Raw genomic sequence first — 46,590 nt, 5'->3', positions numbered from 1 at the left:
GCGAAGACCCCCGCCCCGGGGAGGGGCAGTGCTAACAGACCGACGCGAACACAGGAAGTCCATGGAAGCGCTGGCAAACACAAGCAACCCACGCGAATGACGAGAGCGAAGACCCCCGCCCCGGGGAGGGGCAGTGCCAATAGACCGACGCGAAGGCGGGAAGTCCATAGAAGCGCGGGCAAACGAACACCTTCACCTTCCCAGATACGACTCAATCACGGCCTCGTCACGCTTGACGGAATCCAATGTCCCTTCGGCCAAAACACTGCCCTCTGCCATGACAGTAACCTTCCCACTTTCCCCCGCAAGCGCAGCAACAAACTCCATGTCATGTTCCACAACCATCATCGAACATGAACCCCGCAGCGTGTTCAACAACTCCGCTAACTCCATCGTTTCATGATCGGTCATCCCCGCCGCCGGCTCATCAAGCAGCAACAACGCCGGCTGCTGCATCAGCAACATCCCGATCTCCAGCCGCTGCTTCTGCCCATGCGACAGTTCCCCCGCCAGCCGCGTCGCCTGATGCTGCAGGCGAATCAACTCCAGCGTCTCCTCGATCCGCGCCTGCGCCTGCCGATCCAGCCGCGCCCGCAGCGAAGCAAACCACCGCTTGTCCGTCTTCATCGCCAGTTCAAGGTTCTCCCACACCGGATGATTCTCGAACACCGTCGGCTTCTGGAACTTGCGCCCAATCCCCGTACGCGCAATCACCGGCTCCGACAAACGCGTCAGATCCAGCGTCTGTCCCAGAAACACGCGGCCATCGTCAGGTCGCGTCTTGCCCGTGATGACGTCCATCATCGTCGTCTTGCCCGCGCCATTCGGCCCGATCACACAACGCAACTCACCCACATCGATCGACAACGTCAGCTTGTTCAACGCACGAAAGCCATCGAAGCTCACCGTCACGTCTTCCAGATACAGAATCGTGCCGTGCGATACGTCGATTTCCCCCGGCGCAAGCACATGCCCCAGCCCCGCCACCCCATTCAAACCCGTGCGCTCGTCCAGTTGCGGCAGCGGCGGAAGATCCACGATCAACGCATTGTGCGCGGTCATTCCGCCGCCTCCGGTTGTGCCACGCCATGCGCCTTCCTGCGGCGAGCAAGTTCAATCAGTCCCATGATGCCGTTGGGCAGCAGCAAAGGCACCAGCGTGAAAATCAGGCCCAGGAAAAACAGCCAGTACTCCGCGAAATACGCCGTGAAAAAGCTCTTCGCACCATTCACCGCAAACGCGCCAATGATCGGCCCGATCAACGTGCCGCGTCCGCCCACCGCCACCCAGATCGCCATCTCGATCGAGTTCGCCGGCGACATCTCGCTCGGATTGATGATGCCCACCTGCGGCACATACAGCGCCCCCGCAATCCCGCACAACACCGCCGACACCGTCCAGATGAACAGCTTGTAAGCAAGCGGGCTGTAGCCAAGGAACATCAGCCGCGTCTCGCCATCGCGCACGCCAGTCACCACGCGTCCCAGCTTCGACGTGACAATCCAGCGCGCCGCGAGAAACGCCAGCACCAGCACCGCGAACGTAATCAGGAACAACGCCGTCCGCGTGCCCGCATGCACCACCGGAAATCCCGCAATGCGCTTGAAGTCCGTGAAGCCGTTGTTGCCGCCGAAACCCGTCTCGTTGCGGTAGAACAGCAGCATCGCCGCGAACGTCATCGCCTGCGTGATGATCGACAGATACACGCCCTTCACACGCGATCGGAACGTGAAGAAACCGAACACCCATGCCAGCACGCCCGGCACCAGCACCACCAGGAGCAGCGCATACCAGAGATGCTCCGTGCCCTCCCAGTACCACGGCAGCTTGTGCCAGTCGAGAAACACCATGAAGTCGGGCAGGTCGCTCTTGTACACGCCCTCGCGGCCGATCGAGCGCATCAGGTACATGCCCATCGCATAGCCGCCCAGCGCGAAAAAGAGCGCATGGCCCAGGCTCAGGATGCCGCAGTAACCCCACACGAGATCCAGCGCAAGCGCGCCGATCGCATAGCACATCAGCTTGCCGACCAGCGTCATCGCATACGCGGACAGATGGAACGTGCTCGTCTCCGGCAGCACCAGCGCCGACACCGGCACGACAATGCCCATCGCGATGACGAGCGCCAGCAGCGCGATCCAGCCACGGCGCGGCAACAGCGCGGCGCGCGGCGGCAGGCCCAGCGCGAAGCCGGCGCGGGCGGCGTCGGCGTCGGGTTGCGGCGCGACGTCGAGATTGGCGGACAGATTGGTCGTGGCGTTCATGACTCAGGCCTCCGCGCTGCGGCCCTTCAGGGCGAACATGCCCTGCGGACGCTTCTGGATGAACAACACGATCAGCACCAGCACCGCGATCTTCGCGAGCACCGCGCCCCAGAACGGCTCCACCGCCTTGCTGACCAGCCCGAGACCAAAGCCGCCGATCACCGTGCCCGCCAGCTGGCCCACGCCGCCCAGCACCACCGCCATGAACGAATCGATGATGTAGCTCTGGCCCAGATCCGGTCCCACGTTGCCGATCTGCGAGAGCGCGCAGCCACCTAAACCGGCGATGCCCGCGCCGAACGCAAACGCATAGGAATCGACACGCGCCGTCTTCACGCCGACGCACGCGGCCATGCGGCGGTTCTGCGTCACGGCGCGCACGAACAGGCCAAGACGCGTCTTCGTCAGCACGCCCCACGCAATCAGCACGACGATCAGCGAGAAGGCGAGGATGGTCAGACGGTTGTACGGCAGGATCAGGTTCTGCATCACGGCGACACCGCCGCTCATCCACGACGGATTGGTCACCTGCACGTTCTGCGCGCCGAACAGCGTGCGCACCGCCTGGATCAAAATCAGGCTGATGCCGAAGGTCGTCAGCAGCGTTTCGAGCGGACGGCCATAGAGATGCTTCAGCACCAGCCGTTCGAGCACGATGCCGACCAGCGCCGCCGCGGCAAACGACACCGGCACCGCAAACAGCGGATACCAGTTGAACGCGGCGGGCGCGTAATGCTGGACAAGGTTCTGCACGACATAGGTCGCATAGGCGCCGATCATCAGGAACTCGCCGTGCGCCATGTTGATCACGCCGATCAGCCCGTACGTGATTGCCAGTCCGAGCGCCGCGAGCAGCAGCACGCTGCCGAGCGACAGCCCCGCGAACAACGTGCCGAAAATCTCGCTGCGGCGCTGGATCGAGTCCAGCGCGTAAATGCCTTCCTGCGCCGCGCCGCGCACGCGCTCATCGGGCTCGTTCCAGCTGCCGTCGGCCTTCTTCGCGACGATCGGGCGCAGCAATTCGTACATGTCGAGGTCATGCCGGGCTGCCACGAGCTGCGCCGCCTCCAGGCGCTTGTTCACGTCGGGATCGTGCAGCGCGGTCATCGCCCAGAGCGTGTCGAGGCGCTTCTTCAATTCAGGATCCTTCTCGATGGCGCGGGCGCGATCGATCAGCGGCTTCATCGCCGGGTCCGGGCTCTTCAGCAGCGCGGCGATCGCATCGCGGCGCTTCGCGGTATCGGCGGAGGCGAGCTGCAGGCCGGACAGCGCGCCCGACACCTTGCTGCGCAGGGTATTGCTCAGCGTGATCGGCTGCGCATCCGGCGCTTCGACCACCTTGCCCGTGAGCGGGTCCTTGTTGCCGTCGTCAGTCTGGAGATAGACATGACCGTCGTCGGTCGCGACGGCAGTGCCTTCGGACAGCGCGTTCAGCACGGCAACCGAAGGCGCATCCGCTTGAGCGATGAGCTTGTCGATCGCGGCGGCCTTGGCTTCGAAATCGTCGCCCGCGAGCGGCGCGAGTTCTTCTTGAGTGAGCGCATGAGCCGCGAACGGCGTGAGCGCGATGCACAGTGCGCACAGGATGCGCACGAGGGAACCGGTCATGTTGGCCTTTCTGGTGAGACTTCGAAGGCCGCGCGAGTCGGGCACGCGCGGCCTGTGCTTCAGACGACCTGCTTTACATCATCGACACGCCATGCGTCACGCGGCGCGCACGCGCTGGCGGCGCAGGAACGACGGGATCGAGCTGACCACGTCCGGCTTGCCTTCGTTGCCGGCAATGAACGGGCTCCACGGCTGCGCGCGGATCGCGGTCTTGGTCTTCCACACGACATTGAACTGGCCGTCGCCGCGAATCTCGCCGATCATCACCGGCTTGTGCAGGTGATGATTGCCGTCCATCGTCAGCGTGAAGCCGGACGGCGCGGGGAAGGTCTGGCCGATCATCGCGACGCGCACCTTGTCGACATCGGCGCTCTTCGCCTTCTCGACGGCCTGCTTCCACATGTGGATGCCGACGAAGGTCGCTTCCATCGGATCGTTCGTCACGCGCTTGTTCCCGCCCGGCAGGTTCTGCGCCTGTGCATACGCGAAGAATTCCTTCTCGAACTTCGAGTTGTTCGGGTTCTTCACCGACATGAAGTAGTTCCAGGCCGCAAGGTGGCCGACGAGCGGCTTGGTGTCGATGCCGCGCAACTCCTCTTCGCCGACCGAGAACGCAACCACCGGCACGTCCGTCGCCTTCAGGCCCTGGTTGCCGAGCTCCTTGTAGAACGGTACGTTGGAATCGCCGTTGATCGTAGAGACGACAGTCGTCTTTCCCCCCTGGGCAAAGGTCTTGATGTTCGCGACGATGGTCTGATAGTCGCTATGTCCGAACGGTGTGTAGACCTCTTGTATGTCCGCATCCTTGACGCCCTTGGAATGGAGGAACGCGCGCAGGATCTTGTTGGTCGTGCGCGGATACACGTAGTCTGTGCCGAGCAGGAAGAAGCGCTTGGCGTTGCCGCCTTCCGGTCCCATCAGGTACTCGACGGCGGGGATCGCCTGCTGGTTCGGCGCGGCGCCCGTGTAGAACACGTTGCGCGACATCTCTTCGCCTTCGTATTGCACCGGGTAGAAGAGCAGGCCGTTCAGTTCCTCGAACACCGGCAGCACCGACTTGCGCGACACCGAGGTCCAGCAGCCGAATACCACAGCGCACTTGTCCTGGGTCAGCAGCTGGCGCGCCTTCTCGGCGAACAGCGGCCAGTTCGACGCGGGATCGACGACCACCGGCTGGATCTGACGGCCCATCACGCCGCCGCTCTTGTTGATGTCGGCGATGGTCATCAGCGCCGTGTCCTTCAGCGACGTCTCGGAGATCGCCATGGTGCCCGAGAGCGAATGCAGAATGCCGACCTTGATCGGACCGGTGTCTCCCTGCGCGGCCTGGGCTTTCGAAATGGGAAGCTGACCCGCGAGGGCGAGCGCGCCCGACATGGAACCGAGCTTCAGCAGACTGCGACGTTTCATGAGTGTGTTCCCCTTGCCGATATGGTTGTGTGCGCAATGTCGATTGCTCCCGTAAATTGCAAGGGCTATGCCAATCAGGGCGAAATGCCCGGGCAGCAAGCCTCTGGCGGAAATCGGGGGAAGCTTTTACGCGGACGGACGGGTGATCGGGGCGGGGTTTTGGTGCACGAGCGGGGTGGCGTGCATCGTTGCGGTGCGCGGATGCGAGTCTGTAATGGGATGCGGGCGGAGCCGTGGGTGCCTTCAGTCGCGATCGCCGGGTGGCCGTGAAGATGACTTTTCAGAAATCTCCGTTTGGCGAATCGCTGGAATCATCGAGGGACTCGACGCTTCAAGGCGTCGGCCAAACAACTTCACGATGCCTTCGTTGCGGAAGGCGACAAGAGCACAGTGGCGGCACGCTACCAAGTTCCGCTTGCGGCGGTGAACGCCGCGGTCGCATTCGAAGAAGGGTTGGCCGCGTGAGGCGACGCTTCAGAAACGAGAACGCCGCGCGTGAGCCGGCGGGCGAGGGGCGAGGCGGGAGGGGCAAAGACAGGGCAGTCGTGCCGCCCGCCGCCTACACTCTTAACGATTCACCATCCGCGCCGGCACGCTCAACGCCAGCGCCGCGCCCAGCACCATGAATCCCGCGAGCATGTACATCCCGCTCGCGTTCGACGCCGTCGCCTGCCTGAGCCAGCCCACCAGATACGGGCTCAGGAAACCCGCCAGGTTGCCGAGCGAATTGATCATCGCGATGCCCGCCGCCGCGCCCGTGCCGGCGAGGAACGCCGTTGGCAGGCTCCAGAACAGCGGCAGCGTCGTGAGGATGCCCATCGTGGCGAGCGTGAGCCCGAGCATCGCGAGCGTCGTGTTGCCGGTCCACACTACCGACAGAACCAGCCCCACGGCGCCGAGCAGCGCCGGAATCGCGATATGCCAGCGGCGCTCGCCAGTGCGGTCCGCGCTGCGGGCCGCGTACAGCATGCCGATCACCGCCGCGCCGTACGGAATCGCCGAAAGCAGGCCGACATGCAGCGCGTCGGACACGCCCATCGACTTGATGATGGTCGGCAGCCAGAAGCTCACGCCGTACAGACCCATCACGAACGAGAAGTAGATCAGGCTCATCAGCCACACCTTCGGGCTCGACAGGATCTTGCCGAGCGGCATGTCCTCCTTCTCGACATTGTCCGCGGCGATGTTGCGTTCGAGCAGTTCGCGCTCTTCCGCGCTGAGCCAGCGAGCCTTCGCAATGCGGTCATCGAGCTTCGCGAGCACCACCAGTCCGACCAGCACCGACGGAATGCCTTCGAGCAGCAGCAGCCATTGCCAGCCATGCCAGCCGTGCATGCCGTCGAAGTGCGTCATGATCCAGCCGCTGATGGGCCCGCCGATCAGCCCCGAGAGCGCGATCGCCGTCATGAACAGCGTCGTCATGCGGCCGCGCCGGCGTGCCGGAAACCAGTAGGTCAGATAGAGGATGATGCCGGGAAAGAAGCCGGCTTCGGCCGCGCCCAGCAGGAAGCGCATGACGTAGAACATCGTCGGCGTGGTGACGAACATCGTGAGCGCCGAGATGATGCCCCACGAGATCATGATCCGCGCGATCCACACGCGCGCGCCTACACGATGCAGGATGACGTTGCTCGGAATCTCGAAGATGAAGTAGCCGAAAAAGAAGATGCCGGCGCCGAAGCCGTACACGGCGTCGGAGAGTTGCAGGTCGGCGGCCATCTGGAGCTTGGCGAAGCCCACGTTGACGCGGTCCAGATAGGCGACCACGTAGCAGAGCAACAGCAGCGGCGAGAGCCGCCATGCCACCTTGCGATAGGTTGCCTCCTCGAAGGCGGACGGCGCGCCGGCGCCGGGGCGAGGCATCGGATTGGCGGTGCTGGCCATGGTGCTTGTCTCCTTTATGGTTTTTTAGTGCGCGGCACACGGTGCGGAACCGGTCCGTTTGCGATTACAGGCGCGTAAGGATTCTAGCCCTTCGGCCTGCACGCCAAGCGCTTGTTTTCGCTAGGGAAAGCACGGAGGTTCGCAACGCGCGCCGCGCCGGAGCAGACGCCCGGCACGACGCGCGCAGCGCGCTTTACACGCAGCGTCCGCCGTCCACTTCGAGGGCGACGCCGGTGATGAACTCGGCTTCGTCGGAAGCGAGATAAAGCGCCGCGTTGGCGATGTCCTGCGGCGTCGAGAACCGGCCGAGCGGAATGGTGGCGAGGAACTTGCGACGGTTCTCCGGCGTGTCCTCCATGCCCATGAACTCGGAGAGCAGCGCGGTTTCGCCCATCACCGGATTGATGCAGTTCACGCGGATGCGGTCCGGGCCCAGTTCGACGGCAAGCGCCTTGCTGGCGACGATCACCGCCGCCTTGCTGCCGTTGTACCAGACGAGTCCAGGACGCGGCCGCACGCCCGCCGTCGATGCCACATTGATGAACGCGCCGCCGCCCTGCTTGCGAAAGTACGGCACGAACTGCTCGACGCTCCAGTAAATGCTCTTCACGTTGACGGCGTAGACGCGGTCGAACTCGGCTTCGGTCACATCGAGCACGGGCTTGTTGCGATGCGTGGTGCCCGCGTTGTTGACGACGACCTGCACGCTGCCGAAATCCTGGATGGCCGCATCGTGCAATGCCTGCCAGTCCTCCCGGTTCGTCACGTCGCCCGGTACGGTGATCGCCCGGCCATGCGCGCCCGCCAGCGACGGCGTCAGCGCGATCTCGCTTGCCACGCGTTCGGCGGCGGGACCGTTGAGGTCGTTGATGACCACGTTCGCGCCTTCGCGCGCGAACGTCTTCGCGATGCCTTCGCCGAATCCCGAGCCGCCGCCCGTCACGATCACTGTCTTGCCTTGCAGTCGCATGTCCTTGTCTCCCGATGTGAACCCTGCAAAGGATGCAGCCCTCAGCCGTGCCGGATCGCGATGGTCTTCAGCGTCGTAAAGCCGTACAGCGCCTCGAAGCCTTTCTCGCGACCGTGTCCCGAATGCTTCACGCCGCCGAACGGCAACTCGATGCCGCCGCCCGCGCCATAGTTGTTGATGAACACCTGACCCGAGCGCACGCGCCGCGCAAGCCGCATCTGGCGCGCGCCGTCGCGGGTCCAGATGCCGGCCACGAGGCCATAGTCCGTGCCGTTGGCGAGCCGGAGCGCGTCGGCTTCGTCGTCGAAGGCCATGGCGGCGAGCACCGGACCGAACACTTCCTCGCGCGCGAGACGGTGGCTCGGCGGGACGTCGCGCAGCAGTGTCGGCGCCTGATAGAAGCCGGCTTCCGGCGCGTCGCCGACCACTTCTCCGTGCGCGGCCATCGCGATGCCGTCGTGCTGCGCATCGGACAGAAAATCCCATACGCGCTGTTGCTGCTTCGCGCTGATCAGCGGACCGCAGTCGAGGTCGAGCTTGCTCGGCCCGACCCGCAGCGCCGCGAAGGCCTGCGCCAGCCGTTCGAGCAGCGGCTCATAGGCCGCGCGCTCGATCAGCACGCGGCTGCCCGCCGAACACGTCTGCCCGGCGTTCTGCACGATCGCGGCGACGAGCACGGGCAACGCGGCGTCGAAATCCGCGTCGGCGAAGACGATCTGCGGCGACTTGCCGCCGAGCTCCAGCGTGACCGGCACATGGTTGTCGGCGGCCATCTTGGTGACGGCGGCGCCGGTCGCGGGCGAGCCGGTGAACGAGATGTGATCGATGCCCGGATGCCGCGCGAGCGCCGCGCCGGCTTCATGTCCGTAGCCGGTGACGATGTTCAGCGCGCCGTCCGGCAAGCCCGCTTCCGCGGCCAGTTCCGCCACGCGCAGCAGCGACAGGCACGCGTCCTCCGCCGGTTTCACGACGCACGCGTTGCCCGTCGCAAGCGCCGCGCCGACGCTGCGCCCGAAGATCTGCAGCGGGTAGTTCCACGGCACGATGTGCCCGGTGACGCCATGCGCCTCGCGGATCGTCAGCACGGTGTAGCCGGACTGATAGGGCAGGGTTTCGCCGTGGAGCTTGTCGGCGGCGCCGGCGTAGAACTCGAAATAGCGCGCGATGCCGGTGGCGTCGGCGCGCGCCTGCTTGAGCGGCTTGCCGGTGTCGCGCGCCTCGATCTGCACGATCTCCTCGTGGCAGGTCGCAATCAACATGGACAGCCGCGCGAGGATGCGGCCGCGTTCGGCGGCGCTCATCGCGCCCCACGGACCTTCGTAGGCGGCGCGGGCGGCGGCCACGGCGCGATCGATGTCGGCGGGCGTGCCGCGCGCGATCTGCGCGAAGATCTGGCCGTCGGACGGATCGACCACGGGAATCGTCTCGCCGACCGACGGCGCGACAAAGCGGTTATTGATGAAATGCTTCGCTTCTTCCATGCGTGTCTCCCGATGGGTGTTCGTGTCGTGAATGGAATTCGCTGCTTCCTGCAACGCCGTAACCGATTATCGCGCCAACCCGGACCGGCCGGGCCGCGATGCCCGATTGGCTATAATGAGGCGATCACACGCCGCCATGCATGGCCATGTGCGGCAAGCGGGTCAGGCAGTTCCCCCGGCCGCCCGTGCGATTCCCGCATTTACCTTTTTGCGACCTCAACTTCTCCAGAGAGTGCTCATGAGCTTCAACAACGTACCTCCCGGCAAGGATCTTCCGCAGGATTTCAACGTCATCATCGAGATTCCCGCGCAAAGCGATCCGGTCAAATATGAAGCCGACAAGGACATGGGCCTGCTCGTCGTCGACCGCTTCGTCGGCACAGGCATGCGCTACCCGGTGAACTACGGTTTCATTCCGCAGACGCTCTCGGGCGACGGCGATCCCGTCGACGTGCTGGTCATCACGCCGTTTCCGCTGCTGGCCGGTTCCGTGGTCCGCTCGCGCGCGCTGGGCATGCTGAAGATGACCGACGAATCCGGCGTCGACGCCAAGCTGCTCGCCGTGCCGCACGACAAGGTCTGCCCGATGACGGCGAACATCAAGTCGATCGAAGACGTGCCCGAGTTTCTGCGCGATCAGATCAAGCACTTCTTCGAGAATTACAAGGCGCTCGAAAAGGGCAAGTGGGTGAAGGTCGAGGGCTGGGACGGCATCGAAGCCGCCCACAAGGAAATCTCGGAAGGCATCGCGAACTACGGCAAGTAAGCGCGCTTTTCGAAGCAGCAAACGACGGCCGGCGCCTCACAGGCGCCGGCCGTCTGCATTTCAGGCGCCGTCTTCGAGATCGACGGTCGCCTCGACGCACGGCACCACCGATGCCAGCGTGCGCCCGCCTTCGATCAATTCGCGCTTCTGCCGCGGCGTCAGCCGCTTGACGAAGTATTCCGCGCGCGACGCTTCCGAGCGGCCCGTCAGCTCGAACGACGCCATCACGCGCAGCGGCTTTCTCGCCCGCGTATAGCGCGCGCCCTTGCCGCTCAGGTGCGCGGCGAAGCGCGCTTCGACGTCGGTGGCGATGCCGGTGTAGAGACTGCCGTCAGCGCATTCGATCAGATACAGGAACCAGGGCATTGCGTTCGCCGGGCGGGAGGGTATGTGCCGCGCATTATGGCTGAAAGCATCGGGGCGGGGCGCTGCAACGCTCAAACCGGCTTCGGCGAGGCGTGGCGAGTTGCGCGAGAATAGCCGCTTTCGGGCGCGCGCGGCCGCGTGGCGCGCGCTCATCGATATTCCAGCGAGGTAGCCTGTTGAATCGCGAAGTCGAAATTCATGTGGTCGATACGCTCGAAGACATCCCGGCCGACGACTGGAACCGGCTCGCCGGCGACAATCCGTTCGTGCGCCACGCGTTCATTGCCGCGTTGCAGGACACCGGCTGCGCGGTCAAGCGTACCGGCTGGCGCGCGCATCATCTGTTGCTGAAGCGCGGCGACACCCTCGCGGGCGTCATGCCGCTGTACCTCAAGTCGCACTCGCGCGGCGAATATGTCTTCGATCACGCCTGGGCCGACGCCTTCGAGCGCCACGGCCTGCGCTATTACCCGAAGGCGCTGTCGGCGGTGCCGTTCTCGCCGGTGACGGGTCCGCGCCTGATCGCGGCGCATCACGAGGAACGCGTGATGCTGGCGCGCGGTGCGATCGAACTGACGCGCCAGCTCGAACTGTCGTCGCTGCACGTGCTGTTTCCGGAGGCACAGGACGTCGAGGCGCTGACCGACGCGGGCTACATGCTGCGCGAGGGCGTGCAGTTCCACTGGGAAAACGCGCCCGGCGAAGGCTATGCGAACTTCGACGCATTCCTCGCGACCATGAGCCACGACAAGCGCAAGAAGGTCAAGCAGGATCGTCGGCGCGTCACGGAAGCGGGCGTCACGTACACCTGGCTGCGCGGTGCGCAGATCGATCAGGGCGCGCTCGACTTCTTCTACGACTGCTACGACAACACCTATCGCGAGCACTGGAACGCGCCGTATCTGACGCGCGAGTTCTTCGGCCGCATCCATGCCGACGCGCCCGACAGCATGTTGCTCGTGATCGCCGAAGCGGACGGCCAGCGGCTCGCGTGCGCGCTCAACATGATCGGCGGCGACACGATGTATGGCCGCTACTGGGGCACGCGCGAGTTCATCTCGGGACTGCATTTCGAGACCTGCTACATGCAGGGCATCGCCTATTGCATCGAGCATCGGCTGGCGCGTTTCGAAGGCGGCGCGCAGGGCGTGCACAAGATGTCGCGCGGGCTGCTGCCGACGCCCACGTGGTCCGCGCACTGGATCGCCGACCAGCGTTTCGCCCATGCGATCTCCGAGTTTCTCGACGCCGAAACCGAGGCGATGACCCAGCACATCGAGGAGCTGGAGGCGCATACGCCGTTCAGAAAGAAGACCTGATGCGATAATCGGCCGGGCATACCGTGTCCGGCGTCCGGCATCCCACCCGTTCAGATCGACCATGAACAGAAACTTCTTCAACCTGTATAGCCACGACTTCGCGCGCGTCGCAGTGGGCGTGCCGGCCTGCAAAGTCGCGGATCCGGAATTCAACGCCGCGCAGACCCTCGAACTCGCGAGACAAGCCGCGGCGCGCGGCGCGGTGCTGGTCGCGTTTCCGGAACTCGGTCTCTCCGCCTATACCTGCGACGACCTGTTTCATCAGCGCGCGTTGCTCGATGCCTGCGAAGACGCATTGCAGACGCTGCTCGACGCCTCGAAGGGACTCAATCTCGCGATGATCGTCGGCGCGCCGCTGCGCGTCGAGCACAAGCTGTTCAACTGCGCGATCGTCATCGCCGATGGCTTCATTCGCGGCATCGTGCCGAAAAGCTATCTGCCGAACTACGGCGAGTTCTACGAGGCGCGCCAGTTCAGTCCCGCCGATGCCGCGACCACCGCCACGCTCCGTCTGTGCGGCCAGGACGTGCCGTTCGGCGCGTCGCTGCTGTTCCAGATCAGGGACCTGCCGCTGTTCCGGTTCCATGTGGAAATCTGCGAGGACGTCTGGGTGCCGGTGCCGCCGTCGTGCTTCGCGGCGCTCGCGGGCGCGACCGTGCTCGTGAACCTGTCGGCGTCGAATATCGTGGTGGGCAAGTCGGCGTACCGGCATCAGCTCGTCAGCCAGCAGTCGGCGCGCTGCGTCGCGGCGTATCTGTACACGTCGGCGGGCGACGGCGAGTCGTCCACCGATCTCGCCTGGGACGGCCAGGGTCTCATCTACGAAAACGGCGCGTTGCTGGCCGAGTCGGAGCGCTTCTCGCGCGACTCGCATCTGATCTTCGCCGATGTCGATCTCGAACGGCTCTCGCGCGAACGCATGCGCCAGACCACCTTCGGCCGCTCGACGCAGCGGCATGCGGACGAAGTCGCGCGCTTCGACGTGGTCGAATTTCCGCTCGCGCTTCCCGCCGACAGCAAGCTGCCGCTCGAACGTCATGTCGAGCGCTTCCCCTACGTTCCGTCCGATGCCGCGCGCCGCGACGAACGCTGCAACGAGGTCTACAACATCCAGGTGCAGGCGTTGCTGCAACGCTTGCAGTCATCGGGAATGTCGAAGGTCGTGATCGGCATCTCGGGCGGACTCGATTCGACCCATGCACTGCTGGTGTGCGCGAAGGCGATGGACCGGCTCGGCCTGCCGCGCGCGAACATCCTCGCGTACACGATGCCGGGCTTCGCCACCAGCGAACGCACCTTGAGCCAGGCGCGCGAACTGATGGAGGTGATCGGCTGCACGGCGCATGAAATCGACATCCGGCCGAGCTGCGTGCAGATGCTGTCCGACATCGGTCATCCGCACAGCACCGGCGCCGAGCAGTACGACATCACTTATGAAAACGTGCAGGCCGGCGAGCGCACGAGCCATCTGTTCCGGCTCGCCAACTTCAATCAGGCGATCGTCATCGGCACCGGCGATCTGAGCGAGCTGGCACTCGGATGGTGCACCTACGGCGTCGGCGATCACATGTCGCACTACAACGTCAACGCCAGCGTGCCGAAGACGCTGATCACGCATCTGGTGCGCTGGGTGGCGGAGTCGGGACAGATCGGCAGCACCGGCAGCGACGTGCTCGAGAACGTCCTCGCCACCGACATCAGTCCGGAGCTGATCCCCGGCAAGACGAGCGGCGTGGTGGAGCAGAAGACCGAGAGCGTCATCGGCCCGTACGAGTTGCAGGACTTCAACCTGTACTACACGCTGCGTTTCGGCTTTGCGCCGACGAAGGTGGCATTCCTCGCGCTGCATGCATGGCGCGACCGCGATGCCGGCGCCTGGCCGGAAGGCCCTGCGGTGGTGCGCAGTCAGTACGGCATCGGCGACATCCGCAAGAACCTGAAGATCTTTCTGGACCGCTTCTTCCGCACCAGTCAGTTCAAGCGGTCATGCGTGCCGAATGCGCCGAAGGTCGGCTCGGGCGGCTCGCTTTCGCCGCGCGGCGACTGGCGCGCGCCCAGCGATTCGCAGGCCACCGTCTGGCTCAAGGACCTGGAGCGCGTGCCTGTCACCGAATAGCGGCGACGCGTTTTCTTGCACCTCGCGGTTTACCGGACCGCTTGCGCGATGAAACGCAGCTAGAATCGAAATCATCTGTCCCGCGCGGGACACGACCTCTTTCGAATCCATTGAACCGAACTCCATGCGAGGCACGCCATGAAACGCATCACCGCCATCATCAAACCCTTCAAGCTCGACGAAGTGCGTGAAGCGCTCGCCGAAGTGGGCCTCACCGGCCTCACGGTCACGGAAGTGAAGGGCTTCGGCCGGCAGAAGGGACACACGGAGCTCTATCGCGGTGCAGAGTACGTGGTGGACTTCCTGCCGAAGGTGAAGATCGAAGTGGTCGTCGCCAACGACCAGACCGACCAGGTCATCGATGCGATCATCGGCGCCGCGCGCACCGGCAAGATCGGCGACGGCAAGATCTTCGTCGCCGAAGTCGAGCGCGTGATCCGTATCCGCACCGGCGAGGAAAACGAAGCGGCAGTCTGAGCGCCGCGGTTCTTCCGGTTTCAGGGCTCGCCGTTCGCGCGAGCCTTTCTTCAGCCGTTCTGCGCACGCTCGCGGAATGCGCGCCGTTTTTCGCTGTTCATCCAATTTATTGCCCGACCGCAGGATTTCACCGTCCGTGCGGTAACATCGGTGATCGATTACATATTTGAAAGGATTCGCTGAATGCATCATGCGATCGGGTTCATTCAGGATCTCGCGGTGATCATGGCCATCGCGGGCGTCGTGACGGTGCTGTTCCACCGCATGCGGCAGCCGGTCGTGCTCGGTTACATCGTGGCGGGCGTGATCATCGGGCCGTACACGCCGCCGTTCAATCTCATTCACGACGAAGCCACCATCCAGACGCTCGGCGAACTCGGCGTGGTCTTCCTGATGTTCTCGCTCGGGCTCGAATTCAGTCTGCGCAAGCTGTTCAAGGTCGGTGCAACGGCGTTCGTCGCGGCGCTCTCGGAAATCGTGCTGATGATCTGGATCGGCTACGAGATCGGCCGCTGGTTCGGCTGGAACGCGATGGACTCGCTGTTCCTCGGCGCGATGCTCGCCATCTCGTCGACCACCATCATCGTGAAGGCGCTGTCCGAGCTGAACATGAAACGCGAAGGCTTCGCGCAGCTCGTGTTCGGCATTCTGATCGTCGAGGATATTCTCGCCATTGCCATGCTCGTGCTGCTGTCGGGCATCGCGCAGACGGGTTCGGTGAGCGCCGGCATCGCGTTCGCGACGCTTGGTAAGCTGCTGCTGTTCATGACGGTGTCGCTGGTGGTCGGCATCCTGACGGTGCCGCGCGCGCTCAACTACGTGGCGCGCGCGAAGAGCGACGAGATGCTGCTCGTCACCGTGCTCGGCTTCTGCTTCGGCTTCTGTCTGCTGGTCGTGAAGCTGGATTATTCGATCGCGCTCGGCGCCTTCCTGATCGGCGCGATCATGGCGGAGTCGAAGCATCTCGCGCGCATCGAGCATCTGATCGCGCCGGTGCGCGACATGTTCTCGGCCATCTTCTTCGTCACCATCGGCCTGCTGCTGAATCCGACCGTGCTGGTCGACTACGCCTGGCCCATCGCCGTCATCACGGTCGCGGTGGTGTTCGGCAAGATCGTTTCGTGCGGGCTCGGGACCTTTCTCGCGGGCAAGGACGGACGCACGTCGATGCGCGTCGGCATGAGCGTCGCGCAGATCGGCGAGTTCTCGTTCATCATCGCGTCGCTCGGGTTGTCGCTCAAGGTCACGAGCGGCTTCCTGTATCCGATCGCGGTGGCCGTGTCCGCGCTCACCACGCTGTTCACGCCGTATCTGATCCGCGCCGCCGATCCGTTGACGATGCGCGTGGCCCGCGCGATGCCCGCGCCGTTGTCGAACACGTTCGGGCTGTACTCGCAATGGCTCGCGAGCCTCACGACCGGCTCCGGCGGCCCGACGCTGTTTTCGATGAGCAAGCGCATCGTGTTGCAGATCGCGGTCAATCTCGCGCTCGTCGCGGCGATTTTCATCAGCGCGTCATATGCGGCGCCGTTTGCGTTCGCGCAACTCGCGCGCTGGCTCGACTCCGACAATGCGCAGCGTGTCGTGCTGTGGAGCGCCGCGCTGGTGGTGGCGATGCCGTTCCTGGTGGCGGTGTATCGCAAGCTCGAATCGCTCGCGCTGCTGCTGGCCGAAGTGAGCGTGCAGCCGGCCAAGGCAGGACGCTTCACGCGCGCGATCCGCTCGGCGATCTCGGGGCTGATTCCGATCGTCGCGATGTTCGGCGTGTTCCTGCTGGTGGCCGCGTTGTCGGGCGCGATCCTGCCGCCGTTCGGGCTGATGATCGCCGTGCTGCTGTGCGCGGCGCTCCTGCTGACGGTGCTGTGGCGCTGGTGCGTGAAGATTCACGCGACGATGCAGATCGCCTTGCGCGAAACCTTCGAGGAACCGCGCGAGCACTGATGCCGGTTCGCTCGATGGAGTATTACGGGCGCCCGGGAGAATGTGAGCCAATGTGACCAATTGTGTGCCGGTTTGCCGCAGATGCTTCACTGGCGGATAATTGGGGCTTGTCCATTCTTTCAAGGCGCGCGGGCGTCCGACATCGGAATGAGCGATAACAACACCTCCAAAGGCAGCACCACTCCAGACGGGCGCACGAGCGGCGCGGGTTCTTCTGCAGCGGGCGGCTTGCAGCACGACGCCTCGCGCGGTGCGAATCCCACGGCGCCGCCGGAAGCCGCGGCTGTTGCTGCGGCGCCCGGGCCGGCCGCCAGCGCCACTGAACGCGCGTCGACGGATGCGCCTTCCAGCGCGGCAAACGTCGAACCCGTCGATACCCAGAAGGCCCGCCGTGACGACGCGCAGGCAGCCGCGGTTCACGTGAAGCCTGCGCCGGCGGATGCCAGGTCGAGTCTCGCGCAGAACCTCGAAGCGGCGACAGAAGCGGAAGCGGAAGCCGAAGTCACACGCACCACGAACGCCCAGTCGGCGTCTTCGGACTCGCCCACTGGCCGCACCGCGCCGCCGGCGACCGCTGGCTTTCCTTCCGGCATCGCCGAGGCGCCGGATTTCAGCAAGCTCAATGTTCCGCCTGTGCCCGACGCGGCTGCCACGCAGCCGCAGCCTGCGTACCTGAAGCAGTCGGATTCGGCGTGGTCGGTGTTTGGCCGCATCATTGCAGCGCGCGCGCGCCAGATTTTCGACCGGGCAGGGCAGCGGGTCACGCAGCGCACCTTGCGGATTGGCGTCTCGGCACGGATCTTTCACCCGGAGCCCGGCGCCAAGGGGCTGCGCGGCAAGACGCTGCAATACCTGGAGGAATCCATCGCTCATTGGGTGATGTCGCGCGACGTGCTGGTCTTCATGATTCCGACCGTCGGCAACCAGGGCATGCTGCATACGAGCAATATCCGTCTGCGCGACTACGCGAAGCATCTCGACGGCCTGCTGCTGCAAGGCGGCGCCGACGTCTCGCCGCAATCCTACGAGGAAGTCACGACGCGTCCCGAATGGCCCGGCGACCGCGTGCGCGACATGTACGAGCTCGAACTGCTGCATGAGTTCGTCGAGTCGGGCAAGCCGGTGCTGGGCGTGTGTCGGGGTTGCCAGCTGATCAACGTGGCGTTCGGCGGCACGCTCTACGGCGACATCGCCACCGAGGTCCCGATGGCCGGCGTGCACGTCAACGAGCAGTATGACCAGCATCGGCACGCCATCCGCTTTCCGGACGGCTCGACGCTCGCCAACATGTTTCCGAACCAACGCGACGCCCTCGTCAATTCGATCCACCATCAGGCGGTGCGGACGCTCGGCCGCGACCTGAATATCGAGGCGGTGTCAGCGTCGGACGGCATCATCGAAGCGGTGCGCTATCGCAAGGCGCCATTCGTCGTGGGCGTGCAGTGGCATCCGGAGTTCCATCGCGCGGGCGGTGCGGAACTGCTCGATTGCACGCCGCTGCTCGATACCTTCCTGCGCGTGGCGCGCGAGACGCGTTTCTGAGCCGGCCGTACGGTTCCAGTGCCGACAAGACAAAGCCCGCTCCAGGTGAGCGGGCTTTGTACGTTGAAGGACGCCGGATTGGACGCTCAGTCCGCCGCCTTATCCGACCATCGGCGCGCGGCCGCCGTATTCGACGTGCCCAGCCCGGCTTCGGTCGCGCGCTGCAACTGGTCCACCTGTATCTGCAATGCGCGCAGCTTGCGTTCGGCTTCGAGCTTGTCGCTCTGCAAGGTTGCGGCTTCGACCTGCAACTGCTGCTGACGCTGCGACACCTGCGAGTCCTGCTGTTGCGCGAGCACGAGATCGGCGGAGAGCCGGTTCGCGCGATCCGCCGATTTGGCGATCACCCGGTCGAGCAACGCCTTTTGCGCCGTCAGCTGAATGCGGCGGATTTCGCCTTCCGCAAGCGAGAAGCTTTTGCGCGCGAACTCCGCATAGACCGAATCGGCGCGCCCCGCGTCCTGCGTCTTCACCACGCGCCACCAGCGGTCGTCCTGCGACAACGCCACGTAGTACAGCATCTCCTGCGCGAGGAAGAACAGCTTCGCGCCATAGCTGCCGTTGCGGGTGGCGCGCAGCTCGGTGAGGCTGCCCGCCTGCACCAGGCTTTGCAGTTCGGCGATGTTGCCTTCAGCACGCGGCGCACGCGGGTCGCTTGCCGGACTGGAAGCGTCGTTGTCGGCATTGTCCGCGGTGCGGGCGTCCGCACCGGGACCCGGGCGCGGCGTAGTCGCAGCGGTCCTGGGCTGGCTCGAAGCAGCGGACGCAATCGCGAACGGCGCGAGCGTCCCGCAGAGGCAGAGGGACAGCGCGAGCGTGAGCGTCGTGTGACGGATGGGTCTGGATTGCTTCATGTTGGCGTTCGGGCCGAAAAGGTTGATCGGACGGGTTCGCTGCTTCCTGACGTGCATCCTCGGTTGTTCGTCGCGGTTAATCCGCTGCCGCGCCTCCCTCGCCGGCATCGCGTGCGTCAGGTGCGGGGGCGTTGCTGTCGAGCGTCGGCGAGTGCTGCAGCAAGGCATACAGCGAGTGCACATTCATCGCGCCGGGTCGGGCAGGCTTCATCCGCGCCGTCTTGCGAGGCGCTTCCGTGCGCTCGAGCCGCGAACGTTTCACCTTGACGGCACGCGCCCGATCCGCTTCCGGCGCGACGGTAATGCGGCCGGGAACCGCCGCCACCGGTTCTTGCGGCGTGGGCCGTGAGACGTCGGCAGGCGCTTCCGGCTCAATAGCGCGTGCTGGAGCGGCCACGGCTGGTTCGACCGCCGCCGGCGGCGCAAGAGCGGAAGGGGTGGACGGTTTCTCCGTCGGCCCGAACCGTGCAGCTTCCGCCAAGGGCACAGCCGGCATCGCGCCCGGCGCGGCTGGCTCGTTGCCGAACAGAAACCACAGCAGCAACAGCGCGCCGACGGAGATCGCCACGCCGGTCAGGATCTGCGCGGCGCGCGACATGCCCCGGCGCGCCGCTCCAAGTCCCGCATGGATCGGCGCGCTCAGGCGTAGCGGATCCACCGGCGCTTCTTCCGCGCGCGCGCGGGCGCGCTGGCTGTCGAGCAGGTCGAGGATGGCGCGCGGCAGTTCGCCGTGCGCGAACACGCTCCAAAGGCTGACCGCGCGATAACGCGAAGTGGAATCGGACAGACGGAACGCCGGCAGATAAGCGGTCTTGAACCGTGCCGCATACAGCGCGATCTCGAACGGCGACTGAACCGGACGCGCGCGGGCGAGCGTCCATGCGACGCCGAAGTCCAGCGCGGGGTCCGGCAGCGGGCGCACCGTCGGCAGACGCAGTTCGCCTTCCACAACGATCAACGGTTCGCTCATCGAGATTCCACAGACATGCGCCGCACGCGGGCAGCAGCGGAATGCATCGACCCTGATGGCGCGGAAAACGGCCTAGTCGCGCGGGCGGACAAGCCGAATTTTCGACCGGCAATCATACGAAACGGATTTCCTTCCCGCGACCAGAGCATTCCTAATTTCACTGGCGCCAGTGGAAAACCGCGTGCGTTTCTGGCTGGCGCCGCGAGCCTCAGTCGAGAGGGAAGACGTAGCGGAAGCAGAACAGGTCGATGCCCGCCAGGTGGTCGGCTTCGCGCGCCTCGCGTCGCCAGCCGCGCGATTCATAGAAGCCGATCGCCGCGGCATTGTCCTCCAGCACGGACAGGTGCAGTTGCCGCGCGCCGCGCTCGCGCGCCCAGCGGATGGCTTCGGCAAGCATCGCGGTGCCCGTGCCGAGACCCTTGTGCTCCGGCAGCGCGTGCAGGTTGTCGACGAGCACGCTGCCGTGCGCGTCGGGTTCGATCAGACAGGTGAAGCCGACCGCCTCGTCGTCATGCAGGGCGATCACTACGCGGCCCGCGCCTTGCGTCAGCTCCGGCAGGCGCGTTGCCCAATGCGCGGCGCGTTCCGCCTGCATCTCGCGATCGAGGTATGAGTCCGGCAGGATGCCGCGATAGACCGACATCCAGCTGCGTACGTGCATCGATGTGATGAGATCGTGATCGCCGAGGGTGGCGTCGCGCATGACGGGTTGCGGCCGCGGCATCTCGACTGTCGGTTTTACGTTAGGCATATGTAAGCTATTTTTAATGTAATTTGAACGAAATTAGACGCTGTTCTATGCAGCCGTCAAGGCGCAAGCGTTAAGATTGAGGTCGCCGCAACCATAACAACGAAGCCTTATCCTCCCGGTCAGCACGGCGCGCCGCCATCCGTCCCTGTACGGATCCTGCGCAGGTCGCTGAACCGCGCACCGCGAGGCCCGTCGCGCTCATCTCACGATTGTCGAGAACGTTCATGTCCACAGCCCACGTCGCTCCAGCCAACGAATCAAAGTTCAAGTCGGTGTTTCGCGTCGTCAGCGGAAACTTCCTTGAGATGTATGACTTCATGGTCTACGGCTATTACGCCTCGGCCATCGCCAAGACCTATTTTCCGAGCGGCAACGAGTTTGCCTCACTGATGCTCGCGCTCTCCGTGTTCGGTGCGGGCTTCCTGATGCGTCCCGTGGGCGCCATCGTGCTCGGCGCGTACATCGATCATCATGGCCGCCGCAAAGGCCTGATCCTGACGCTCGGGCTGATGGCGGTCGGCACCGCCTGCGTCGCGCTGGTGCCGGGCTATGCCACCATCGGCGCGCTGGCGCCGATCATCGTGCTCGGCGGACGCCTGCTGCAAGGCTTCTCGGCCGGCGTGGAGCTGGGCGGGGTGTCGGTGTACCTGTCCGAGATCGCGACCAAGGGCAACAAGGGCTTCTATTGCTCCTGGCAGTCCGGCAGCCAGCAAGTGGCGGTGGTGTTCGCCGCGCTCATCGGCGTGATCATGAACCGGCTGCTGCCCGCCGACCAGATGACCGCATGGGGCTGGCGCGTGCCGTTCCTGATCGGCTGCCTGATCGTGCCGTTCCTGTTCATCATTCGCCGTTCGCTGCGTGAAACGGAAGAGTTCCTCGCGCGCAAGCATCGTCCGAGCATGGGCCAGATCGCCCGTTCGATCGCGCAGAACTGGGGCATCGTGCTGGCCGGCATGGGCATGGTCATCATGACCACCGTGTCGTTCTACATGATCACCGCCTACACGCCGACCTTCGGCAAGGAAGTGCTGAAGCTCTCGTCGATCGATGCGCTCGTCGTCACCGTGTGCGTCGGCATTTCGAACCTGGTGTGGCTGCCGGTGATGGGCGCCCTGTCGGATCGCGTGGGACGCCGGCCGGTGCTGCTGGTATTCACGATCCTCACCATTCTCACGTCGTATCCGGTGGTGCAGTGGCTGGTGGCGGATCCGTCCTTCATGCGCCTGCTGCTGTGCGAACTGTGGCTCTCGTTCCTGTACGGCAGCTACAACGGCGCGATGGTCGTCGCGCTCACCGAAGTCATGCCGGTCGAGGTGCGCACCACCGGCTTCTCGATGGCCTATAGCCTTGCGACGACCATCGGCGGCTTCACGCCGGCCATCTCCACGTATCTGATCCATGTCACCGGCAACAAGGCCGCGCCGGGCCTGTGGATGGGACTCGCCGCCGTGTGCGGGCTGATTGCGACATGCGTGCTGTATCGCTCGCCGGAAGCGCGCAACCAGTACAAGACGGCCTGAGCGCAGTCAGGGCGCGAGCCACTGGCCGCGCCAGCTTCCTGCATCGAAGTGGAAGCGCGCCCGGACGTGTCCTTCCGGCGCCAGATGAAGATAGTCGATGCCTGATACGGCGATCTCGATCAGGCAGAAATGCTCGAAGCCATCCGTCGTGGCGGGGTCCGGATGCGCTTCGGCAGGCGTGGACACCGGCGTGCCGGGCGCAACCGGCGCGCGATAGACAATCAGCGTGCGCGGCCGGCTGGCTTCCCATACGGGCCGGGTGTCGCGCGGATCCTCGACGATGCGTGCCGTGCCCGTCAGCCGCAGCTGCTTGCCGGCGTCCATATCGCAACCGATGAGCGCAATGCGCGCATCGCGTCGCAACTCGGCGACTTTTGTCGACCGCAAGTCGGTGTGAAACATGAGCGAACGCTGCGCGCGACACGTGCGCCGCAGCACCACGGTGCGCACGGCGGGCGTGCCGTCCAGCCCGTGCGTCGCGGCCTGGAGCATCGTGAAGGGCGAGCGCTGCGCGCCGGCGTTCGCGCCCGAGTCGAGCAGGGTCCAGATTTCGTCGAGAATCTCATCCATCCGTGATCTTCCGGTGCGTGGTCAGTCCCGCAGCGCCGTCGCAATGTTTTCGATCATCTCGCGCCAGGCGCCCGGCGCACGCTGGCGCACCAGCCGCGCGGCGGGATACCACGCACAGCGGTCGGCATCGATGCCCCAGCGCCAGTCGGCGGCATGCGCCAGCATCACCCACAGCGGTTTGCCGAGCGCGCCCGCGAGGTGGGCCACCGACGTATCCACAGACACCACCGCGTCCAGCCGGTCGACGATCGCGCCCGTGTCCGCGAAATTCTCCAGGCGGCCTTCGAAGTCGTAAATGGCCTTTGCATTCGGATGCGCGCGCAGCACGGCGCGCTCATGCGGGGTGAGGAACGGCTGCAACACGATCCAGTCGACATTCGCGAGCGCGAACAGCGGCGCGAGCGCTTCCACGGGCGCCGAGCGCGTTTCGCCCGGCTGCATCCGTCCGGACCACGCTATGCCGATCTTGCGCTTGTGCTGCCCGCCGAGCGAGCCGCGCCATTTGCGCCGGTAGTCCGCCGGCACGACGAGGTAGGGCGTGCGCGCGGGCACCGCGTCCAGCGACGCGACGCCGAGCGCATGCGGCAGGCTCAGCAGCGGACAGAAGGCGTCCGCGCGTGAGGGCGCGTCGTCGGCGCGGCTTCGCAACTCGACGCGCGCGGCCTTGGCCGCGGGCGCCAGCAGCGGCGCGAGCGCGGGCTGCACCTCCAGCACGAGCCTGCCGACCCGCTGCGCCGCGAACGGCACGAAGCGCACGAACTGCAACGTGTCGCCGAAACCCTGTTCGGCGCGAACCAGCAGCGTACGCCCCGGCATCGGTTCGCCGTGCCAGCGCGGCAGCGCCGGCGCGGGCTCGCTCCCGGCCGTCTCCAGACGCGCCTCGTAGGCCGGCAGGCCGCGCGCATAGTCGCCCGTCGCCAGCAGGGCGAGCGCGCGGTTCAGTTGCGCGGCAGGCATGCCGGCGTCGAGCCGCAACGCCTGATCGAAGGCGCGCAATGCCGCTTGATGCGCGCCGCGCGCCAGATGCGCATTGCCGAGCGACAGCCACGCGACGCCGTATTTCGGATCGAGCCCGACCGCGCGCTCGAAGTGCGGCACGGCTTCTTCATGACACCCGAGGCGGGCGAGCGCATGACCCAGCCCGAAATGTCCGGGCGCGAAGCGCGGCTGCAAGCCGACGGCGTGACGCAGGACGGGCAGCGCGTCGGCGGGATTGCCGTTCGCATCGAGCAGATTGCCAAGATTGAAGTGCGCGGCGACGTAGTTCGGTTCGACATCGAGCGCCGCGCGAAAGTGTTCGATGGCCCCGGGCGTATCGCCGAGCGCGTTCAGCGCCATGCCGAGATTGTTGTGCGCCCCCGCGTGGCGCGGGCGCAGGACGAGCGCGCGCCGGAACGCCTGCGCCGCGTCCTTGAAGCGCCGCAGCGCCGACAGCGCATTGCCGAAGTTGTTCCAGGCGGCGGCGTCGTCGGGACGCAGGCGCAGCGCTTTCTCGAAGGCATCGGCGGCGTCTTCATGACGGCCCGCCGCCGTGTAGGCATTGCCGAGGTTGTATTGCGCGAGCGGAAAACCGGGCGCGAGCGTCAGCGCATTGCGGAAGCGCTCGATGGCGTCGTCGAGCCGGCCGAGCGCCTTCAGCGCGTTGCCGAGGTTCAGCTGCAGGCCCGCGTCGGTCGGGCGCAGGTCCACGGCGCGGCGCACGAGCTCGGCCGCCTCCGCGTGCTGGCCTTGCTGATGGCGCAGCACGCCGAGGTAGTGGAGCGCGTCGACGTGATGGGGTTCGGCGGCGAGCGCGGCTTGATAGTCGCGCTCCGCGTCGGTCAGGCGGCCGTCACGATGGGCCGCGAAACCGCGGGCGAAAACGGTGTCCATGAAGGAAAAGAGACACAGGCCGGAAATACAAACCTCGTATTTTCCCACACCGGCGGCCCCGGTTTTCCAAAAGCACGGTTGACCATCGGCGATAACGGCGCTTAACATATGAATACCTGTTCATATGTTTGTTCGAGCTTGCCATGTCCGCACCGTTCGTTGCTCCCGGCGAAATCACCTCCGACGAACGGGTCGTGCCGCTGGCCGACCTGTTCCGCCTGCTGGGCGATCCCACGCGACTGCGCATCGTGCTGGCGTGCGTCGAGCAGAAACGGGCGGTGGGGGCCATCGCGCAGGGACTGGGACTGTCGGCGTCGCTGGTGAGCCACCATTTGCGGCTGTTGCGCGCGGCGCGCATCGTGCGGGCCGAACGCCAGGGCAAGCAGGTCTTCTACGTGGCCGCCGACCGCCACATCAGCGCGATGCTCGGCGAATTGCTGGAACACGTCGCCGAGCCGCAGCCGGAAGCCGCCGATCTCGATTGAATCAACCAACGAAGAGCATCGCGATGGATACGCATCGACACGACGAACACGATCACAGGCACGACCACGACCACGACCACAAGCACGAAGGCCACGGTCATTCACATGCCCATGGCCCGGGCGGTCATCATCATCACCACGCGCCGCAGGCGGGGCAGGGCCGCAGCTTCGCGCTGGCGGTCGGACTGAACGTGCTGATCGTCGTCGTGCAGGCGATCTACGGCTTCCTCGCTCACTCCACCGCACTGCTCGCCGACGCCGGCCACAATCTCTCCGATGTCCTCGGCCTGCTGCTCGCATGGGCCGCCGTCTGGCTCGGCACGCGCCAGCCGAGCGCGCGCTATACCTTCGGACTTGGCAGCTCGTCGATCCTCGCGTCGCTCGCCAACGCGGCGCTGCTGTTGTTCGCGTGCGGCGCGATCGTGCTGGAAGCCATCCAGCGGCTCATCCATCCGGCGCCCGTCGCGGGCCTCGACGTGTTCGTCGTCGCGACGCTCGGCATGGTCGTCAACGGCTTCTCGGCATGGCTCTTCATGCGCGGCAGCAAAAACGACCTCAACGTGCGCGGCGCCTTCATGCACATGGCCGCCGATGCCGCCATTTCCGCCGCCGTCGCGGTGAGCGGCCTCGTCATCCTGTTCACCGGCTGGAGCTGGCTCGACCCGCTGATGAGCCTGATCGTGGTCGCGGTGATCGTGTACGGCACCTGGGGCCTCGGACGCGACGCGATGCGGCTCGCCATGGCCGCCGTCCCGCCGGGCGTCGACGTGACGCGCATCCGGACTTATCTGGTGCAACTGCCGGGCGTGAGCGACGTGCACGATCTCCACGTGTGGGCGCTCTCCACGACCGAGAACGCGCTGACCGTGCATCTCGTGATGCCGCAAGGCCATCCCGGCGATGCGTTCGTGCAGGGCGTCGTCAGCACCTTGCGCCGCGACTATTCGATGCATCATGCGACCGTGCAGGTCGAGTTCGGCATGGCCTGCCATGCATGCATTCTCGAGGAGCGCGGGCACGAGCATTGATCCTGCGCGTGCCGCAACCCGCAGCGGCCGCGCAGGAGGCGGGCGTACACTAGACGCCGTGACGTTTCACGGAGGACCGCATGTACGCGCCAAAGCTGAATCCGAACGACAAGCTGGACGTGGCGCCCGTCCTGATCGCGGGCGCCGGTCCGACGGGCCTCGCCGCCGCCATGAGTCTTTCGCGCGCGCATATCCCGGTGAGACTCGTTGACAAGGCGCGGCAGCCGCTGCCGTATTCGCGCGCCATCGGCATCCAGGCCCGCACGCTCGAACTCTTCGAGCAGCATCGCACCGTTGCGCCGTTCCTCGAACTCGGTCATCGCGCACGGGTCGCCAATCTCTATTCGAACGGGCAGCGCCTCGCGCGCCTCGACTTCGATCCGTTGCAGACCCGCTATCCGTATCTGCTGTTTCTCGACCAGACCGAGACCGAGCGTCTCCTCACCGAGCATCTGAAGGGCTTTCATGTCGAGATCGAGCGCGGCGTGGAACTGATCGATTTCTCGCAGGGCTCCGCGGGGGTGCAGGCCACGCTGCGGCATCCCAACGGGCGCGACGAACTGCTGCGCCCGTCCTACCTGATCGCGGCCGACGGCGCGCACAGCTTCGTGCGGCATCGGCTGGGCATCGGCTTCGACGGCAAGACCTTCGACCAGACTTACCTGCTGGCGGATCTCCAGGTGGACGTCGACTGGCCCGACGACGAGTTCCATATCTTCGCCTCGGGTGAAGGACTCGCCGCGCTCTTTCCGCTGGGCGGCGAGCGCGCACGCCTGATCGCCGACCTGCCCGCGCCCGTCGCCGATGCCATCAAGGCCGACAGCACGAAGACCGGTCCGACGCTCGATGAATGCCGCGCGCTCGTCGCGCGCCGCGTGCATCACAAGATGACGCTCTCGAACCTGACGTGGTCGTCGTACTTTCATTTGAACAGCCGCATGGTCGACCGTCTGCGCGTGGAGCGCGTGTTTCTTGCCGGCGATGCCGCGCATGTCCACAGCCCGGCCGGCGCGCAAGGCATGAACACCGGCATCCAGGAAGCGCTCAATCTCGGCTGGAAGATCGCGCGGATGCTCGCGGGCGGCGCGCCCGAGCGGCTGCTGGACAGCTATCACGCGGAGCGGCATCCGATCGAGCGCGACGTGCTGCGGCAATCGAACCTGCTCACGCAGATGGCCGGCGCGGAGCACGGTCCGATGAAGCTGATGCGCGATCACGTGATGCCCGCGCTTGCCGCGATCGGCCCGTTGCGCGACGCGATGCGGCGCACGGTGAGCGAGCTGTCCATCAACTATCGCAAGAGTCCGCTGACGCTGGAGCGTCTGCTCGATGGCGGTCCGCGCGCGGGCGAGCGTGCGCCCGATGCGCGCGTGCATGTGATCGACGGTCCGCTCGGGCGTCTGCCGGGCGTCGGCTGTCTGTTCGACCTGCACGATCCGGGCTGCTTCTCGCTGTTCCTGCTCGTGAATCCGAGCGGCGAGGACGATATCGCGCTGGCGCCCGCCACGATCACCGTCGCGCACGCGATGCGCGACCCGGACCTCGACGGCCTGGCGAAGGCCATCGACGCGATCCTGCCGAACGCCGTGCGCGTGTGGCGCATCACCGACACGAGCGGCGAGGGCGCGCAGTCGCTCACCGACCAGTACGGGCGCACGCGTCCGGCGTTCTATCTGGTGCGTCCGGACGGTTATATCGCCGCGCGCGGCCGCGCGCCGTCCGATGTGCCCGCGCTGCTGCGTCACTGCGAAACCTGGTTTGGCGCGCAGGACACGAGCGTCGAGCGGCCTGCGCCGCACGAGGATTAAAAAACCCCTGCGGTGCAGGGCTTGGTGCTCAGGCGTATCGGATCAGGCCGGCGCGGTCTTCGGTTGCAGGTCCTGCTTGTGCAGTGTCAAGGCCTCGCGCAGGATCGGCTCCATCGTGGCGCTGGCTTCCGGATTGTCCAGCGCGGCGAGAATCGCGAGCCGCATGCGCGGCTCCCAGAAGCGGCGGATGTGATCCGCCACGCCATCGACGGCTTCGGCGCGGTCCGGCATCGAATCGAAGAATTCGCCGATGCGGTTCGCCATCTCGATCAGGTTGTCGACGTCCATGCGTTATTTTCCTGATGTGGTGGCGAGGTTCAGCAGTTCGAGCTGCTGCGTGTTGAAGCGCGAATAGTCCTTCTGCCATTGCGACGGCTGCTCGACCGGCAGCACCTGCACCGCCGTCACCTTGTACTCCGGACAGTTGGTGGCCCAGTCGGAGGAGTCCGTCGTGATGACGTTCGCGCCCGATTCCGGGAAGTGGAAGGTCGTGTACACGACGCCCGGCTGCATGCGCTCCGAGATCTTCGCGCGCAACACGGTCTGCCCGGCGCGCGACTCGATGCCCACCCAGTCGTCTTCCCGGATGCCGCGATCTTCCGCATCCACCGGATGGATCTCGAGACGGTCCTCGTCGTGCCATTGCGAGTTCTCGGTGCGCCGCGTCTGCGCGCCGACGTTGTACTGCGACAGGATGCGCCCCGTGGTCAGCAGCAGCGGATACTTGCGCGTGACCTTCTCCGGCGTCGCGACGAACTTCGTGATGACGAAGCGGCCCTTGCCGCGCACGAACTCGTCGATGTGCATGGTCGGCGTGCCGTCCGGCGCGCGTTCGTTGCACGGCCACTGGATGCTGCCCAGTTCGTCGAGGCGTTCGTAGGACACGCCGTGGAAGGTCGGCGTGAGACGCGCAATCTCGTCCATGATCTCGGACGGATTCGTGTAGTTCATCTCGTAGCCGAGCGCGCGCGACAGCTTGATGGTCACTTCCCAGTCCGAGAAGCCGGCGAGCGGCGGCATCACCTTGCGCACGCGCGAAATGCGGCGTTCCGCGTTGGTGAAGGTGCCGTCCTTTTCCAGGAAGGTCGAGCCCGGCAGCAGCACGTGCGCGTACTTGGCGGTCTCGTTGAGGAAGATGTCCTGCACGACGATGCATTCCATCGACGAGAGCGCGTCCGCCACATGCTGCGTGTTCGGATCCGACTGCACGATGTCCTCGCCCTGGCAGTACAGCCCCATGAAGGTGCCGTGCATCGCGGCGTCGAACATGTTGGGAATGCGCAGGCCGGGTTCGTCCTGCAGTTTCACGTTCCAGGCTTCCTCGAACAGCGCGCGCGTGGCGGCATCGCCGATATGGCGATAGCCCGGCAGCTCGTGCGGGAACGAACCCATGTCGCACGAGCCCTGCACGTTGTTCTGGCCGCGCAGCGGATTCACGCCGACGCCTTCCCGGCCGATGTTGCCCGTCGCCATCGCGAGGTTGGCGATGCCCATGACGGTCGTCGAGCCTTGCGCGTGCTCGGTGACGCCAAGGCCGTAATAGATCGCGCCGTTGCCGCCGAGCGCGTAGATGCGCGCGGCTTCGCGGACTTGCTGTGCCGGCACGCCGGTGGTCGCTTCCATCGCCTCGGGCGAATTCTCCTCGCGCGCCACGAAGTCACGCCATTGACCGAAGGCGCGCGGCTCGCAGCGTTCGGCGATGAAATCGTCCTTCAGCAGGCCTTCGGTGACGATCACGTGAGCCAGCGAGTTGACCATCGCGACGTTCGTGCCGGGACGCAACTGCAGGTGGTACTGCGCCTTCACGTGCGGCGTATCGACGATATCGATGCGGCGCGGATCGATCACGATCAGCTTCGCGCCTTCACGCACGCGGCGCTTCAGACGCGAGCCGAAGACCGGATGGCCGTCGGTCGGATTCGCGCCCATCACGATGATCACATCCGACTGCTCGACCGACGCAAAGGTCTGCGTGCCGGCGGATTCGCCGAGCGTGGACTTGAGACCGTAGCCGGTCGGCGAGTGGCAGACGCGCGCGCAGGTGTCCACGTTGTTGTTGCCGAACGCGGCGCGCACGAGCTTCTGGACGAGATAGGTTTCTTCGTTCGTGCAGCGCGACGAAGTAATCCCGCCGATGCTGTCGCGCCCGTACTTGTCCTGGATGCGGCGGAATTCGCTCGCCGCGTAGTTGAGCGCTTCTTCCCACGAGACTTCGCGCCACGGATCGGTGATCTTCGCGCGGATCATCGGCTTCTTGATGCGGTCCTTGTGCGTCGCGTAGCCCCACGCGAAGCGGCCCTTCACGCAGGCGTGGCCTTCGTTCGCCTGGCCGTTCTTGTTCGGCGTCATGCGCACGACGGTGTTGCCCTTCATCTCCGCCTTCAGCGAGCAGCCGACGCCGCAATACGCGCACGTCGTGATCGCCGAGTGTTCCGCCTGGCCCAGCATGATGACGCTCTTTTCCTGCAGCGTCGCGGTCGGGCAGGCGGCCACGCAGGCGCCGCACGACACGCATTCGGACTCCATGAACGGCACGTTCTCGCTTGCCGCGACGCGCGACTCGAAGCCGCGTCCGGCGATGGTCAGCGCAAAGGTGCCTTGCGTCTCTTCGCAGGCCCGCACGCAGCGGTTGCAGACGATGCACTTCGACGGGTCATAGGTGAAGTACGGGTTCGACTCGTCCTTCTTGTCCTTCAGGTGATTCGCGCCTTCATAGCCGTAGCGCACTTCGCGCAGTCCGACCACGCCCGCCATGTCCTGCAGTTCGCAGTCGCCGTTGGCGGGGCAGGTGAGGCAGTCGAGCGGGTGATCGGAGATATAGAGTTCCATCACGTTGCGACGCAGCGATTGCAGCTTGTCGCTTTGCGTGCGGACCTTCATGCCGGCTTCAACAGGCGTCGTGCACGACGCCGGATAACCGCGCTTGCCTTCGATCTCGACCAGGCACAGGCGGCATGAACCCCACGGTTCGAGCGAATCGGTGGCGCACAGCTTCGGCACGTTGACGCCGGCTTCGATCGCCGCGCGCATCACGGACGTGCCCGCGGGCACCGTCACGCTTTCGCCGTCGATCTCCAGCGTTACATCGACATCGGCATGGCGCAGCGGCGTGCCGTAGTCGGTTTCGTCGAACGGGTCGCGGCGCTGCACCGATGCCGCGCTCTTGCACGCGCAATTGCCGGAACCGCAGCCGTTGATGGTATTGGACATTGTCTTTGTCTCCTTCTGTTCGCTCAGTCGCGTGCTCAGGCCGCTTTCTGCGCGGGCGTACGGGGCAGACCGAAATCTTCCGGGAAGTGATCGAGTGCGGACATCACCGGGAACGGCGTCATGCCGCCCATCGCGCAGAGCGAACCGGACACCATCGTGTCGCACAGTTCGCGCAGCAGGGTGATCTGCTTCACGGAGGTATCGCCTTCACGGATCTTCGCGATGACTTCCTCGCCGCGCGTCGAGCCGATGCGGCACGGCGTGCACTTGCCGCACGATTCGAGCGCGCAGAAGTGCATCGCGTATTGCGCGAGTTCGGCGAGGTTCGAGGTGTCGTCGTGAATCACGAGACCGCCGTGACCCACCACCGCGCCGACCTTCGCGTATTCCTCATAGTCGAGCGGGATGTTCCACTGGCTTTCCGGCAGATAGGTGCCGAGCGGGCCGCCTACTTGCACCGCACGCGCCGGACGGCCGCTCGCGGTGCCGCCGCCGTATTCGAAGATCAGCTCGCGCAGCGTCACGCCGAACGCCAGTTCGACGAGTCCGCCTTGCTTCACGTTTCCGGCGATCTGGAACGGCAGCGTGCCGCGCGAGCGGCCCATGCCGAAGTCGCGATAGAACGCCGCGCCCTTCGCGAAGATGATCGGCACGGTGGCGAGCGTAATGACGTTGTTGATGACGGTCGGCTTGCCGTAGAGGCCGACCAGCGCCGGCACCGGCGGCTTCGCGCGGACGATGCCGCGCTTGCCTTCGAGCGATTCGAGCAGCGCCGTTTCCTCGCCGCACACATAGGCGCCGGCGCCTTTCGCGACCACCAGCTCGAACGCATGCGACGAACCCAGCACGCTCGCGCCGAGCCAGCCGGCGTCGCGGGCACGGTCGATCGCGCGATTGAGCGTCGCGATCGAATGCGGATACTCGCTGCGCACGTAGATGTAGCCCTTCGTTGCGCCGACCGTTACGCCCGCGATGATCATGCCTTCGATCAGCATGTACGGATCGCTTTCCATCACGAGACGGTCGGAGAACGTGCCCGAGTCGCCTTCGTCCGCGTTGCAGACGATGTACTTCTGGTCCGCGAGCGCCGCGCGCACCGTCTTCCACTTGATGCCCGCGGGGAACGCGGCGCCGCCGCGTCCGCGCAGACCGGAATCGATGAGCGACTCGACCACGGCGTCGCCGTTCATGTCGAGCACGTTGCGCAGGCCCTGCAGTCCGCCGAGCGCGACGTAATCGTCGATCGACAGCGGATCCGTGATGCCGATGCGCGCAAAGGTCAGGCGCTGCTGGTTCTTGAGATACGGAATCTCGTCGACGACGCCGACGCGCTTTGCATGCGCGCCGCCTTTGTGGAAACCGGCATCGAACAGCGCGGCGATGTCTTCGGCCTCGACGTTCGCATAGCCGATGCGGCCTTCGGCCGTTTCCACTTCGACCAGCGGTTCGAGATAGAAGAGGCCGCGCGAACCGTTGCGCACGATCTGCACGTCGAGGCCGCGTTGCTGCGCCTCGCTCGCGACGGCTTCGGCGACGGCTTGCGCGCCCAGTGCGAGCGCGGCGGAATCGATCGGAACATAGATGCGCGTCATGCCGTCACCTCTGACACTTTGGCCTGTGCGGCGGCAAGGAGACGGTCGAACTTCGCGGGGGTCACGCGCGCGTGCAGTTCGCCGTTGATCATCAGCGCAGGCGACAGCGCGCACTGGCCGAGGCAGAACACCGATTCGAGCTCGGTGTCTTCCGCGTGACCGCTGTCGAAGCGGCAGCCGGTATGGCCTTCGATGTGTTCCTTAAGCGTCTCCGTTCCCATGCTGCGGCAGGCTTCTGCTCGGCACAGCTGCACGGTGACGCGCGCGGGCGGCGCGGAACGGAAATGGTGGTAGTAGGTGATGACGCCGTGCACTTCGGCGCGCGACAGCGACAGGGCGCGTGCAAGCGGCGCGATAGCCGTCTCCGGCACATGGCCGACTTCGTCCTGGATGGCATGCAGGATGGTCATCAAGGTAGCGCCTTGCACGGCGTGACGACGCACCAGCTCTTCGGATGCAGCGGCGTTCGGCTGCGTAGATGTCATTGGGGGCTCCTCCAACGCTCGGCATATGTTTTGTGGTACATATTTGAGTCAATATAATTTAAGGTGCCGAGCCTGTAAAAGAACAATAGGCGTCGTGATATATCCTGGCAATAGGAGGGGAGAGTACATATGGTTGATGTCGAATGCCGCGCCGAGCTGGTCCTGCGGGACGCCGATGGCCGGGAAACCAGTCTCAGCGCGGTTGTGCCGCTGCTGCAGCTCGTCGCACAAACAGGCAGCATCGCGAATGCCGCGAACGCTAAGGGTTTGTCCTATCGGCATGCATGGGGTTTATTGCGTGATATCGAAGCGCGCCTTGGCGGCGCGCTCATCACCAAGTCACGCGGGCGCGGCTCGGTGCTCTCCGAACTGGGCGAGTCCGTGCTGCGTGCGCAGCGGGTCTGCGGCGACCGGCTCGCCGCGCCTTTGGAAGCCGTGGCGACCGAGGTGGCGGGCGAATTGAACCGCCGTCTCGCGGGCGATGTCATGCAGGTGCGGATCCATGCGTCGCACGGCTATGCGGTTGCGACACTCGTGCGTGCGCTCGGCGAGCAGCGCGTGCCGGTCGACATCAAGTATCGGGAAAGTGCGGAGGCGGTGAGTGCGCTGGCGCGCGGCGAGTGCGAACTGGCGGGCTTCCATCTGCCGATCGGCGAGTTTCGCTCTACCTGTGCCGACATCTATCGTCCGTGGCTCGATCAGCGCAAGCATCAGCTGATCCGTCTCACGCGCCGCACGCAGGGCCTGTTTCTGCCGAAGGGCAATCCGAAGCGGATCATGGGCCTGCGCGATCTGGCGCGCCACGACGTGCGCTTCGTGAACCGGCAGCCTGGGTCGGGCACGCGCATGCTGCTGGATCTGTCGCTGCGGCGCGTGGGCGTGGATCCGGACCAGATCAACGGTTACGCAACCACTGAACTCACGCATTCGGCGATTGCCGCGTTCGTCGCGAGCGGCATGGCCGATCTCGGCTTCGGGGTGCAGCCCGCGGCGCAGCATTTCGCGCTCGACTTCATTCCGATCATCGACGAGGACTATTTCTTCGCCTGCGAACGCGCGCGGCTCGACGAGGCGCGTCTGGCCTCGGTCCTGCGGACCTTGCGCAGCCCCGGCTTCACCGATAGCGTCGCGCACCTCGAGGGCTATGATCCGGCGCGCTGCGGCACGGTGGTCGATGTCGATGAAGGACTGCGCGGGTAATACACCGCAACGCGCGGTAAGCGAGTGGACCGGCTGCGGAACTGCCATGGGCGACGAATTGGGTTAACCTAACGCCTTGCTGTCAGACTTTCCGTTCAAGGCGCGGTTTCGCCGCGCGACTATCGCCATGAAACTCTCGTTGCTCGCTTGTTCCGCCGCCGCGCTCGTCGCCGGCGCCGCTTATCTGGTTCCTATTGCCTTTGCCCAGAACTCGCCCGGCCTGCCCGGCGGCATCCTGCAAGACCAGTTCCGTCTCAACGAACATCCGCAGATGCAGTTCGCTGCCTCCGCGCCGTCCGACAAGTATCAGAACGGCAAGTCCGCCATGCGCCGCCGCGGCGACGCCGGTGATCCGGACGGCTGTAACCTGAAGTGCCCGAAAGACGGCTCGAACTGATCGTCAAGAACTGTGTTTCCGCGGTGCGTATTCTCGCGCCGCGTTTTCCCCTCCCGCCGCACCCTCCGCGCGAACGCGTTCGATTGACGCGGCGCCGCACGGTTCCGCCCACTTTTCTGTCGCGACCGAAAAACACTACCTGATGGCGTGCGTTTGATATGACGTCAGGAGTACGTTAACCGTGCGCGGCGCTCCGAGTTTTTCTGGCGGGCGCCTTGATTCTCATAACGATAAAAACAGGAAGTGCGCCGACTGGCCGGTGACGCGATTCATCGCGCGCGCGGCCGGCGGCAACGAGGACACCCCTACGTTGGCAGGATGGATCGGGCTCCGGGCGCTTCGGAATAGCCGAGGGACAGCATACATGCGAATTCTCCAGGTCATACTGGCGCCTCGCCTTTCGGGGGCGGAGGTGATCGCGAAGGGCGTGGCGATCGGTCATCAGCAGGGAGGGCACAGCGTCTGCATTGCGTCGCTGATGCCCGAGCACGACGATTTCGCCCACATCAGCGCGGAACTCCAGGCCCATGACGTGATCCGCCTGTTTCCGAAAAAGCCGCTTGGGCGGCTCGGACGTCTGCTGTTCCTGCAGCGGGCGATCCGCACCTTCAAGCCCGACATCATCTTTGCGCACGCGACGATTCCCGCGCTCTACGTCCGCGCCTTGCCGACGCGCGTGCCGATCGTATGGGTCATGCATTCCGGTGTGAACGATTTCGCGAACGGCGTGTTGCTGCGAGCGGAACGCCTGCTCTCGGGGCGCGCGAAGGCGGTGATCGGGGTGTCGCAGAAGAACATCGACGAGTACGTGCAGGAAATCGGCTCGCATCCGTCGATGATCGTCGTGCCGAACGGCGTCGATGTCTCGCACTTCACGGACGAGACGCTGCCCGCCGCGCCCGTCGCCTACAGACAGATCGTGCAGGTGGGCCGCTACATTCCCGAGAAGAACCAGTTGCAGACGGTCGAGGCGTTCGCGCACGTGGCCCGCGTGGATCCCGATGCGCGCTTGCGGCTGTGCGGCGTGATCGAGAATGTCGCGTATCACGCGGCGGTGGTCCAGCGCGTCGCGCAGCTCGGGCTCACGGAGCGCGTGGCGATCGACGGGCCGCAGATGCAGGTCGCGCAGATCCTGCGTGCGTCGTCGGTGTTCGCAATGCCGTCGAGCTTCGAGTCGCAGGGCATCAGCTTCCTGGAGGCGCTTGCATCGGGCATACCGGTGGTGGCGAGCGCGATCGCCGCCTTTGCCTTCGCGAGCAACTTTGCCGGCGTGCAGTTGCTCGATACCGCCGACATCGACGCCTATGCCCGCGCGCTCCTCGACGCGCTCACGCAGCCGCGCGCCGAACGTCCGCTCAACGGTCTCACCTTGCAGAGCACGGCGGACCGTTATCTGGCGATCGCGCGCGATGTGCTGAATCTGCGGGTCGGTCTGGGCTAGGTTCGAGGGTGGAGGCCGGTTTCATCGGCCCCAGTAGCCGAGCGTCTTGAGCCACAGCGACTCGGAGAACAGCCCCGGCAGATCGCCCCAGAGCTGCACAGGACCGAGATTGAAGCCGGTGTCGAAGTCGCGGCCCGCCACGCTCGGCGGCCCACCCGTGTAGTAGAACTCGCCCAGACGCGCATTGGCGCGCCCGAAGAGCACCAGCGTCGCGTGATTGTCGTGATCGTTGCGGCGGATCAGCGCGGGCATCGAATCGGCGTAGGAGGTGTCGGCGAGCGTCGCGGTTTCGTGGACCGCGCCGAACACCTTGCCGCCCTTCATCGTGAAGACGCGCGTGCCGGTTGCATCGCCGCGCGGTTCGAGGACGACGAGATCGTCGATGCCGTCGCCGTCGATATCGCCCGCCACCACTTTCACGAATGCCGCCCGGAACTGCGGCCAGACGTTCGTGCGATAGGCCGGCGTGAAGCCGGTTGCGCTGCTCGTGAACTGCGAGAGCGTGAGCGCGCCGTTCACGTCCTCGAACGCGATCAGTCCCGCACGGCGCGCGTCAGCCGCGCCCGCGACGCGCGCGGGCATGAAGCGCGCGCTCGCGTCGAGTTCGGGCGCCTCCAGCCAGCGCGCTGGCGCGTTGCCGCCCGACGGACCCGCCGTCAGCACGTCGAGATCAAGTCCCGCGTCCTGGCGCTTGCGGGCGATCAGCACGTCGGCGCGGCCATCGCCCGTGAAGTCGCCTGCGATGTATTGCTGCGCGTCGGCAGGCGTCCACTCGGAACTTGTCTGATACCAGAGACGCGGCGCCGCGAAATGCGACCCCGTGCTCTTCAGCAGCCAGAACGCGGTGCCGCCGTTGCGCGGCGTGATGACCATCAGGTCGGCGCGGCCGTCGCCGTCGAAATCGGCGAGCAGAAAGCGGGCGCTGTCGAAGCAGAGAGCGTCGCCGGTGCAGGTGGGCGTGAGCGTCGCGTGCGGATCGAAGGGCACGGCGTTCAGGTACCACGGCGACGCCTGGTCCATGCGCGACATCTCCGCCACCCACACGTTGAAACCCGGCCCGTCCTTGCGACGCTGCACGTAGACGACGCTGTCGCGGCCCGCGCCTTTCACGTCGCCATAGAGGGCGCCTTCCTGGCGCGTGTCGGTCCAGACCGTCTGCGGCGACGGCGACCAGCGGTATTGCGCGGTCAGCATCGAGCAGCGGCCGGCGTCCAGCAGGCCGTCCTTCTCGCCGAGGCAGTGATCGAGCGGCGTGTAGACGAAGCCGAAGTCCCACGGCGTCCAGCGCTGCGCCGGGCTCGACGGGCTGCAGGCTTGTTCGACGAATCCGGCGTCGCGCTCCGCGATGCAGCCGCGCGTGGCGGCGTTGACGAGCAGGGCGTCGTTCTTTTCGCCTGGCATGACCGGCAACTGCTGCCAGAACCAGTTCTGCGACGGCGCGCCCGAGCATGCCGCAAGCCGTGGCGCGCGGCCCGTGCCGGACGATTCGATGCAGCGGCTCGAATATTCGTTGACGAGCTGGAAAGGGCGCAACTGGAAATCCGGGCCCGGATCGTTCGAGCGGGCCGTCGTGCGATACCGCCGCGCCACCCAGTTGCCGTCCCACATGTATTCGCCGAAGACGTGGCCTGCATCGTTGCCATCGATCGCAAAATAGCTGCCGACGACATCGCGCTTCGCCTGGGTCTCGTCGGCGCTCAGGTTCTTGGGCAGTCCGCCAGTTGGGTACGTGATGTGATAGCTGATCGGCACGCTGCGCTTCAGGCTCTGCGCGACCGCGCGGGTGATGCGGGCGGCGTAGATATGGTCCGGGTGCTCCATGAACGCGACCGTATCCGGATTGAGCGTGTAGATGTCCGTGGCGGGCATCAGGATCTCGCGCAGCGTGGCGCTCAGCGAGGCGCGGTCGTAATGGGTCGCGCCGCTGCCGTCGGCGTTCATCGGATGAGTGGTGAGGGTCTGGCCGCGATCCCAGAGCAGGCCGAGCGGCACCTTGCCGCCGCGCACGTGTCCGCCGGGCAGGCGCAGTTCGAGCAACTTCACCTTCGGCTGGGGTTTGAGCACGATCTGATGGACCGGCTTGCCCGCGAACATGACGGTTGATTCGTCCCATTCGTCGGCGACGCCGGCCATGCGGGCATAGGCGAGCTTGGTGCCGGTCTCGCGCAGCACGACGTAGTCGAACTTCGCGTCGTTCGAGCCGCCGATCAGATGGACGACGGTGACGCACCAGCCCGCCTTCAGCTTGTCGCTGATGCCGGGGTTGACGAACAGCAGGTCGTCGTCGAGATGCGCGACGACGGTGACGAGCGTGCCGGCGCTGCAATCGGCGGAGGGCGGGGCGGCGCTTGCCGTGAGCGGCGCCAGCGCGAGGATCGACAGCAGCGCGGCCCGCGCGACAGATGCCCATACGGCCACGCTGCGACTCAACGATATGCCTTTGCCCATGCTGTCCCCGTCAGCGACGCCGGCGCGCCTGTTGGTTCACAGGATAAAGCAGGAGAATGCGCCTGTGCGGGTCAGGCGGTCGGTGGCCGAGCGAACACGGGTGCGGAGTGGTCATGCGGCGTGGTGTCGCAAATGGCCTGAGACGGGGTATTCGGACCGCTCTGATTCGAAGGCAAGGTTTGCGCGCCTATTCTTTTGTCCGTAGACGGGACTGTGGAGGTCCTTGCTACGTCTCTCTGGATCTTCACCCCGCTTCGTGCGGGGTTTTTTTTGATGGGGTGCGGGAGTGCTTCGGCGAAGCGTTCAGAAGCGGTAGAGCAGAGAGGCCGTGCCGTTGAGGTCGAGGCGGCGCTCGGTGACCGGACTGCCTGCCGCGTCGTGCTCGAGGCGGACTGCGACGGCCGCGATGTTCGCCGACCAGTGCCGGCTGAGCGTGCCGGTCGCGCTGACGTTGAAATGAACGTCGCGCAGGCCGGCGCCCGTGTCGTAGCGCGGCACGCCGGATGCCGCGCTTTCCTGCGGCGTGATGCCGAAGAAGGTTCGCGTGTATTCGCCGATGGCCCACGTGAGGCCTGGACTCATCGAAAACAGCCACTTGCCGACGGGCGCCGACACCAGCAGATCGCCCGTTGCCGTCAGGCCCTGGCAGGTACCCGCAATGTCCTGATACACCGCCGCCGCGGCGGTGAACGCCCACACCGTGTAGTCGCTGAACAGACGCAGCTTCGGGCCATAGTGAATATTGGGAGACTGTCCAGTCGGCTGGCGGCTCGGGTTCATCGGCGTGCGCGATGCTCGTCGTGCAACAGGCGGTGAACGCGGCAAGCGCCGCAGCACACTTGCAGCCGTTGCGGCGAAGGTCACGGCTTGATCGCCACGGCGCTCAACTGTCGTAGACGTCGCGCCAGCGCTCGCGAGACGACCGGGGACGGGGTCGTGCAGGACGCAGACGACGCGGCGCTCTCGCGCAGAAACAGCGTGCATTCGCGCGCGACGACTTCGCGCTCGTTGTCGGATGCGATCATGTGGTAAGAGTCGTCGAGCCAGATGGTGCGAAGGAAGGGCGCCTTGATGCTGGCCGCGACGAGACGCGCGTTGTGAGGGCCGGAGGTTTCGTCGTCGATGGCGTGAATGATCAGGCAGTCAGCGCCGATGCAGTCCAGTTTCTGGCGTACCGCCCTGGCAAGCCGGTTGGCCTCGTGGATCGCAGGCATCGTAATGAATGCGGGCCCCACTTCGCTGATGTCACCCTTCTGCATCGCGCGGGCGATCTTTTCGCGCATCGCCTCATTGCGCAGGCCATAGGGCGCGCTCGCGGTAACGGGCGCGCAAGCGCCAAGGCGTGTGCTACAGGGCATTCACCAGGAAGCGATACCACGGCATGGCCCAGCCGTCGTAGTTGAAGGTGATCGACAGCACAAGCAACGCGCGCACGTTCGGACGCTGCTGCGCGACGGCGGCCGCCAGCGTCGCGCCCATCGACAGGCCGCACACCAAGACGTGCTCGTGTTGTGCCGCGAGTGCATCGAATTCGGCGAGCGCCGCGTCGATCCACTGCTCCATCGGCGCGTGGCCCGTGCCGGCGCTGTAGCCGGCGAGTGTCGGCACGTGAGTCGTGAGGCCTTCTTTCGCGAGCGCGCGGGAAAGATAGCGCAGTTCCGCCGGGGTGCTCGACAGGCCATGCAGCAGGAATGCGCCGGTCGGTGTATCGAAGCGTTCGCACACGCATTCGCCTGCCTGCCAGTCGGATCCGCTCACGAATCGCATGCGGTAGTGACCCGGCGCCATGCGATCGCTTACGCGGGCGAGATCTTCTTGGTGCGCTTGCAAACGCTTCGCGCCGAATGTCATGCCGGAAGATAACGGTGGATCGTCAAGGTCGCCGGCCGCTGTTGCAACGGCGCTGCGCGGGCGCGAGCGGGTCGCGGGATCGAGCGCCTTGATGAGAATCAGCGAACGGTTGAAATGCCAGAGGTGATGCATTGGGAATCCGAATCGATTCGCGATTCGTAATCGCGGAGCGTGACGCTGTGTGCTTCGAGTGGCCTTGGCCCGCTTGATGACCACCGAAGCTTTTGGTTAGGGGAACCTGAGGCCGCACCCTCTCTTTCCGCCCGTTCAAAACAACGCAATCTGCGTTGCAGAACCTCGGTCCGCCCCATCGCCGACCAGATCGACGGACGCGGCCGAGCCGTTTCTGAGAAGCGCCGCAAGGTCAGATTGCTGCAGTTCGACGGACCGTTGCCTGACCCAGCGCGTGTCGGAGCCGTCAGCGCGACGATAGAGCGTGACGCCGAGTACTTCATGGCTGATCAACGTGTCGTCTCCGATGCCTACGATCTTCTCGACGGTTTCATGCGTCACTTGCAAGTACCACCTGCCGCACCGGCTCTCGAACGAATCGCCGGCTCTAAACGTGTAGGCCGGCGACGGAGTCTCCGTCTCGAGCATGACCTTCCTCGAGATTTTCATGATCTCGTGGAGGGCTCGTTTCATCTCGGCGCTTTCGCGTCCTCGGCGACGCAAGTCCGAGAGCGACAATCCGAACCGTTCCTGAGCGTTCTTCTCGCGCAATGCCGAGGTGATATACGCGTCGATCCGTTCGACGAACCGGATGTCCAGTGCGCACTTGAATGCCTCATGGACCCAGAAGAACCAGCCGTGCGCGAACCCTTTCACCTGTCCGCGCGTGTCGGAGAAGGACACGGTTTCGAGCGGAACGCGCCGCGCCGCGCGTGGCTTCACAGGCGGTTCCCCGCTCATCATGCTTCTCCCTTTCGTTCCCCTGGATTGTTCGAGACGAGATCGTGCATCGCGATGTCCAGCGCTGCATGCCATGCATGAGCCCAAACACGCGGTGTCTATCAGACGAGAGTCTCGAAAAAAACCGCACCGGGCGCTACTGGAGAAATCTGAAACAGAGGAGGTCAGCGCGCACATCGCGTCGACTGAAGTGAAGGCGAAAAAAAACCCGCGTAAGGCGATGACCTTATGCGGGTTTTCCGAAGGATTTTTGGTGGGGCGGCGGCACTCACATTAAAGACATACTGCTCTGTTTTACAAAGGACATTGCTTCTATGGTATTCCGGGATACCACCGAAAATACCACCGAAAAAGCGTCTTAGCGCTACGGGCATGGAGGCTACATCCCAGTTGTTCCCGCCAATTGCCACGCATTCCCGCAGCGGTAGAATTCGAATCCCTTGGATTCTCCAACCTTTTCCGAATGTCGGTTCCGAAATTTCTAGAGAAGCGCTTGGCCAGATACGTCCTCGTCCGCGACGTAGTAGCCCGGATAGTCGCCGAGTCGAATTGCACGGAAGCCGAGGCTGCGCTTGCCCTATCGGCGCTTCTGTCAGATACGAGCAATCGGGCTCTCAACTGCTTCGACATCCAGGAAGTCCGGGCTGGCCTCCCCACTGTGGCCTTCAATGCCTCGAAGCTGACCTTTATGCTGCTGCAACTGCAAGAGCCCGATCCAGAATATGATCCGCGCTTGAGCTTGGACGAGATCTGGGACGTTTGGGGCGGCGGTGAGAGCGGGAAGAAAGATCTGCTGCGCGAGCACTGCGGCGTGCAGTTTCACTACTCCTTCGCGTGCTTTCTGTGTGATGAGATCGAACCGATGCTGCGTAACGCGGGTTTGTTAGCGAAATCGGTTGCTTCTCAAGTAAAGCTGCTCGTGACAGCTCCAAAGCCGCGAGGCAAGCTAACGGACGAGCAGGTTCAAGAGATCATTAGACTTTCCAAGAAAGGCGAAAAGCCTCGTGCCCTAGCCGCAAACTTTGGCGTTACCCGTCAGGCAATCGAGAAAATACTAGCCAAGGCCGATGCACTGCAACCTGCTTGGCCGCCGGGGCTGGCAACAAAATATTAGTTGCGTCATGGTTGCAGCAACCGCTCACTACGCCTTGCTCCGTCAGGTCGGTCGGTTGCAATTTGGTTGCATGCGCCTCCTGGCTATAGCCTGTGCTCCTTTGCTCCCGGATTGTCCAGGAGCGCCCCAGTGGAGCCCATATGTCCGCAGCCATCAATCCGTTGGCGATCTTGCGTCGCAAACAAGTTGAAGCCGAAACCGGCTTGAGTCGTTCGGAGATTTACCGCCGCATATCGCGCGGAACCTTCCCGCGTCAGATTCACCTCGGCCCGAAGTCAGTCGGGTGGTACCGCAGGGACGTACAAGATTTCCTCTCTCAGCCTGCCGCCTACCGTACTTCGGAAGCCGCGTGACTTGCGCTGGCCGCACGCTATGGCAACATGAGCCGCGCTGTGCCGTCTCTGGCGTGGTGACGGGGCAACGCCGTGCTCGTCCTAGGGCGGAGAGCTTGCGCGATGGTGATTTCCTTGACAGCAAGAACGAACGGCGGGAGGTATTTGTAGCGCGCGGTGACGCGGCCCATTGCGGTGCGCGTTTCTGCCGTTGAACACATCAATGATTCATAATTCTATGCGGCTATCATGCCGTCCTAGAATGAGAAGACGCGCGACGATGTAAAAAAATCATGCTTCGCAATTTCGATTGAAAACTTGGTTAAAACGGTTCAGAGCGTCGTTTGGCAAAGCTTGAAAGAGTTTCGAGCGAACGGCGCAGAGTTAGCATCCGGTTCGTAAGCCGGTTTCGGAGTCGCAAAAAGAAAAAGCCCGCGTTGTGCGGGCCCCTCAACTCAAACGTGGCCGTAATTCATGGGACGACGTGTTAGCCGCACTCGACCCAACCGCTAACACCCATTCTAACCTTTGCGTTTCATGGGTGCAAAGCGAATCTTTGCGGGTTTTTGCCACGTCCTTCTTGTAAGGACTACATAATGTATAACGTTGATTTATCAACGGATTTCGAATCGGCCGCTGCGGCGTTGGAAATCAGTTCCGTGCGCGGTGGCACTGCGATCACATCCAAGCACGAACGCATCGCTGCCTTCGACGTCCTGCTCCGCTTGTTACTGCCTAGGCCGGGAGGCCGGCCGGCAGTGTTCGCTTCGCGCTGCGGCGGGGAGTGGAGCTGATGGCTCGTATTCGCACCGTCAAGCCTGAATTCTGGACGTCTGCTCAGGTGATGGATTTGTCCCGTGATGCGCGCTTGGCGTTCATTGGGCTGTGGAACTTCTGTGATGACGCTGGCATTCATCCGGCCAGCCCGAAGCGCCTGAAGGCCGAGGTATTTCCTGCGGATGACCTGAGTGCCGACAGCGTCGCCGAGCTGATCCGCGAGATGATCTCAAGCGGCTTGGTCGCTGAGTATTCTGTCGACGGCGAGGCCTTCTGGATCGTCACAGGCTGGCATCACCAGAAAATCGACCAACCGACCTACAAATTTCCGCGCCCTGACGGGATGATTCCCGCAGGCGCCCCGAAACGCCGTAGCCGTATTGTTCCGCTCGATTCTTCAGTGAACGGCCCGCGAACTTCCGTCGAACACTCGTCGAACGTTCGCGGAGTGTTCACCCCGGGAAAGGAAGGGAAGGGAGAGGAGAAAACCAAAATTCCCAACACACACTCAGCCGACTCAAATGCGGCTGGGGGAAGTATTTCCGTAATACGTGAGTTTGGTCAGCGTGACGTCTCGGCGAATTCGACGGCGATAGACGGCGCATCACCTGAGGCGCTCACCCGCGCACTGCGCGATCGCGGTGTGCAATGCACGCCCGCGCATCCGGATCTCGCTGCTCTCGTTGAACAGGGGGTTACGAAGGAAGTCGTTATCGCCGGCGCCGAGCAAGCGCGCCTCAACAAGCCGGATGGACCGATCCCGCTGCGCTACGTTATTCGGATCCTAGAGGGCTGGGCTCGACAGAATGCGCCGAACGTCGCTGGTGCTGCCGTCCCGCAGAGAGCCCCCGGCCAGTGGTGGCTATCTGGCGAGACGGCGCTTGCGAAGGCGCACGAAGTTGGCGTCGGTCATGCGCTCGCGGGTGAGTCTGAGAAGGCCTGGCACGCCCGCATTCGCGCTGCGATCGAATACGGTGGGACGCCATCGGCTCCGGCGGCGGTGACGCCTACGCCGACCGTGCTGCCTGCCGTAGAAGGGCCGAAGGCGGAAATGTCCCACGAGCAACTGACCGTGCATCGCGCCGCGCTGAAGGCGGCTCTGAAGAAGCCGGCGGCCGCCGTGCATTAGCTCGCGTCGCACGGCCGAAAATTGCAGTTATCTCGCAATTCGACAAGAATTTCTTGCATTCGCGGTGGCACTTTGAGAGGCTAGATGCGGCCCGTCTCCTTCGGGCGAAGATCGTCCGCCGGTGTGCCAAAAGGCCATCGGCTTTTTTTGCTAGTGCTTTGCTTTTCTTTTGAGAAAGTAAGGAATCCACGATAGACTCCGACCGCGCTGAGCAACAGCGTGCTGGTTTGGCGACCAACACCAGATTAAGTTACACTCTTCTCCTTTTTGGGCGGCGCTGTTGGGGAGACCTTCGAGTCTGCCGGTCCTGGCCGGTTCGCCAACCTCAACATGTCGCCGCCCGCCCGTTTGGCGACGGGCCGTCAACCAGGACACCAGAACATGAATAACACCGCCGTATTAACGCTCTCGAAAAGGGGCAACGTTCAGCCCACCGCTGCCACCAAAGCTCCTTCACCTTCACTTTCATTCCAAGCTTCTGCCATCCTCGATCACTTGTCACTGCTCGGCGATGACATCGAGGTCCTTGCAGGCGACGCGAGAGTTTCTGGACTCGGCGGCGTCTTGGCACTCGTTGCACATGACGCAGCTCAGGCCGCTCGTACGTATGCGGCCGACGATAATTGGCTCGGTCACGAGGATGCCCGCATATGTGCTAAAACAGGCCTAAGTGCCTGCGCAGGCCTATTGCGCTCGATCATGGTGTTGGGGGATGCGAAGACTTCCGAGCTTGTCTGGGCACCTTTCGAAGAGGCTGAACAAATGTGGGTTGAGCTCGAGGTCGCCGGACTCCACTAAGTCCCGTGATGCTGGGACGCCGGAAGCCCGCCGTTTTGCGGGCTTTTTCTTGAGGCTCTCCGCATATTCCCGGGAGGGCACGAAGACGGGTTGCGATCAGCGACCGGACTGGCCGGCGAAACGATCGGTCACAAACAGTCGTCGCGACCGTCTTCGCCGGACGTAGGCTCAATCACCGCTTTCGTCTGCCGTTCGCCGACTCGTTTTTTCCATTGCTTACCCCATAAATTCGTACACCATTGCCCCTGAGGTGCCGACGGCACGGTCAGACCCGGAGGCAGATCGGGAGGATACCCGGGCTCATAGCAGGCCGATCGAAATGCATCAATGTCTAACTCTGGAGGCGGCATTGCGCTTGCAATGTCAGTCGCGGGAAACCACCATACTTTGAGTGTAGAGATGTCCGCACCGTCAAACCGGGCTCCCCGATAAGAACCTCCCCTCATCAAGACGCATGAGAAATCTGCATCCTCGAAGTTGGCGCCCGACAGGTCGACGTCTGTCAATTCGGAGCGCCTGAACGATGCCAAAGGCGCAATCAGTCCGTGAAGGTGCGCGCCGCGGATCGTCGCATCGTTGGCGTCCAACGCGGTGAGGACTACCCGGTGCTCCGCGAGTTTCTCCAGCGCAAACCCTTGGCCTTGATCAAAATTCGCTCGCGGCTTGCCCTGCAAGTACGCCTGCAGCAGTGTCCAAGCTGCGATATTCGCCTGCTCGCGGCGATCGTGGATGAGAATCAACAGTGTAACAACGGTCGCGACCGACGCAAGCAACGTGGTGACGTCTACGAACCAGCGAAAACTGGTGAATGCGGTGAGTCGAAGACGAAGCCAACTAAAGAATGGGCGGATGAGAAGACGCATGTCTGCACCTCCGAAGAACGGACGGGCTGCTCGTAAGGG

Annotated in this window: 38 protein-coding genes and 1 pseudogene; 17 read left to right on the top strand and 22 right to left on the bottom strand. The window is 64.7% G+C overall.

Annotation, left to right across the window (positions count from 1 at the left end; genetic code table 11):
* Positions 1 to 192 precede the first annotated feature (192 nt).
* From urtD to QCE69_RS11200, 7 genes are all read right to left on the bottom strand, one after another.
* Positions 193 to 1,062, bottom strand: a complete 870-nt coding sequence (gene urtD / locus QCE69_RS11230) for an urea ABC transporter ATP-binding protein UrtD (protein ID WP_309917981.1) — start codon at positions 1,060 to 1,062, stop codon at positions 193 to 195.
* On the bottom strand, positions 1,059 to 2,264 hold the full coding sequence (urtC, locus tag QCE69_RS11225; protein WP_309917978.1) for an urea ABC transporter permease subunit UrtC: 1,206 nt from the start codon (positions 2,262 to 2,264) through the stop codon (positions 1,059 to 1,061). The genes urtD and urtC overlap by 4 nt, the downstream gene beginning before the upstream one ends.
* 3 nt (positions 2,265 to 2,267) lie before the next feature.
* On the bottom strand, positions 2,268 to 3,872 hold the full coding sequence (urtB, locus tag QCE69_RS11220; RefSeq protein WP_309930739.1) for an urea ABC transporter permease subunit UrtB: 1,605 nt from the start codon (positions 3,870 to 3,872) through the stop codon (positions 2,268 to 2,270).
* A gap of 96 nt (positions 3,873 to 3,968) precedes the next feature.
* Complete coding sequence (urtA, locus tag QCE69_RS11215) at positions 3,969 to 5,282, bottom strand: urea ABC transporter substrate-binding protein (RefSeq protein ID WP_309917972.1); 1,314 nt, start codon at positions 5,280 to 5,282, stop codon at positions 3,969 to 3,971.
* Positions 5,283 to 5,849: 567 nt separating this feature from the next.
* Positions 5,850 to 7,166 (bottom strand): MFS transporter, encoded by a 1,317-nt coding sequence (locus tag QCE69_RS11210; protein ID WP_309930737.1) that lies wholly within the window; start codon positions 7,164 to 7,166, stop codon positions 5,850 to 5,852.
* 193 nt (positions 7,167 to 7,359) lie between these two features.
* Positions 7,360 to 8,136, bottom strand: coding sequence for an SDR family oxidoreductase (locus QCE69_RS11205; RefSeq protein ID WP_309930734.1), 777 nt, complete (start codon positions 8,134 to 8,136; stop codon positions 7,360 to 7,362).
* Positions 8,137 to 8,177: 41 nt separating this feature from the next.
* Positions 8,178 to 9,617 carry an aldehyde dehydrogenase family protein gene (locus tag QCE69_RS11200; protein ID WP_309930732.1) on the bottom strand — a complete coding sequence of 480 codons (1,440 nt, stop codon included), beginning with the start codon at positions 9,615 to 9,617 and terminating at the stop codon, positions 8,178 to 8,180.
* 238 nt (positions 9,618 to 9,855) lie between these two features.
* Here QCE69_RS11200 and ppa point away from each other — a divergent pair, with 238 nt between their 5' ends.
* Entirely contained in the window at positions 9,856 to 10,383 is a 528-nt protein-coding gene (ppa, locus tag QCE69_RS11195; RefSeq protein ID WP_309930731.1) for an inorganic diphosphatase, read from the top strand.
* Between the two features lie 60 nt (positions 10,384 to 10,443).
* Here the strand turns inward: ppa and QCE69_RS11190 are convergent, their stop codons facing one another.
* On the bottom strand, positions 10,444 to 10,749 hold the full coding sequence (locus tag QCE69_RS11190) for a GIY-YIG nuclease family protein (RefSeq protein ID WP_309930728.1): 306 nt from the start codon (positions 10,747 to 10,749) through the stop codon (positions 10,444 to 10,446).
* Between the two features lie 176 nt (positions 10,750 to 10,925).
* Here QCE69_RS11190 and QCE69_RS11185 point away from each other — a divergent pair, with 176 nt between their 5' ends.
* The 5 genes from QCE69_RS11185 (at position 10,926) to QCE69_RS11165 (ending at position 18,144) form a co-directional block, all read left to right on the top strand.
* A complete protein-coding gene (locus tag QCE69_RS11185) occupies positions 10,926 to 12,068 on the top strand; it encodes a GNAT family N-acetyltransferase (protein ID WP_309917957.1) in 1,143 nt (380 codons plus the stop codon).
* Between the two features lie 61 nt (positions 12,069 to 12,129).
* Positions 12,130 to 14,184, top strand: a complete 2,055-nt coding sequence (locus QCE69_RS11180) for an NAD(+) synthase (protein WP_309930727.1) — start codon at positions 12,130 to 12,132, stop codon at positions 14,182 to 14,184.
* Between the two features lie 138 nt (positions 14,185 to 14,322).
* Positions 14,323 to 14,661: a P-II family nitrogen regulator gene (gene glnK, locus QCE69_RS11175; protein ID WP_086969848.1), complete on the top strand. Its 339-nt coding sequence runs from the start codon at positions 14,323 to 14,325 to the stop codon at positions 14,659 to 14,661.
* Positions 14,662 to 14,844: 183 nt separating this feature from the next.
* Positions 14,845 to 16,602, top strand: coding sequence for a cation:proton antiporter (locus QCE69_RS11170; protein WP_309917951.1), 1,758 nt, complete (start codon positions 14,845 to 14,847; stop codon positions 16,600 to 16,602).
* 147 nt (positions 16,603 to 16,749) lie between these two features.
* Positions 16,750 to 18,144: a type 1 glutamine amidotransferase gene (locus QCE69_RS11165; protein WP_309930726.1), complete on the top strand. Its 1,395-nt coding sequence runs from the start codon at positions 16,750 to 16,752 to the stop codon at positions 18,142 to 18,144.
* Between the two features lie 86 nt (positions 18,145 to 18,230).
* Here QCE69_RS11165 and QCE69_RS11160 read toward each other — a convergent pair whose 3' ends face one another.
* The 3 genes from QCE69_RS11160 to QCE69_RS11150 all read right to left on the bottom strand — a co-directional run bounded on the left by QCE69_RS11160 (position 18,231) and on the right by QCE69_RS11150 (position 20,671).
* Positions 18,231 to 18,998 carry a DUF2968 domain-containing protein gene (locus QCE69_RS11160; protein ID WP_309930725.1) on the bottom strand — a complete coding sequence of 256 codons (768 nt, stop codon included), beginning with the start codon at positions 18,996 to 18,998 and terminating at the stop codon, positions 18,231 to 18,233.
* A 76-nt stretch (positions 18,999 to 19,074) separates the two neighbouring features.
* Positions 19,075 to 19,968, bottom strand: a complete 894-nt coding sequence (locus QCE69_RS11155) for a hypothetical protein (RefSeq protein WP_309930723.1) — start codon at positions 19,966 to 19,968, stop codon at positions 19,075 to 19,077.
* 208 nt (positions 19,969 to 20,176) lie between these two features.
* Positions 20,177 to 20,671 (bottom strand): GNAT family N-acetyltransferase, encoded by a 495-nt coding sequence (locus QCE69_RS11150; RefSeq protein WP_309930721.1) that lies wholly within the window; start codon positions 20,669 to 20,671, stop codon positions 20,177 to 20,179.
* A gap of 272 nt (positions 20,672 to 20,943) precedes the next feature.
* Here QCE69_RS11150 and QCE69_RS11145 point away from each other — a divergent pair, with 272 nt between their 5' ends.
* Complete coding sequence (locus QCE69_RS11145; RefSeq protein WP_309809363.1) at positions 20,944 to 22,239, top strand: MFS transporter; 1,296 nt, start codon at positions 20,944 to 20,946, stop codon at positions 22,237 to 22,239.
* A gap of 6 nt (positions 22,240 to 22,245) precedes the next feature.
* Here the strand turns inward: QCE69_RS11145 and QCE69_RS11140 are convergent, their stop codons facing one another.
* Positions 22,246 to 22,809 carry a pyridoxamine 5'-phosphate oxidase family protein gene (locus QCE69_RS11140; protein ID WP_309917939.1) on the bottom strand — a complete coding sequence of 188 codons (564 nt, stop codon included), beginning with the start codon at positions 22,807 to 22,809 and terminating at the stop codon, positions 22,246 to 22,248.
* A 21-nt stretch (positions 22,810 to 22,830) separates the two neighbouring features.
* Positions 22,831 to 24,681, bottom strand: coding sequence for a tetratricopeptide repeat protein (locus QCE69_RS11135; protein WP_309930719.1), 1,851 nt, complete (start codon positions 24,679 to 24,681; stop codon positions 22,831 to 22,833).
* A 143-nt stretch (positions 24,682 to 24,824) separates the two neighbouring features.
* Here QCE69_RS11135 and QCE69_RS11130 point away from each other — a divergent pair, with 143 nt between their 5' ends.
* The 3 genes from QCE69_RS11130 to QCE69_RS11120 all read left to right on the top strand — a co-directional run bounded on the left by QCE69_RS11130 (position 24,825) and on the right by QCE69_RS11120 (position 28,002).
* Positions 24,825 to 25,166, top strand: a complete 342-nt coding sequence (locus tag QCE69_RS11130; RefSeq protein ID WP_309809358.1) for a metalloregulator ArsR/SmtB family transcription factor — start codon at positions 24,825 to 24,827, stop codon at positions 25,164 to 25,166.
* 23 nt (positions 25,167 to 25,189) lie between these two features.
* Positions 25,190 to 26,194 carry a cation diffusion facilitator family transporter gene (locus tag QCE69_RS11125; RefSeq protein WP_309930717.1) on the top strand — a complete coding sequence of 335 codons (1,005 nt, stop codon included), beginning with the start codon at positions 25,190 to 25,192 and terminating at the stop codon, positions 26,192 to 26,194.
* A gap of 80 nt (positions 26,195 to 26,274) precedes the next feature.
* Positions 26,275 to 28,002, top strand: a complete 1,728-nt coding sequence (locus tag QCE69_RS11120; RefSeq protein ID WP_309930716.1) for an FAD-dependent monooxygenase — start codon at positions 26,275 to 26,277, stop codon at positions 28,000 to 28,002.
* 42 nt (positions 28,003 to 28,044) lie between these two features.
* Here the strand turns inward: QCE69_RS11120 and QCE69_RS11115 are convergent, their stop codons facing one another.
* From QCE69_RS11115 to QCE69_RS11100, 4 genes are read right to left on the bottom strand one after another with little or no spacing between them, the layout of a single operon-like run.
* Complete coding sequence (locus QCE69_RS11115) at positions 28,045 to 28,290, bottom strand: formate dehydrogenase subunit delta (protein WP_309930714.1); 246 nt, start codon at positions 28,288 to 28,290, stop codon at positions 28,045 to 28,047.
* A 3-nt stretch (positions 28,291 to 28,293) separates the two neighbouring features.
* Positions 28,294 to 31,212, bottom strand: a complete 2,919-nt coding sequence (gene fdhF / locus QCE69_RS11110; protein WP_309930712.1) for a formate dehydrogenase subunit alpha — start codon at positions 31,210 to 31,212, stop codon at positions 28,294 to 28,296.
* A gap of 35 nt (positions 31,213 to 31,247) precedes the next feature.
* Positions 31,248 to 32,804 carry an NADH-ubiquinone oxidoreductase-F iron-sulfur binding region domain-containing protein gene (locus QCE69_RS11105; protein ID WP_309930711.1) on the bottom strand — a complete coding sequence of 519 codons (1,557 nt, stop codon included), beginning with the start codon at positions 32,802 to 32,804 and terminating at the stop codon, positions 31,248 to 31,250.
* On the bottom strand, positions 32,801 to 33,289 hold the full coding sequence (locus QCE69_RS11100) for an NAD(P)H-dependent oxidoreductase subunit E (RefSeq protein ID WP_309917915.1): 489 nt from the start codon (positions 33,287 to 33,289) through the stop codon (positions 32,801 to 32,803). The genes QCE69_RS11105 and QCE69_RS11100 overlap by 4 nt, the downstream gene beginning before the upstream one ends.
* Positions 33,290 to 33,418: 129 nt before the next feature.
* On the opposite strand from QCE69_RS11100, the gene QCE69_RS11095 reads away from it, so the two are divergent.
* The 3 genes from QCE69_RS11095 to QCE69_RS11085 all read left to right on the top strand — a co-directional run bounded on the left by QCE69_RS11095 (position 33,419) and on the right by QCE69_RS11085 (position 36,327).
* On the top strand, positions 33,419 to 34,489 hold the full coding sequence (locus QCE69_RS11095) for a substrate-binding domain-containing protein (RefSeq protein ID WP_309809344.1): 1,071 nt from the start codon (positions 33,419 to 33,421) through the stop codon (positions 34,487 to 34,489).
* Between the two features lie 127 nt (positions 34,490 to 34,616).
* Positions 34,617 to 34,886 carry a hypothetical protein gene (locus QCE69_RS11090; protein ID WP_309930710.1) on the top strand — a complete coding sequence of 90 codons (270 nt, stop codon included), beginning with the start codon at positions 34,617 to 34,619 and terminating at the stop codon, positions 34,884 to 34,886.
* Positions 34,887 to 35,250: 364 nt separating this feature from the next.
* Positions 35,251 to 36,327, top strand: a complete 1,077-nt coding sequence (locus QCE69_RS11085; protein ID WP_309917912.1) for a glycosyltransferase family 4 protein — start codon at positions 35,251 to 35,253, stop codon at positions 36,325 to 36,327.
* A 21-nt stretch (positions 36,328 to 36,348) separates the two neighbouring features.
* On the opposite strand, the gene QCE69_RS11080 is transcribed toward QCE69_RS11085, so the two are convergent.
* The 4 genes and pseudogenes from QCE69_RS11080 to QCE69_RS11065 all read right to left on the bottom strand — a co-directional run bounded on the left by QCE69_RS11080 (position 36,349) and on the right by QCE69_RS11065 (position 41,538).
* Positions 36,349 to 38,775, bottom strand: a complete 2,427-nt coding sequence (locus QCE69_RS11080) for a VCBS repeat-containing protein (protein WP_309930708.1) — start codon at positions 38,773 to 38,775, stop codon at positions 36,349 to 36,351.
* 303 nt (positions 38,776 to 39,078) lie between these two features.
* Complete coding sequence (locus QCE69_RS11075) at positions 39,079 to 39,555, bottom strand: MipA/OmpV family protein (protein ID WP_309930707.1); 477 nt, start codon at positions 39,553 to 39,555, stop codon at positions 39,079 to 39,081.
* Between the two features lie 80 nt (positions 39,556 to 39,635).
* Positions 39,636 to 40,500, bottom strand: a pseudogene (locus tag QCE69_RS11070) (alpha/beta hydrolase).
* 393 nt (positions 40,501 to 40,893) lie between these two features.
* Positions 40,894 to 41,538, bottom strand: a complete 645-nt coding sequence (locus QCE69_RS11065) for a hypothetical protein (RefSeq protein ID WP_309930705.1) — start codon at positions 41,536 to 41,538, stop codon at positions 40,894 to 40,896.
* 493 nt (positions 41,539 to 42,031) lie between these two features.
* On the opposite strand from QCE69_RS11065, the gene QCE69_RS11060 reads away from it, so the two are divergent.
* The 4 genes from QCE69_RS11060 (at position 42,032) to QCE69_RS11045 (ending at position 45,688) form a co-directional block, all read left to right on the top strand.
* Positions 42,032 to 42,652: a hypothetical protein gene (locus QCE69_RS11060; RefSeq protein ID WP_309930703.1), complete on the top strand. Its 621-nt coding sequence runs from the start codon at positions 42,032 to 42,034 to the stop codon at positions 42,650 to 42,652.
* 140 nt (positions 42,653 to 42,792) lie between these two features.
* A complete protein-coding gene (locus tag QCE69_RS11055; RefSeq protein ID WP_309930701.1) occupies positions 42,793 to 43,005 on the top strand; it encodes an AlpA family phage regulatory protein in 213 nt (70 codons plus the stop codon).
* 772 nt (positions 43,006 to 43,777) lie between these two features.
* Positions 43,778 to 44,890 carry a hypothetical protein gene (locus QCE69_RS11050; protein ID WP_309930698.1) on the top strand — a complete coding sequence of 371 codons (1,113 nt, stop codon included), beginning with the start codon at positions 43,778 to 43,780 and terminating at the stop codon, positions 44,888 to 44,890.
* Between the two features lie 381 nt (positions 44,891 to 45,271).
* A complete protein-coding gene (locus tag QCE69_RS11045; protein WP_309930696.1) occupies positions 45,272 to 45,688 on the top strand; it encodes a hypothetical protein in 417 nt (138 codons plus the stop codon).
* Positions 45,689 to 45,816: 128 nt separating this feature from the next.
* Here the strand turns inward: QCE69_RS11045 and QCE69_RS11040 are convergent, their stop codons facing one another.
* Positions 45,817 to 46,551, bottom strand: a complete 735-nt coding sequence (locus tag QCE69_RS11040) for a pentapeptide repeat-containing protein (RefSeq protein ID WP_309930695.1) — start codon at positions 46,549 to 46,551, stop codon at positions 45,817 to 45,819.
* Between the last annotated feature and the right edge of the window lie 39 nt (positions 46,552 to 46,590).

Source organism: Caballeronia sp. LZ032 (assembly GCF_031451315.1).
Taxonomy (GTDB): domain Bacteria; phylum Pseudomonadota; class Gammaproteobacteria; order Burkholderiales; family Burkholderiaceae; genus Caballeronia.
Note: the sequence above shows the minus strand (reverse complement) of the source record. Positions and strands in the feature narration are given on the sequence as shown.

Coding starts and splice junctions, on each gene's coding strand:
- QCE69_RS11155 (WP_309930723.1), bottom strand. CDS start 19,968: ATGAGCGAACCGTTGATCGTTGTGGAAGGCGAACTGCGTCTGCCGACG.
- ppa (WP_309930731.1), top strand. CDS start 9,856: ATGAGCTTCAACAACGTACCTCCCGGCAAGGATCTTCCGCAGGATTTC.
- QCE69_RS11130 (WP_309809358.1), top strand. CDS start 24,825: ATGTCCGCACCGTTCGTTGCTCCCGGCGAAATCACCTCCGACGAACGG.
- QCE69_RS11040 (WP_309930695.1), bottom strand. CDS start 46,551: ATGCGTCTTCTCATCCGCCCATTCTTTAGTTGGCTTCGTCTTCGACTC.
- QCE69_RS11050 (WP_309930698.1), top strand. CDS start 43,778: ATGGCTCGTATTCGCACCGTCAAGCCTGAATTCTGGACGTCTGCTCAG.
- urtA (WP_309917972.1), bottom strand. CDS start 5,282: ATGAAACGTCGCAGTCTGCTGAAGCTCGGTTCCATGTCGGGCGCGCTC.
- QCE69_RS11145 (WP_309809363.1), top strand. CDS start 20,944: ATGTCCACAGCCCACGTCGCTCCAGCCAACGAATCAAAGTTCAAGTCG.
- QCE69_RS11135 (WP_309930719.1), bottom strand. CDS start 24,681: ATGGACACCGTTTTCGCCCGCGGTTTCGCGGCCCATCGTGACGGCCGC.
- QCE69_RS11190 (WP_309930728.1), bottom strand. CDS start 10,749: ATGCCCTGGTTCCTGTATCTGATCGAATGCGCTGACGGCAGTCTCTAC.
- QCE69_RS11140 (WP_309917939.1), bottom strand. CDS start 22,809: ATGGATGAGATTCTCGACGAAATCTGGACCCTGCTCGACTCGGGCGCG.
- urtB (WP_309930739.1), bottom strand. CDS start 3,872: ATGACCGGTTCCCTCGTGCGCATCCTGTGCGCACTGTGCATCGCGCTC.
- QCE69_RS11150 (WP_309930721.1), bottom strand. CDS start 20,671: ATGCGCGACGCCACCCTCGGCGATCACGATCTCATCACATCGATGCAC.
- QCE69_RS11080 (WP_309930708.1), bottom strand. CDS start 38,775: ATGGGCAAAGGCATATCGTTGAGTCGCAGCGTGGCCGTATGGGCATCT.
- QCE69_RS11100 (WP_309917915.1), bottom strand. CDS start 33,289: ATGACATCTACGCAGCCGAACGCCGCTGCATCCGAAGAGCTGGTGCGT.
- urtC (WP_309917978.1), bottom strand. CDS start 2,264: ATGAACGCCACGACCAATCTGTCCGCCAATCTCGACGTCGCGCCGCAA.
- QCE69_RS11075 (WP_309930707.1), bottom strand. CDS start 39,555: ATGAACCCGAGCCGCCAGCCGACTGGACAGTCTCCCAATATTCACTAT.
- QCE69_RS11055 (WP_309930701.1), top strand. CDS start 42,793: ATGTCCGCAGCCATCAATCCGTTGGCGATCTTGCGTCGCAAACAAGTT.
- QCE69_RS11170 (WP_309917951.1), top strand. CDS start 14,845: ATGCATCATGCGATCGGGTTCATTCAGGATCTCGCGGTGATCATGGCC.
- QCE69_RS11210 (WP_309930737.1), bottom strand. CDS start 7,166: ATGGCCAGCACCGCCAATCCGATGCCTCGCCCCGGCGCCGGCGCGCCG.
- QCE69_RS11160 (WP_309930725.1), bottom strand. CDS start 18,998: ATGAAGCAATCCAGACCCATCCGTCACACGACGCTCACGCTCGCGCTG.
- QCE69_RS11125 (WP_309930717.1), top strand. CDS start 25,190: ATGGATACGCATCGACACGACGAACACGATCACAGGCACGACCACGAC.
- QCE69_RS11085 (WP_309917912.1), top strand. CDS start 35,251: ATGCGAATTCTCCAGGTCATACTGGCGCCTCGCCTTTCGGGGGCGGAG.
- QCE69_RS11165 (WP_309930726.1), top strand. CDS start 16,750: ATGAGCGATAACAACACCTCCAAAGGCAGCACCACTCCAGACGGGCGC.
- QCE69_RS11065 (WP_309930705.1), bottom strand. CDS start 41,538: ATGAGCGGGGAACCGCCTGTGAAGCCACGCGCGGCGCGGCGCGTTCCG.
- glnK (WP_086969848.1), top strand. CDS start 14,323: ATGAAACGCATCACCGCCATCATCAAACCCTTCAAGCTCGACGAAGTG.
- fdhF (WP_309930712.1), bottom strand. CDS start 31,212: ATGTCCAATACCATCAACGGCTGCGGTTCCGGCAATTGCGCGTGCAAG.
- QCE69_RS11095 (WP_309809344.1), top strand. CDS start 33,419: ATGGTTGATGTCGAATGCCGCGCCGAGCTGGTCCTGCGGGACGCCGAT.
- QCE69_RS11120 (WP_309930716.1), top strand. CDS start 26,275: ATGTACGCGCCAAAGCTGAATCCGAACGACAAGCTGGACGTGGCGCCC.
- QCE69_RS11090 (WP_309930710.1), top strand. CDS start 34,617: ATGAAACTCTCGTTGCTCGCTTGTTCCGCCGCCGCGCTCGTCGCCGGC.
- urtD (WP_309917981.1), bottom strand. CDS start 1,062: ATGACCGCGCACAATGCGTTGATCGTGGATCTTCCGCCGCTGCCGCAA.
- QCE69_RS11205 (WP_309930734.1), bottom strand. CDS start 8,136: ATGCGACTGCAAGGCAAGACAGTGATCGTGACGGGCGGCGGCTCGGGA.
- QCE69_RS11180 (WP_309930727.1), top strand. CDS start 12,130: ATGAACAGAAACTTCTTCAACCTGTATAGCCACGACTTCGCGCGCGTC.
- QCE69_RS11200 (WP_309930732.1), bottom strand. CDS start 9,617: ATGGAAGAAGCGAAGCATTTCATCAATAACCGCTTTGTCGCGCCGTCG.
- QCE69_RS11105 (WP_309930711.1), bottom strand. CDS start 32,804: ATGACGCGCATCTATGTTCCGATCGATTCCGCCGCGCTCGCACTGGGC.
- QCE69_RS11115 (WP_309930714.1), bottom strand. CDS start 28,290: ATGGACGTCGACAACCTGATCGAGATGGCGAACCGCATCGGCGAATTC.
- QCE69_RS11045 (WP_309930696.1), top strand. CDS start 45,272: ATGAATAACACCGCCGTATTAACGCTCTCGAAAAGGGGCAACGTTCAG.